The sequence below is a fragment of the Brevibacterium sp. LS14 genome, from assembly GCF_012027885.1.
Classification (GTDB): Bacteria; Actinomycetota; Actinomycetes; order Actinomycetales; family Brevibacteriaceae; genus Brevibacterium; species Brevibacterium casei.
Genome location: NZ_SJXG01000007.1, coordinates 1 through 57,671, shown reverse-complemented (window position 1 = coordinate 57,671; position 57,671 = coordinate 1). Strand labels below are relative to the sequence as shown.

General features: G+C 69.3%; 47 protein-coding genes and 2 tRNA genes (1 of these 49 running past the window's edge). 17 read left to right on the top strand and 32 right to left on the bottom strand.

Annotated elements, in window-relative coordinates; translation table 11 throughout:
- The 4 genes in view from rsmD to thiL are tightly spaced (at most 12 nt apart) and all read right to left on the bottom strand, a layout consistent with a single transcriptional unit that may run on beyond the window.
- Positions 1 to 96, bottom strand: partial view of a 16S rRNA (guanine(966)-N(2))-methyltransferase RsmD gene (gene rsmD, locus EZE58_RS00270; protein ID WP_095375938.1) — the 5' end (the start) only. 552 nt of this gene lie to the left of the window's left edge; the window shows 96 of its 648 coding nt (coding positions 1–96); the start codon lies at positions 94 to 96; the stop codon falls past the left edge of the window.
- Positions 97 to 108: 12 nt separating this feature from the next.
- Positions 109 to 2,256, bottom strand: a complete 2,148-nt coding sequence (locus EZE58_RS00265) for an ATP-dependent DNA helicase RecG (RefSeq protein ID WP_167559558.1) — start codon at positions 2,254 to 2,256, stop codon at positions 109 to 111.
- On the bottom strand, positions 2,253 to 3,911 hold the full coding sequence (locus tag EZE58_RS00260; RefSeq protein ID WP_346773165.1) for a DAK2 domain-containing protein: 1,659 nt from the start codon (positions 3,909 to 3,911) through the stop codon (positions 2,253 to 2,255). The genes EZE58_RS00265 and EZE58_RS00260 overlap by 4 nt, the downstream gene beginning before the upstream one ends.
- A gap of 5 nt (positions 3,912 to 3,916) precedes the next feature.
- The gene (thiL, locus tag EZE58_RS00255; RefSeq protein ID WP_137825215.1) at positions 3,917 to 4,930 is read right to left on the bottom strand and encodes a thiamine-phosphate kinase; all 1,014 of its coding nucleotides are present in this window, start codon (positions 4,928 to 4,930) and stop codon (positions 3,917 to 3,919) included.
- A gap of 32 nt (positions 4,931 to 4,962) precedes the next feature.
- On the opposite strand from thiL, the gene EZE58_RS00250 reads away from it, so the two are divergent.
- Positions 4,963 to 5,490 (top strand): DUF3515 domain-containing protein, encoded by a 528-nt coding sequence (locus EZE58_RS00250; RefSeq protein ID WP_081590999.1) that lies wholly within the window; start codon positions 4,963 to 4,965, stop codon positions 5,488 to 5,490.
- Here EZE58_RS00250 and EZE58_RS00245 read toward each other — a convergent pair whose 3' ends face one another.
- From EZE58_RS00245 to leuC, 7 genes are all read right to left on the bottom strand, one after another.
- Positions 5,491 to 6,606, bottom strand: coding sequence for a D-alanine--D-alanine ligase family protein (locus tag EZE58_RS00245; protein WP_063249052.1), 1,116 nt, complete (start codon positions 6,604 to 6,606; stop codon positions 5,491 to 5,493).
- Positions 6,607 to 6,676: 70 nt separating this feature from the next.
- A complete protein-coding gene (locus EZE58_RS00240) occupies positions 6,677 to 7,210 on the bottom strand; it encodes a YbhB/YbcL family Raf kinase inhibitor-like protein (RefSeq protein WP_009378233.1) in 534 nt (177 codons plus the stop codon).
- Positions 7,211 to 7,251: 41 nt separating this feature from the next.
- Positions 7,252 to 8,265, bottom strand: coding sequence for an NAD(P)H-dependent glycerol-3-phosphate dehydrogenase (locus EZE58_RS00235; protein WP_095375943.1), 1,014 nt, complete (start codon positions 8,263 to 8,265; stop codon positions 7,252 to 7,254).
- The gene (locus EZE58_RS00230; protein ID WP_009378228.1) at positions 8,262 to 9,068 is read right to left on the bottom strand and encodes a lysophospholipid acyltransferase family protein; all 807 of its coding nucleotides are present in this window, start codon (positions 9,066 to 9,068) and stop codon (positions 8,262 to 8,264) included. The genes EZE58_RS00235 and EZE58_RS00230 overlap by 4 nt, the downstream gene beginning before the upstream one ends.
- Positions 9,065 to 10,381, bottom strand: coding sequence for a UDP-N-acetylglucosamine 1-carboxyvinyltransferase (gene murA / locus EZE58_RS00225; protein WP_009378226.1), 1,317 nt, complete (start codon positions 10,379 to 10,381; stop codon positions 9,065 to 9,067). Before murA ends, EZE58_RS00230 begins: the two co-directional genes overlap by 4 nt.
- Before the next feature lie 120 nt (positions 10,382 to 10,501).
- On the bottom strand, positions 10,502 to 11,101 hold the full coding sequence (gene leuD, locus EZE58_RS00220; protein WP_095375944.1) for a 3-isopropylmalate dehydratase small subunit: 600 nt from the start codon (positions 11,099 to 11,101) through the stop codon (positions 10,502 to 10,504).
- Positions 11,102 to 11,110: 9 nt separating this feature from the next.
- Entirely contained in the window at positions 11,111 to 12,595 is a 1,485-nt protein-coding gene (gene leuC / locus EZE58_RS00215; protein ID WP_095375945.1) for a 3-isopropylmalate dehydratase large subunit, read from the bottom strand.
- Between the two features lie 185 nt (positions 12,596 to 12,780).
- Here leuC and EZE58_RS00210 point away from each other — a divergent pair, with 185 nt between their 5' ends.
- From EZE58_RS00210 to EZE58_RS00200, 3 genes are all read left to right on the top strand, one after another.
- Positions 12,781 to 13,497, top strand: a complete 717-nt coding sequence (locus tag EZE58_RS00210; RefSeq protein ID WP_009378215.1) for an IclR family transcriptional regulator — start codon at positions 12,781 to 12,783, stop codon at positions 13,495 to 13,497.
- Positions 13,498 to 13,514: 17 nt separating this feature from the next.
- Positions 13,515 to 14,441 (top strand): aldose 1-epimerase family protein, encoded by a 927-nt coding sequence (locus EZE58_RS00205; protein ID WP_095375946.1) that lies wholly within the window; start codon positions 13,515 to 13,517, stop codon positions 14,439 to 14,441.
- A gap of 195 nt (positions 14,442 to 14,636) precedes the next feature.
- Complete coding sequence (locus tag EZE58_RS00200; protein WP_095375947.1) at positions 14,637 to 15,392, top strand: DUF4282 domain-containing protein; 756 nt, start codon at positions 14,637 to 14,639, stop codon at positions 15,390 to 15,392.
- Positions 15,393 to 15,483: 91 nt separating this feature from the next.
- Here the strand turns inward: EZE58_RS00200 and EZE58_RS00195 are convergent.
- The 5 genes from EZE58_RS00195 to EZE58_RS00175 form a co-directional block, all read right to left on the bottom strand.
- Positions 15,484 to 15,556: transfer RNA gene (locus EZE58_RS00195), tRNA-Glu, on the bottom strand.
- 37 nt (positions 15,557 to 15,593) lie between these two features.
- Positions 15,594 to 15,665, bottom strand: a tRNA-Gln gene (locus tag EZE58_RS00190).
- A gap of 136 nt (positions 15,666 to 15,801) precedes the next feature.
- Positions 15,802 to 17,040, bottom strand: a complete 1,239-nt coding sequence (locus tag EZE58_RS00185; protein WP_009378208.1) for an alpha/beta fold hydrolase — start codon at positions 17,038 to 17,040, stop codon at positions 15,802 to 15,804.
- Between the two features lie 41 nt (positions 17,041 to 17,081).
- Positions 17,082 to 18,548: a glutamate--tRNA ligase gene (gene gltX, locus EZE58_RS00180; protein WP_095375948.1), complete on the bottom strand. Its 1,467-nt coding sequence runs from the start codon at positions 18,546 to 18,548 to the stop codon at positions 17,082 to 17,084.
- Between the two features lie 64 nt (positions 18,549 to 18,612).
- Positions 18,613 to 19,419 (bottom strand): fumarylacetoacetate hydrolase family protein, encoded by an 807-nt coding sequence (locus EZE58_RS00175; RefSeq protein WP_095375949.1) that lies wholly within the window; start codon positions 19,417 to 19,419, stop codon positions 18,613 to 18,615.
- A 55-nt stretch (positions 19,420 to 19,474) separates the two neighbouring features.
- Between EZE58_RS00175 and EZE58_RS00170 the strand changes: the two genes are divergently transcribed.
- The 4 genes from EZE58_RS00170 to EZE58_RS00155 all read left to right on the top strand — a co-directional run bounded on the left by EZE58_RS00170 (position 19,475) and on the right by EZE58_RS00155 (position 25,273).
- Positions 19,475 to 20,506 (top strand): FAD-dependent monooxygenase, encoded by a 1,032-nt coding sequence (locus tag EZE58_RS00170; RefSeq protein ID WP_167559554.1) that lies wholly within the window; start codon positions 19,475 to 19,477, stop codon positions 20,504 to 20,506.
- 12 nt (positions 20,507 to 20,518) lie between these two features.
- Entirely contained in the window at positions 20,519 to 23,155 is a 2,637-nt protein-coding gene (gene hrpB, locus EZE58_RS00165) for an ATP-dependent helicase HrpB (RefSeq protein ID WP_009378204.1), read from the top strand.
- Complete coding sequence (locus EZE58_RS00160; RefSeq protein WP_236586830.1) at positions 23,152 to 24,084, top strand: 3-methyladenine DNA glycosylase; 933 nt, start codon at positions 23,152 to 23,154, stop codon at positions 24,082 to 24,084. The genes hrpB and EZE58_RS00160 overlap by 4 nt, the downstream gene beginning before the upstream one ends.
- Before the next feature lie 109 nt (positions 24,085 to 24,193).
- Positions 24,194 to 25,273 carry an alcohol dehydrogenase catalytic domain-containing protein gene (locus EZE58_RS00155; RefSeq protein ID WP_009378200.1) on the top strand — a complete coding sequence of 360 codons (1,080 nt, stop codon included), beginning with the start codon at positions 24,194 to 24,196 and terminating at the stop codon, positions 25,271 to 25,273.
- A gap of 27 nt (positions 25,274 to 25,300) precedes the next feature.
- Here EZE58_RS00155 and EZE58_RS00150 read toward each other — a convergent pair whose 3' ends face one another.
- The 11 genes from EZE58_RS00150 to EZE58_RS00100 all read right to left on the bottom strand — a co-directional run bounded on the left by EZE58_RS00150 (position 25,301) and on the right by EZE58_RS00100 (position 38,058).
- On the bottom strand, positions 25,301 to 25,879 hold the full coding sequence (locus EZE58_RS00150; protein ID WP_009378197.1) for a hypothetical protein: 579 nt from the start codon (positions 25,877 to 25,879) through the stop codon (positions 25,301 to 25,303).
- 49 nt (positions 25,880 to 25,928) lie between these two features.
- Complete coding sequence (gene thyX, locus EZE58_RS00145) at positions 25,929 to 26,714, bottom strand: FAD-dependent thymidylate synthase (RefSeq protein WP_009378195.1); 786 nt, start codon at positions 26,712 to 26,714, stop codon at positions 25,929 to 25,931.
- Positions 26,715 to 26,824: 110 nt separating this feature from the next.
- A complete protein-coding gene (locus tag EZE58_RS00140; protein WP_009378193.1) occupies positions 26,825 to 27,262 on the bottom strand; it encodes a hypothetical protein in 438 nt (145 codons plus the stop codon).
- A 70-nt stretch (positions 27,263 to 27,332) separates the two neighbouring features.
- Positions 27,333 to 28,088 carry a peptidase E gene (locus EZE58_RS00135; RefSeq protein WP_009378191.1) on the bottom strand — a complete coding sequence of 252 codons (756 nt, stop codon included), beginning with the start codon at positions 28,086 to 28,088 and terminating at the stop codon, positions 27,333 to 27,335.
- Positions 28,067 to 29,146 carry a biotin/lipoate A/B protein ligase family protein gene (locus tag EZE58_RS00130; RefSeq protein ID WP_009378190.1) on the bottom strand — a complete coding sequence of 360 codons (1,080 nt, stop codon included), beginning with the start codon at positions 29,144 to 29,146 and terminating at the stop codon, positions 28,067 to 28,069. Before EZE58_RS00130 ends, EZE58_RS00135 begins: the two co-directional genes overlap by 22 nt.
- A gap of 76 nt (positions 29,147 to 29,222) precedes the next feature.
- Positions 29,223 to 31,418 carry a prolyl oligopeptidase family serine peptidase gene (locus EZE58_RS00125; protein ID WP_167559552.1) on the bottom strand — a complete coding sequence of 732 codons (2,196 nt, stop codon included), beginning with the start codon at positions 31,416 to 31,418 and terminating at the stop codon, positions 29,223 to 29,225.
- A 47-nt stretch (positions 31,419 to 31,465) separates the two neighbouring features.
- Positions 31,466 to 32,110, bottom strand: a complete 645-nt coding sequence (locus EZE58_RS00120) for a hypothetical protein (RefSeq protein WP_009378186.1) — start codon at positions 32,108 to 32,110, stop codon at positions 31,466 to 31,468.
- A 139-nt stretch (positions 32,111 to 32,249) separates the two neighbouring features.
- A complete protein-coding gene (locus EZE58_RS00115; RefSeq protein WP_167559550.1) occupies positions 32,250 to 33,896 on the bottom strand; it encodes an HNH endonuclease signature motif containing protein in 1,647 nt (548 codons plus the stop codon).
- A gap of 203 nt (positions 33,897 to 34,099) precedes the next feature.
- Positions 34,100 to 35,545 (bottom strand): MFS transporter, encoded by a 1,446-nt coding sequence (locus tag EZE58_RS00110; protein WP_009378183.1) that lies wholly within the window; start codon positions 35,543 to 35,545, stop codon positions 34,100 to 34,102.
- 275 nt (positions 35,546 to 35,820) lie between these two features.
- A complete protein-coding gene (locus EZE58_RS00105) occupies positions 35,821 to 36,912 on the bottom strand; it encodes a branched-chain amino acid aminotransferase (RefSeq protein WP_009378182.1) in 1,092 nt (363 codons plus the stop codon).
- 108 nt (positions 36,913 to 37,020) lie between these two features.
- Positions 37,021 to 38,058, bottom strand: coding sequence for a 3-isopropylmalate dehydrogenase (locus EZE58_RS00100; protein ID WP_063249076.1), 1,038 nt, complete (start codon positions 38,056 to 38,058; stop codon positions 37,021 to 37,023).
- 215 nt (positions 38,059 to 38,273) lie between these two features.
- Between EZE58_RS00100 and EZE58_RS00095 the strand changes: the two genes are divergently transcribed.
- The 3 genes from EZE58_RS00095 to EZE58_RS00085 all read left to right on the top strand — a co-directional run bounded on the left by EZE58_RS00095 (position 38,274) and on the right by EZE58_RS00085 (position 40,844).
- Entirely contained in the window at positions 38,274 to 39,125 is an 852-nt protein-coding gene (locus EZE58_RS00095) for a CoA ester lyase (protein ID WP_009378173.1), read from the top strand.
- Between the two features lie 179 nt (positions 39,126 to 39,304).
- Positions 39,305 to 39,823, top strand: coding sequence for a phosphatase PAP2 family protein (locus EZE58_RS00090; RefSeq protein ID WP_009378172.1), 519 nt, complete (start codon positions 39,305 to 39,307; stop codon positions 39,821 to 39,823).
- Positions 39,824 to 40,172: 349 nt separating this feature from the next.
- Entirely contained in the window at positions 40,173 to 40,844 is a 672-nt protein-coding gene (locus tag EZE58_RS00085; protein ID WP_009378171.1) for a LysE family translocator, read from the top strand.
- A gap of 80 nt (positions 40,845 to 40,924) precedes the next feature.
- Here EZE58_RS00085 and serA read toward each other — a convergent pair whose 3' ends face one another.
- Complete coding sequence (gene serA / locus EZE58_RS00080; protein ID WP_063249079.1) at positions 40,925 to 42,517, bottom strand: phosphoglycerate dehydrogenase; 1,593 nt, start codon at positions 42,515 to 42,517, stop codon at positions 40,925 to 40,927.
- 86 nt (positions 42,518 to 42,603) lie between these two features.
- Positions 42,604 to 43,896 (bottom strand): GNAT family N-acetyltransferase, encoded by a 1,293-nt coding sequence (locus tag EZE58_RS00075; RefSeq protein ID WP_063249080.1) that lies wholly within the window; start codon positions 43,894 to 43,896, stop codon positions 42,604 to 42,606.
- Between the two features lie 243 nt (positions 43,897 to 44,139).
- Here EZE58_RS00075 and EZE58_RS00070 point away from each other — a divergent pair, with 243 nt between their 5' ends.
- From EZE58_RS00070 to EZE58_RS00055, 4 genes are all read left to right on the top strand, one after another.
- Positions 44,140 to 45,096, top strand: a complete 957-nt coding sequence (locus tag EZE58_RS00070) for an ABC transporter permease (RefSeq protein WP_009378165.1) — start codon at positions 44,140 to 44,142, stop codon at positions 45,094 to 45,096.
- Entirely contained in the window at positions 45,093 to 46,088 is a 996-nt protein-coding gene (locus tag EZE58_RS17275) for an ABC transporter permease (protein WP_101624804.1), read from the top strand. Before EZE58_RS00070 ends, EZE58_RS17275 begins: the two co-directional genes overlap by 4 nt.
- Before the next feature lie 166 nt (positions 46,089 to 46,254).
- Positions 46,255 to 47,925, top strand: coding sequence for an ABC transporter substrate-binding protein (locus tag EZE58_RS00060; protein WP_167559548.1), 1,671 nt, complete (start codon positions 46,255 to 46,257; stop codon positions 47,923 to 47,925).
- 1 nt (position 47,926) lies between these two features.
- Positions 47,927 to 49,717: an ABC transporter ATP-binding protein gene (locus EZE58_RS00055; RefSeq protein WP_167559546.1), complete on the top strand. Its 1,791-nt coding sequence runs from the start codon at positions 47,927 to 47,929 to the stop codon at positions 49,715 to 49,717.
- A 149-nt stretch (positions 49,718 to 49,866) separates the two neighbouring features.
- On the opposite strand, the gene ilvC is transcribed toward EZE58_RS00055, so the two are convergent.
- The 3 genes from ilvC to EZE58_RS00040 all read right to left on the bottom strand — a co-directional run bounded on the left by ilvC (position 49,867) and on the right by EZE58_RS00040 (position 53,502).
- A complete protein-coding gene (gene ilvC / locus EZE58_RS00050) occupies positions 49,867 to 50,895 on the bottom strand; it encodes a ketol-acid reductoisomerase (RefSeq protein ID WP_063249084.1) in 1,029 nt (342 codons plus the stop codon).
- Between the two features lie 160 nt (positions 50,896 to 51,055).
- Positions 51,056 to 51,568 (bottom strand): acetolactate synthase small subunit, encoded by a 513-nt coding sequence (gene ilvN / locus EZE58_RS00045; protein ID WP_009378155.1) that lies wholly within the window; start codon positions 51,566 to 51,568, stop codon positions 51,056 to 51,058.
- Positions 51,565 to 53,502 carry an acetolactate synthase large subunit gene (locus EZE58_RS00040; protein ID WP_063249085.1) on the bottom strand — a complete coding sequence of 646 codons (1,938 nt, stop codon included), beginning with the start codon at positions 53,500 to 53,502 and terminating at the stop codon, positions 51,565 to 51,567. Before EZE58_RS00040 ends, ilvN begins: the two co-directional genes overlap by 4 nt.
- Before the next feature lie 371 nt (positions 53,503 to 53,873).
- On the opposite strand from EZE58_RS00040, the gene EZE58_RS00035 reads away from it, so the two are divergent.
- Both EZE58_RS00035 and EZE58_RS00030 read left to right on the top strand, forming a co-directional pair.
- Positions 53,874 to 55,724 (top strand): ABC transporter ATP-binding protein, encoded by a 1,851-nt coding sequence (locus tag EZE58_RS00035; protein ID WP_167559544.1) that lies wholly within the window; start codon positions 53,874 to 53,876, stop codon positions 55,722 to 55,724.
- Positions 55,721 to 57,604, top strand: a complete 1,884-nt coding sequence (locus tag EZE58_RS00030) for an ABC transporter ATP-binding protein (protein WP_167559542.1) — start codon at positions 55,721 to 55,723, stop codon at positions 57,602 to 57,604. Before EZE58_RS00035 ends, EZE58_RS00030 begins: the two co-directional genes overlap by 4 nt.
- Positions 57,605 to 57,671 lie beyond the last annotated feature (67 nt).

Here is a 57,671-nt window from a genome sequence, read left to right as displayed (position 1 = left end):
CAGCGACTCCTTGACCCGGTCCGAGGTGGGTCTCGTCCCGGTGCCGCCCGGTGTGACGAGCTTCGACCCCTTGTGCGCTCCTGCGATGATCCTCATCAGCTCCTCCTCTCAGCTCGCCTCGATGAAGTGGGCGTTGTCCGCGGGCAGCACCCGCTGCCGCAGCACCTGCAGGGCCGGCAGCAGTTCGAAGGTCGGATCGCGGTCGACGATGTGCTCGGCTTCGACCCGTGCCGCCTCGAGGATCTCCGTGTCCCGGAGCACCGAGAGGTGCTTGAGCGAGGATCCGCCCCACTGCGAGGCGCCGAGCACATCGCCCTCTCCCCGGTTGTCGAGATCGTACTCAGCGAGGGCGAACCCGTCGAGGGTGCTCGCCACCGCCTGCAGGCGCTCGAAGCTCTCATCGGCCTCGGGACGCTCGGTGAGGAGGAAGCACATCGCCTCCGAGCCGTCACGGCCGACCCGTCCGCGCAGCTGGTGGAGCTGGGCGACGCCGAAGCGCTCCGCCTCGGCGACGAGCATGATCGTCGCCCGGGGCACGTCGACGCCGACCTCGATGACCGTCGTCGAGACGAGGATGTCGATGTCGCCGATGGTGAACGCGTGCATCACCCGGTCCTTCTCCTCCGTCGACATCCGCCCGTGGAGGAGGCCGAAGCGCAGCCCCTGGAGATGCGGGGACCGCTGGAGCTTCTCGATGAAGTCCTCGATGCTCTCCCGCTGACCGATGACGTCGCCGCTCTCGGGATCGACGATGTCGCTGCGTTCGATCCGGGGGAAGACGGCGAACGTCCCCCGTCCCGCCTCAGCGGCCTTCTGGACACGGGCGAGAGCCCGCGGCAGCCAGTCCTTGTGGTCCTCGATCGAGACGGCGAAGGTCGAGATGTGCTTGATCCCTGCGGGCATCTCCCCCAGCGTCGAGACGTCGAGGTCGGCGAAGACCGTCATCGCCACCGTCCGCGGGATCGGGGTCGCGGACATGACGAGGGTGTGGGGCACCGTGATCCCGCCCTTGGCGCGCAGGGCCTCGCGCTGCTCGACGCCGAACCGGTGCTGCTCGTCGACGACGATGAGACCGAGGTTGTCGAACATCGTCGAGTCCGAGAGGAGTGCGTGCGTGCCGACGACGATGTCGATCTGCCCGGTCGCGAGATCGAGGGCGAGCTGTTTGCGCTCCCGGGCCGGCATCGACCCGGTGAGGAGGGCCACCCGGACCTGGTCGTCACCGGAGAGCAGCGGGGAGAGGGCCATCTGGTCGCCGAGGAGCTTCTGGATCGATGCGAAGTGCTGGGAGGCGAGCACCTCGGTGGGGGCGAGCATCGCCGCCTGCGCCCCGGAGTCGACGGCCATGAGCATCGCCCGCAGCGCGACGACGGTCTTGCCGGAGCCGACGTCGCCGTGGAGGAGCCGGTGCATCGCCGTGGTCTTCGCGAGGTCCCCGGCGATCTCCTTGCCGACCCGGACCTGGGAGGAGGTGAGCGCGAACGGCAGGTCGGCGTCGAAGCGGCGGCTGCGCTCCCCGACCTCGAGCAGCGGGGTCGCGACGAACTTCTCGTACTCGGTGCGCCGGGAGACGATCTCGGTCTGCAGGGCCAGCGCTTCCTCCCACTTCCACCGCAGTCTCGCCCGCTCGGTCTCCTCAGTCGTCGACGGCCTGTGCATCGCGTTGAGTGCCTGCCGCAGGTCCGGCAGATCGTACTTCTCCCGCACATCGCGCGGCAGCGGATCGGCGAACTCGGCGGGGTCGGCGACGTCGAGGAGGACCTTGATCGCCTTCCACAGCCTCGTCTGCGCGATCCCCTGCACCCGCGGGTAGACGGGGAACGGCGAGTTGAGGTCCTCAGGCGTCCACTTCGTGTCGTGCTCGTCGCGGTTGAGCCACACCGGGGAGTTCAGCGTCAGCTGTCCCCGGAACTGCTCGACCTTGCCGGCGAAGACGACGACGAGTCCGGGGGTCAGCTGCGCGTCGAGCCATTTCTGGTTGAAGAACGCGATCTTCATCGACTGCCGCCCGTCGTGGACGATGACGTCGGTGATCGTGCCCTTGCGCTGCCGCATCCCGCGGGTCTCCACGGAGACCACCTCGGCCTGGATGATCGCCGTCTCCCCGAGCGGCAGGTCGCCGAGCGGCGTCTTCTCGCCGGGGACGAGGAAGCGCCGGGGGAAGAACCGGAAGAGCTCGCCCACCGAGGTGATCCCGCGCTTGCGCAGGGCACCGAGGTCGCGTTTGGAGAAGTAGTCCTCAAGTCGTGCGCTCATTCGACTCCCATGATGAGCAGGGTCGCCCGGTCCCGCGAGTCGATCTCCTGAAGGCGCACGTGCTCGTGGGACTTCGTGAGCCACCCGCGCAGGTGCGCGAGCACCTCGGTGTCGCAGCCGGGTCCGTGGACGACGGTGAGCAGCTCCCCACCGGCGCCGAGGAGGCGGTCGGCGAGCTTCTCGACGAGGTCCGACAGCTCCGTGCTCTGCGACTTCGCCTTCCCGTCGATGACGACCCGGTAGAACTGCGACGCCGAGGCGGCCGTCCGGTCGGACTCCACCGTGTCCTCCTCGACGACGGACAGCGCTCCCGTGGGCGGGTTGAGCGCAAGCTGTTCAGCGGAGACGATCGTGCCCACGCGCGTCCCGGCCGCCGCATCGGTCATGTCGGCGACGATCTCGACCGTCGGGGCGAACGGGTCGTAGACGGCGAGCGCCGAGAGCAGGGTCGCGACATTGCGCGAACGGATGAGGTGGGCGCCGTCCGTGCCGGTCAGGGCAGTGAGCGTCGTCGAGGAGGCGGGGACGACGATGACGTCGCGCTCCTCTGAGGCGATGACCTCGGCGACCGCCTCGGCGATGGGATTCGACTCACCCCGACCAGTACTCGGCACGCCCCGACCCGGCGCGGCGGCAGGGGCGGCTGCGGCGAGGACTGCCGGGTCGAGGACCGTCGCCCCGTTGAGGGCGCAGTGGAGGAGGAGCCCGGTGCCGCCGACGAGGGCGATGAGCTTCGTCTCCCCCGCCTCCTCGTGGAGGCGCAGGTCCTCCATGTCGAGGCGGGCGATGCCGTAGTCGGTGAGAAGGTCGAGGGCCCGCGCGGCGCCGGTCTCGTCGGCGACGTGGACGTGGACCTTGGGCCCGTTGAGGACGATCGAGGTTCCGCCGAGGCGATCGAGCGCCCCGGCGAGCCCGACACCTGGGACGGTGCCGAGGGTGGCGACGATCTCGAGCTCCTCGGCTCGGGCCTCGTGGACGATGCGCGGGGTCTTCGCGACCTCCCCGAGCATCGATGCCTGGCCGGTGCGACCGGTGACGGTCGCGTAGAGGAGGTCGAAGAGTTCGACGATGCCGGTTGAGCCGGCATCGACGACGTCGGCCTCGCGGAGGACAGTGAGCTGCGCCGTCGTCTCCCGCAGCGCCTCACGGGAGCGCTGGCGCACCGCGGAGATGAGGTCGACGAGGGCGGCGCCGGCGTCGGCCTGTTCGCGGGCTTCGGTCGCCATCGCGTCGAGGACGGTGAGCATCGTCCCGTCGACGGGGCGGGCGACGGCCTGCCGGGCCCGGTGGGAGGCGAGTTCGAGGGCGGAGGCGAGCGCCTCCGGGGTCGCGACCGTCACTCCCTCGAGGGCGTCAGCGACCCCTTGGAGGGCGACGGAGAGGATGAGTCCCGAGTTGCCGCGGGCCCCGCGCGCGGCCCCGGCGGCCATCGCGGCGACGACCTGGGGCAGCGTCACGGGACCGGAGAGCTCCTCGACGGCGAGGTAGGCCGCGCGCAGCGTGTGGTACATGTTCGTGCCGGTGTCGCCGTCGGGGACGGGAAAGACGTTGAGCTCGTCGATCTCCGCGCGCTCACGGCGGAGACGATCGACCGCTCGCCGCGCCCATCTGGCGGCCAGGCGACCGTTGAGCCCGATGGCCGGATTGGGTCCCACGTCCGTCACTTCCCGAAATGGCTGAAGCCGCTCGTCGGCACGGGGGCGCCGTCGAGGCTGACTCCGCTGCCGTCCTGCATCTCTCCGATTCTCCGCCAGCCTACCGGGTCACCCTGACTCACCGGTGCCGACGCGACGAAGCCGTGGTCCTCTCCCCCGTCGAGCACCCAGTGCAGGGCGAGCTCGTCGATACCCGCATCTGTCGTCTCCCCGCCGCGGGCGTCGAGGACGTAGCGGGCGGCGGGGCGCAGCGCAGCGATGAGGTCCTCGAGCGCGGCCCGGTCGATGTCCGCGCGGACCCCGGAGGCCTCCGCGATGCGTCCGAGGTCCGTGCTCAGTCCGTCGGAGACGTCGATCATCGCCGAGGCGGCCGGACGGTGGGCGATCGCCGCGTAGTCCGGTTGCGGGGCGAGCTGGGTCCCGATGAGCCCGGCGATGTCGTCCGGCAGCTCGGGGTCGCTGCCGGCCCCGGCGAAGAGGAGGTCGAGTCCGGCCGCCGAGCGCCCGAGGGTGCCGGCGAGCCAGATCTCGTCACCCGGGCGGGCGCCCGCCCGGGTGACGGCCTCCCCGGGGGCGACCGTGCCGAGGGCGGTGATCGCGGTGACGATGAGACCCGACGAGGAGAGATCGCCGCCGATGATCGGCACTTGGGCGCCGAGTGCCCGACCTGCGCGCTCGGCCTCGGCGACGATCCCTGCGAAGAGCGCTTCGAGATCGGTCACGTCCGTGTCATCGGGCACAGCGAGGGAGGCGAGGAGGCCGTGGGGCCGGGCGCCCATCGCGCAGACGTCGGCGAGGTTCTGGGCGGCGGCCTTCGTGCCGAGGCGGGACCAGTCGAGCCAGTCGCGGGTGAAGTCCTCGTTCTCGACGAGCATGTCGGCCGTCGAGACGAGCCGGCCGGTGATCTTCGTCACGGCCGCGTCGTCGCCGGGGCCGACCTCCTCATGGGCCCCTGACCTGCGGTGGGCCAGGAGACGGCGGAGCACTTCGGATTCGCCGAGATCGGACAGTCGGGTCATGTCACCACCCTATCGGGCGATACGCTGGAACCATGCCTGCGAACTCCCGCCGACGCCTAAGCGCCACCTCGCCGCTCGTGCGTGCTGTCGCCGCTGTGACCATCGGCGTGCCCGTGCTCACGACGGTCCTGTCCGGCTGTGCGAAGACGGTCATCGTCGAACCCGCCGAGGATGCGGCGAACCCGAAGTGCGCGGACATTTTGCTCCGCCTGCCCGTCGAAGTGGGCGGCGAGCAGGAGCGCGACACCTCCTCGCAGGGGACGAAGGCGTGGGGCGACCCGAACGTCGCAGTGCTCCGCTGCGGCGTCACCCCTCCGGGTCCGACCACGGACAAGTGCGTGAGCGTGAGCGGGGTCGACTGGGTCTCCAAGGGAGGCGAAGAGGACGACACGTGGGTGTTCACGAGCTACGGCCGCACCCCGGCCGTCGAGGTCCTCGTCAACCGCAAGCTCGGCTCGGGCGCCGACGTCCTTGCCGGCATCTCGCCCGCGCTGCAGGCGTTCCCGCCCGAACGCGAATGCGTCGGTGCCGAGGACGTCGACGCTCCCCCGGAGGGCTAGTCAGCTCCGGCGGGCGTGGTCGGTGAGCGCGATGCCGATGAGTTCGCTGATGAGGCTCGGATAGTCGATCCCGGAGTTCGCCCACATGAACGGGTACGCCGAGGTGGGGGTGAAGCCGGGCAGCGTGTTGATCTCGTTGATGAGCACCTCACCCGAGTCCGTGACGAACGTGTCGACGCGGGCCAGCCCCGTGCAGTCGAAGAGCCGGAACACCGCCGCCGAGAGCTCGCGGATCCGTGCCGTCGTCGCATCGTCGACGTCCGCGGGGCACGTGAGCTTCGCATCGGCGAGGTCGAGGTACTTCGCTTCGAAGTCGTAGAAGTCGTGATCGCCGGAGACCTCGATCTCCCCGGGGTACGAGGTCCGCAGTTCGGCGTCGTCGAGGGATCCGAGCACGGCGCATTCGATCTCCCGGCCGATGACCTGGGGTTCGACGATGACCTTCGTGTCGTGCTCGTAGGCAGCGAGCAGCGCGGCCTCGAGCCCGGCGGGGTCGGCCACCCGGCTCACGCCCATCGACGATCCGGCTCGGGCCGGCTTGACGAAGACGGGGAAGCCGAGGGCTGCCACCCGGGCCTCCGCCTCGGCGCGGTCGGCCTCCCACATCGTCTCGGTGACCAGCTCCCACGGGCACGTGGGGATCTCCGCATGGGCGAGCAGGGACTTCGTGAAGTGCTTGTCCATGCTCGCAGCCGAGGCGAAGACGCCGGAGCCGACGAACGGGGTGTCGCTGAGCTCGAAGAGTCCCTGGAGGGTGCCGTCCTCTCCGTACTGGCCGTGGAGGACGGGGAAGAAGACGTCGACGGTCTCGAGCTCGGAGTAGACGCCGTCGGCGTCACGGTGGATGAGCGGGGCGCCTTCGGCGGAGACGCGCGGGATGATCTCGGTGCCGTCGTCGGTGACCTCGGGCATGTTCTCGGGGTCGAAGCGCATGCTCGCCCAGTCCTCGACGATGCGCCAGACACCGGACTTCGTGATCCCGATCGGCAGGACCCGGTACGCGTCGTCGTCGATGGCGCTGATCACCCCGGCGGCCGTGACGCAGCTGACGGAGTGTTCGCTCGACCGTCCTCCGAAGAGGACTGCGACGAAGGGCCGGTGATCGGTGTCTGACATATGTTTCCTTGCTCGGGGACTCTCATGTGTCCCCGCACGCTCTCACGTGCGGGGACGGGGGCGTGCAGGCTCAGCCGGCCTCATAGGTGCATTCGAGCCAGGCCCGGCCGATGCCCTTGAAGTACATGTTGAAGCCGGCGTAGGCCGGGCTCGCGCTCTCGTCGATGCCCAGCGGCTCGGAGAGTGCGGTGACGATGAAGTAGTACCGGTGCGGGCCGTGGCCCTCCGGAGGGGCGGCGCCGACGAAGCGCGGCTCGCCCGCGTCGTTCTTCAGCGTCACGGCACCGGCGGGCAGGAGGTCGGCCTCGGGGTTGCCGGCGTCGGTGGGCAGTTCGGTCACCGAGGCGTCGAGGTCGGTGACCGTCCAGTGCCAGAACCCGGACCCGGTCGGGGCGTCGGGGTCGTAGCAGGTGACGGCGAAGGCCTTCGTCTCCTCGGGGAAGCCCGACCACGACAGCTGCGGGGACTTGTCCTCACCGCCGGGCACACCCATCGCTCCGGAGGCCTGCGCCGCCGGAAGCGGTGCCCCGTTCTCGATGTCGGTGCTGGTCAGGGTAAAGGTCGGCAGCTCGGGAAGGTTGTAGAACGGTGAGTTGACGCTCATGTCTGCTCCTTGGCTCGTGGGACTCGTGGGACGATTCCGGCTCACGCCGGCGGGCCTTCGTGCTTACGCTTCCGAGACAACAGCAATCCCGCGAGTTCGTCAACCTGCAGGTGACCGGCGAGCACCGCGCTCACCGCCTCGGTGATCGGCAGGTCGACGCCGTAGCGCCTCCCGAGTGCGAGGACCGCGGGTGAGGACTTCACCCCTTCGGCTGTCTGCTCGGTGTGCGCGATCGTCTCCTCGAGGCTCATCCCCTCGCCGAGGTGGCGCCCGAACGTGCGATTGCGCGAGAGCGGGGAGGCGCATGTGGCGACGAGGTCGCCGAGACCGGCGAGACCGGAGAGCGTGTGCGGCTGGGCTCCCATCGCCGCGGCGAGACGGGAGGTCTCGGCGAGGCCGCGGGTGATGATCGAGGCCTTCGAGTTGTCGCCGAGGCGCTGCCCGTCGGCGATGCCGACGGCGAGAGCGATGACGTTCTTCACGGCCCCGCCCATCTCGACGCCGACGACGTCGGTGTTCGTGTACGGCCGGAAGTACGCGTTCGCGCTGATCTCGGCGACCACCTCGGCGGTGGCGGCATCGGAGGAGGCGACGACGGTCGCAGTCGGCTGGCGTTCGGCGATCTCCCGGGCGAGGTTGGGCCCGGAGACGACGGCGATCCGTCCGGGATCGACCTCGGCGACCTCGGCGATGACCTCCGACATCCGCTTGCCCGTCTCGACCTCGATGCCCTTCATCAGGCTGACCAGGCGGACGTCGGGACGCAGGTGCGCCTTCCACCGGCTGAGGTTCTCCCGCAGGGTCTGCGCGGGCACGGCGAGGATGACGACGTCGGCGTCGGTGACGGCGGCGATGTCATCGGTGGTGGCGGTGATCGTCTCCGGCAGCTCACGGTCGCCGAGGTAGCGGGAGTTCGTGTGCGCCGTGTTGATCTCCTCGACGGTCTCCTCCCGGCGTGCCCAGAGCGTGACCGGGAAGCCTGCGTCGGCGATGACGGCGGCATACGTCGTCCCCCACGATCCTGCGCCGAGCACGGCGATCTTGTCTGCGCTCATGAGCCGGCCTCCTCGGTGCGGAACCTCTCGGGCAGCTCACGGCCGGAGAGATCGGCGACCATGCCTGCGATGGTGTTCGTCAGCCTCGTCGTCAGCGTCGCCATCGAGCTCCTCTCCCCCCGGTGCTCCCAGAGGTCGGTGTAGTCCAGCGGTTCGCCGAAGCGGACGACGCTGGTGTGCGTGAGCGGGCGCGGGCGGGGAATGAGCCGACCGCGGGGTTTGACGGTCTCGAGCCCCCAGTGCGCGGCGGGGACGATCGGCGCCCCCGTCTCGAGGGCGAGCCGGGCCGTGCCGGACTTGAAGCGCTCGGGCCAGAAGTGCTCGTCCTTCGTCAGCGTCCCCTCGGGGTAGATGACGACGGTCTCGCCCTTCTGCAGGGCCTCCTTCGCGTATTCGAGGGAGTCCCCCGCCTGCGCCGAGGCGCGCAGCACCGGGATCTGGCCGAGTCCCTTGAGGATGACGCCGAGGGGCCCGGAGAAGAGCGTCGACTTCGCGAGGAAGTGCGGGAGCCGGCCGCTGCGCCACACGGCGAGTCCGACGAGGATCGGGTCGAGGTGGTTGGCGTGGTAAGCGGCGACGATCGTGCCCTGACCCACCGGCAGCGCCTGGGCGTTCTCGATGCGCATCTTCGAGGTCAGGCGGAAGAGCCCGTAGGCCGCCGAGGCGACACCGAAGGCGACCCGGCGCTGCGAGGCGACGTCCTTGGGTTCGAACGAGACGATGTGCTCACCGGGCTGCCTGCTCGCGCCCCTGCCGCCGTTCGCGCCCCTGCCCGTGCCGGCATCCCTGCCGGTGCCGCTCATGCCGAGACCTCCGCACCGAGGCCCTGGAGTTTGTCGAGGAAGTTCTCGTACCCGCGGTTGATGAGCTCGATCCCGTGGACCTCGCTCCGGCCCTGGGCGGCGAGGGCGGCGATGAGATGGCTGAAGCCGCCGCGCAGGTCGGGGACGTCGATGCGGGTGCCCTTGAGCTCGGTCGGTCCGGACACGACGGCCGAATGCGCGTAGTTCCGCCGCCCGAACCGGCACGGGGTGCCGCCGAGGCATTCGCGGTAGAGCTGGATCTTCGCCCCCATCTCGACGAGGGCGTGGGTGAAGCCGAAACGGTTCTCATAGACGGTCTCGTGGATGATCGACAGTCCCTCGGCCTGGGTCATGGCGACGACGAGCGGCTGCTGCCAGTCGGTCATGAAGCCGGGGTGGACGTCGGTCTCGAGGGCGAACGAGGAGAGCCGGCCGCCGGGGTGGCGGAAGCGGATGCCGGTCTCATCGACCTCGAATTCGCCGCCGATCTTGCGGAAGACGTTGAGGAACGTGATCATCTCCGGCTGCGAGGCGCCCTCGACGACGATGTCACCGCCGGTGGCGAGTGCGGCAGAGGCCCACGAGGCGGTCTCGTTGCGGTCGGGCAGTGCCCGGTGGATGTACCCGTGGAGGGAGTCGACCCCTTCGATGCGCACGACTCGGTCGGTGTCGACGGTGATGATCGCGCCCATCTTCTGCAGCAGCGCGATGAGGTCCATGATCTCCGGTTCGATCGCCGCTCCCCGCAGCTCGGTGATGCCCTCGGCGCGCACGGCCGTGAGCAGGACCTGTTCGGTCGCTCCGACCGAGGGGTACGGGAGTTCGACCTTCGTGCCCTGGAGGCGGCGCTTCGTCGAGAGCATGATGCCCCCGGCGGTCTTGTCCACCTCGGCGCCGAACTGCCGGAGCACGTCGAGGTGGAAGTTGATGGGACGGTCGCCGATGTGGCATCCGCCGAGGTCGGGGATGAACGCCTGCCCGAGGCTGTGGAGGAGGGGTCCGCAGAAGAGGATGGGGATCCGGGAGGATCCCGCGTGGGCGTCGATGTCGACGATCGAGCCCTGGGCGACCTCGGAGGGGTCGAGGTGCAGCTCGCCGTCGGGCTGGTCCCCGTCGGGGGCCTGGCTCACCCGCACCCCGTGGAGTTCGAGGAGACCGGTGACGATCTCGACGTCGCGGATCTGCGGGACTCCGCGGAGGACGGACGGGGTCTCTCCGAGCAGGGAGGCGACCATCGCCTTGGGCACCAGGTTCTTCGCGCCCCTGACCCGCACGGTTCCCCCGAGCGGATTTCCGCCGCGGACTTCGAGCATGTTCCTCCCTCTGATCGTCGAACAGCGCACTCGTCGGCACCGCCTCGGGAGGCCGTCCCGAGTCGATTCCGGACTCGTCCAAGACTAGCGCAGACGACGCCCCGACCCGGAGTCGGCGGATCAGACCCGCGCAGGCAGGGTGCGGGGTTTGTGAGCGGGCCGTCCGGCCTCGTACGCCGCGATCTCGTCCTCTTTCGCCAAGGTCAGGCTGATGTCGTCGTGGCCCTCGAGGAGACGCCAACGCGTGTAGTCGTCGATCTGGAAGGACACCGTGAGCGAGTCGCATGTCACGGTCCTCGACTCGAGGTCGACGGTGATCGACGTGCCCGGATGGTTCTCGAGGATCTTCCAGATGAGTTCGATGTCGTCCTGCTCGAGCTGGGCGGCAAGCAGGCCCTCCTTGCCGGAGTTGCCGCGGAAGATGTCGCCGAAGCGGGAGGAGAGGACGACGCGGAACCCAAAGTCCTTGAGCGCCCACACGGCATGCTCGCGGGAGGAGCCGGTGCCGAAGTCGGGGCCCGCGACGAGGACGGAGCCGGACGCGAAGTCGGGGTCGTTGAGGACGAAGTCCTCGGCGGTGCGCCAGCGGGAGAAGAGGGCGTCTTCGAAGCCGGTGCGGGTGACCCGCTTGAGGAACTTCGCGGGGATGATCTGGTCGGTGTCGACGTTCGACCGGCGCAGGGGCACGCCGATGCCGGTGTGGGTGGTGAAGGCTTCCATGGCTGCTCCTTACGCGTTCGCCGAGGTGGGGGTGAGCGGAATCGTCGGGCGCTCCGGGGTCCAGTCGACCGGTTCGGCGTCGCGGGGCAGGTCGGCGACGTCCCCGGGCGAGGACAGGGTGCCGCGGACCGCAGTCGCCGCGGCCACGAGCGGGGAGACGAGGTGCGTGCGCCCGCCCTTGCCCTGCCGGCCCTCGAAGTTGCGGTTCGACGTCGAGGCGCACCGCTCCCCCTCGGCGAGCTGGTCGGGGTTCATCCCCAGGCACATCGAGCAGCCGGCGAAGCGCCATTCGGCACCGAAGTCCTTGAAGATCACGTCGAGGCCCTCGGCTTCGGCCTGGAGGCGGACCTTCGCGGATCCGGGGACGACCATGAAGCGGACGTTCTCGGCCTTCCGCCGGCCCCGGACCACCTCGGCGGCGGCACGGAGATCCTCGATCCGGGAGTTCGTGCACGATCCGAGGAAGACGGTGTCGACTTCGATCTCGCGCAGCGGGGTGCCCGGGGTCAGGCCCATGTAGGCGAGCGCGTTCGCGGCGGCGACCTTGTCGTTCTCATCGGCGAAGTCGTCAGGCGAGGGCACCGCGGCCGACAGAGGCAGGCCCTGGCCGGGGTTCGTCCCCCACGTGACGAAGGGTTCGATGTCGGCGGCCTCGAGGACCACCTCGGCGTCGAAGGTCGCGCCCTCATCGGTGTAGAGGGTCTTCCAGTACTCCACGGCGGCGTCCCAGTCCTCGCCCTCTGGGGCGTGGGGGCGGCCCTTGACGTAGTCGAAGGTCGTCTCGTCGGGGGCGACCATGCCCGCGCGGGCGCCGGCCTCGATGGACATGTTGCAGATCGTCATCCGCGCCTCCATCGACAGGGAGCGGATCGCCGAGCCGCGGTACTCGAGCACGTAGCCCTGTCCGCCGCCGGTGCCGATCTTCGCGATGATCGCGAGGATGATGTCCTTGGCCGTCGAGCCCTCGGGCAGCTGCCCGTCGACGGTGATCGACATCGTCTTGAACGGCTTGAGGCTGAGCGTCTGGGTGGCGAGGACGTGTTCGACCTCGGAGGTGCCGATGCCGAAGGCGAGCGCCCCGAACGCTCCGTGGGTCGAGGTGTGCGAGTCGCCGCAGACGACGGTCGTGCCCGGCTGGGTGAGCCCGAGCTGGGGGCCGACGACGTGGACGATGCCCTGATCGGCGTCGCCGAGGCTGTGGAGCCGGATCCCGAACTCCTCGGCGTTCTTCCGCAGGGTCTCGATCTGCGTGCGCGAGGTCGGTTCGGCGATCGGCTTGTCGATGTCCCACGTGGGCGTGTTGTGGTCCTCGGTGGCGATCGTGAGGTCGGGGCGGCGCACGGGGCGCCCGGCGAGTCGGAGTCCGTCGAAGGCCTGCGGGCTGGTCACCTCATGGACGAGGTGGAGGTCGATGTAGATGAGATCCGGCGCTCCGTCCTCCCCCTCGGAGACGACGTGATCGGCCCAGACCTTCTCGGCCAATGTGCGTGGCATGGTTCCTCCCGCCGGTACGGAGATCCTCCGTACGCGTTGTGCTTCTTCTCGGCGTCCGAGTGCGGTCGCCTGGGGCATCCGATCGGCTCGCCGGATGCTCACCGATGGGTGTGGACAGGAATCTACTCGCCCGTATCGCATTCCGAACTTGCATCTCGCTCAATGAGACGCGCACAATGGTGTCTATGACAAGCAATGGTAGCGGCGTCGGCGTCATCGACAAGGCCGCAATGGTTCTCTCCGCCCTCGAGGCCGGACCTGCGTCTCTGGCCGAGCTCGTCTCGCTCACAGGACTCGCTCGACCGACCGCTCACCGTCTCGCCGTCGCCCTCGAGTTCCACCGCATCGTCGGCCGTGACCTCCAGGGACGCTTCGTCCTCGGTCCGCGGCTGGCCGAGCTCTCGTCTGCCGCCGGCGAGGATCGCCTCCTCGCCGCCGCCGGACCGGTGCTCGGGCAGCTGCGCGACCAGACCGGCGAATCGGCCCAGCTCTTCCGCCGCCAGGGCGATCTGCGCCTGTGCGTGGCCGCTGCCGAACGCCCGGTGGGCCTGCGCGACTCCGTGCCGATCGGGGCGACCCTGAGCATGCGCGCCGGTTCCGCGGCCCAGGTGCTGCTCGCATGGGAGGAGCCCGACCGCCTCCACACCGGCCTGCGCGGCGCCCGGTTCTCCGCGACCATGCTCTCCGGTGTCCGCCGCCGAGGCTGGGCGCAGTCGATCGCCGAGCGCGAGCGCGGCGTCGCCTCCGTCTCCGCCCCCGTGCGGGGTCCGAGCAACCGGGTCGTCGCCGCGGTCTCGATCTCCGGACCCGTCGACCGCCTCACCCGCCAGCCGGGCCGGCTCCACGCGAAGGCCGTCGTCGACGCCGCCCGGGCGCTCACCGAGGCCCTCGTCCGAGGCTGACGATACTCGGGAGCCGCATGACCGACCTCATCGACCTCGCCTATGGGACAAGCACTGCTGTCGTCTCCCCGGTCGGCGCGAGCCTGCGCGACTATACGGTTGCGGGACGACCCGTCGTCGTCGAGACGGGCACCTCCGACGGCGCGGTGCTCGCGCCGTGGCCCAACCGCATCGCCGACGGACGCTACGAGTTCGACGGCACGGTCCACCAGCTTCCGATCACCGAGCCGGCACGGAACACCGCTCTGCACGGGCTGGTCATCGACGTCGAATGGGACGTCGTCGAGGCGACGGAGACTTCGGTGACGCTCACGACGCAGCTCTCCCCTTCACCCGGGTACCCGTTCCGATTCCTTCTCACCGTCCGCTACGACCTCGGCGAGGAGGGACTGCGGGTCCACGCGCGTGCTGAGAACATCGGCACCGAAGCGGCTCCGTTCGGCTTCGGCTTCCACCCGTGGTTTCATCCGGGGGCCGAGTACGTCGACGCCGCGCAGCTGGTCATTCCCGCCGGAACCTGGCTCGTCCCCGATGAGCGCCTCATCCCCGTGGAGTCGCGCCCGTTCGACGACGGTTCGGAGGTCCCTCTCGACCACGATGCGGAGATGTCCGATTGCCTCACGTGCAAGGACTTCCGTGCCCTGCGCAGCGTGGACGGGACGCAACTCGACGATGCGTTCGGTCAGCCGCGCAGCGACGAGGACGGCCGGTCGCGGGCGCGGCTCAGGGGTGCCGACGGTCGGGAGACGGTCATCGACGTCGACTCGGGATTCCGCAACTGGCAGGTCTACACGGGCGATGAGCTCGACGGCGGTATCGCCCGCCGCGCACTCGCGATCGAGCCGATGACCTGTCCACCGAATGCCTTCGCGACCGGAGAAGACGTCGATGTCGTCGAGCCCGGCGGAACACTCGCGATCGAGTGGGGCATCCGGCTGATCTGATCCCGGCGCCTCTCCCGGTCAGCTCCCTTTCGACCTGCTCCGCTTGAATGGAACCTGTGTGTTCGCGTCGATGATCAGCGCGCTGTGACGGACAGCCAGCGGCCCGTGAGGATGCCCTGATAGATTGCGAAGACGCAGGTGGGCGGCGTCACATCGTCCATCGGGCAATCAGCATCGCCGAGAGAGAGGTCGACTATGACGACATCCCCGCAGGACCCGAACCAGGACCCCAACCGCCCCGACACCCCGTCCTCCCGGCCGCAGGGCGATTCGCGGCAGCAGCCGGGCGATTCGCCGTCGTCGCAGGTCGGGCCTGACCGCAGCCACGATCCGGCGGCCGCCTCATCGAACGAATCGGGACTGCCGACCGGCAGTCAGCCGGCGCAGCAGTACGGCAGTCAGCCGCAGGCCGGCAGCCCGTACGACGGCAGCCCCTACGACGGCTACGCACAATCCAGCGGCTACGGCCAGTCGGCCAGCTACGGCCAGTCGGGCGGATACGGAGCACCCGGCCCCTACGGTCAGGCGGGGACGCACGGTCAGCATCAGCACTACGGTCAGGCCGCGCCCTACGGTCACGAGACCGGCTACGGTCAGCCCGGTCAGCCCTCGGAGCCGGGATTCCTCAAGTCGCTCTTCGACTTCCGATTCGAGAACTTCGTCGCCGTGCGCTGGGCCGGGATCATCTACCTGCTCGCCATCATCGTCGCAGGACTGTGGTGGTTGGGAGCGATCCTCTCGGCGATCGCGATCGGAGCCGCGGCGAACACCCCGACGATGTTCAACCCTGAGCCCTCGTTCAATGCGTGGCCGCTCGTCCTCACGATCGTCTTCGGCTGGATCGGGCCGGCCCTATGGGTGATCTTCGTCCGTCTCGTCCTCGAACTCATCGTCGCCAGCGTCAAGACCGCCGAGCACACGAAGCGCATCGCCGACTCATCCGGTCGGTGAGGGCACAGACGCGGGGGCGCCGCTCAGCGACGCCCCCGCGGGCAGAAATAGAGTGAGCCCCGCACCGATGGATCGGTGCGGGGCTCAACCGTACCCCCGAGCAGATTCGAACTGCCGTTACCGCCTTGAGAGGGCGGCGTCCTAGGCCACTAGACGACGGGGGCCGATGAACAGATCCTCAGATCGCTCTGAAGCTGTCCGCTGGGGTACCAGGACTTGAACCTAGACTAAGTGAACCAGAATCACTCGTGCTGCCAATTACACCATACCCCACTGCTATGCGGGACTTCCCTGGAGGAATTCCCCTCAGCAACGAGATATAACTCTACACAGGCCCCTCCCCCGCCGCCAAATCCAAACCGTGTGACCTTCTTAACACCGCCGAGGCGGAGAGGGAGGACCGCCTCCCTCACGCCCTCGCGAGCGTGATGAGTCGGTCGAGGACCCGGTAGCCGTCGGCGCGCAGGCCGTTGTGCTCGTACTCGTTCGTCACCCACGGGCGCACGCCGTCCATGAGCTCGGCCGTGGCCAGAGAGTACTCGGCAGGGACGTAGGCGTCCTCGAAGTACACGGCAGCGGCCCCGCGCACGGTCGAGGCCCGCAGCGCATCGACGTCGTAGAGCTTCGGCCACTCATAGGCGGCGACGACCTCGGCCACCTCGGCGAACGGTGCGAGCTCGGGATCCTCGGCGAAGGACTCAGGGCCGGCATGCTCACCGGCGAGCAGGGTGGGATCGTCACGGACCTCCGCAGGCATCGCCCGCCTCGCCGCCCAGTTCGTCACGGTCCCGTCGGCCCAGCACGATTCGTGGACGACCGCGTACAGCGGGTTGCGTCCCGAGAACGGCAGGGCACCCGCGAGATCATGGCGCAGGCCGGAGGAGCCCGGATCGAGGTCGAGGAGGTAGTGGAGGGCCTCAGGTCCGTCGGAGGCGCCGAGGTGGTGCCCGAGGAGGCGCACCCGCTCGGTCGTCGCCCGTGCCCCGCCCGGCAGTGCGATGCCGCCGTCGGCTCCGGCGAGGTCCATGAGCGCGGCCATCCGGTCGCGATCGCCGGGGAAGTTCCGGTAGTGCTGCTCGGACTTGCGCATCATCTGCGCCCACGTCGCCCGATAGACGTCGACGGGATCGACCCCGATCGCGGGCAGCCCGCCGGTGAAGTAGGCCTCGGTGAGCGACTCCGAGTGCGCGGAGACGTAGCGCAGAGCGGTGAAACCGCCGAAGGACTGCCCGAGCACCGACCAGCGGTCGACGCCGAGTTCACGGCGCAGCGCCTCGGCGTCCTCGACGATCGAGTCCGCCCGGTAGCACGCGAGCACCTCGGCGATGGCCTCGGGATCGTCGCCGGCGATGTCGAGACCGGTGATCCGGCCCTCGACCGAGCCGATCGGACTCGACTTTCCGGTCCCCCGCTGGTCGAGCATGACCACCTGGAAGTCCTCGAGCGCCCGGGCCAGCCACGAGCCCTGTCCCACCGGAGTCGTCGGGCGAGGCGCCTCGAATCCGGGTCCGCCCTGGAGGAAGACGAGGTAGGGCTTGGAGCTCTCGGCCTCATCGGCGACGATCCGGGCGAAGACCTCGATCCTCGCAGAGGCCGCCGAGTCCGCGTCGAGCCGACCGAAATGGTCGAGCGGGACCTCGACGGTCACGTCACGGAGATGAAGGCCCCCGCGCTGCCATGGGTGGACGTTCACAGCTGCGCCGCCAGCGCGCGCAGACGGGTGAGCGAGGACTCCTTGCCGAGGATCTCGAGTGACTCGAACAGCGGCGGGGAGACGCGGCGCCCGGAGACGGCGACGCGCAGCGGGCCGTAGGCCAGGCGCGGCTTGATCTCCATCTCGTTGACGAGCTTCTCCTCGAGCACGGCCTGGAGCCTCTCCGTCCTCCAGTCCTCGAGTCCCTCGAGGACCTCGATCGAGGCGGCGAGCACCTCGGGGGCGGAGTCCTTGAGGGTCTTGAGCCCGTCCTCGGACATCGTCAGCTCGGCATCGGGGGTGAAGAGGAAGGCGAGGAGGTCGGGCGCCTCGCCGAGGAGGTTCATCCGGGTCTGGACGAGCGGTGCCGCCTGGTCGAGGATCGCCAGCTGAGCATCCGTCGGTTCGGCCGGGAGCACCTCGGCGGCCTGGAGGTAGGGGATGAGGCGGTCACGGAAGTCGTCCGGGGCGAGCATTCGGATGTGGTCGGCGTTGATCGCCGTCGCCTTCTTGATGTCGAAGCGCGCCGGGTTGGGCAGGACGTCGTGGATGTCGAAGGCCTGGGTGAACTCGTCGACGGTGAACACGTCGCGGTCGGGCCCGATCGACCAGCCGAGCAGCCCGAGGTAGTTGATGAGGCCTTCGGGGATGAAGCCGTGCTCGCGGTGGAGGAAGAGGTTCGACTCAGGGTCGCGCTTGGACAGCTTCTTGTTCCCCTGGCCCATGACGTAGGGCAGGTGGCCGAACTCGGGAGTCGCCTCGGCGATGCCGATGTCCTTGAGGGCTTCGTAGAGGACGATCTGGCGCGGGGTCGAGGAGAGGAGGTCCTCGCCGCGGAGCACATGGGTGATGCCCATGAGCGCATCGTCGACGGGGTTGACGAGCGTGTAGAGGGGCTGGCCGTTCGCGCGGACGACGACGAAGTCGGGGATCGTGCCGGCCTTGAAGGTGATCTCGCCGCGGACGAGGTCGGTGAAGGTGATGTCGGTATCGGGCATGCGCACGCGCCACACGGGCTCACGGCCCTCGGCCCGGAACGCGGCGATCTGCTCGTCGGTGAGGTCGCGGTCGAAGCCGTCGTAGCCGAGCTTGGGGTCGCGGCCGGCGGCGGTGTGGCGGGCTTCGACCTCTTCGTTCGTCGAATAGGACTCGTAGATGTGTCCGGCGTCCTTGAGCTTCTCGATGACGCCTGCGTAGATGTCACCGCGCTCTGACTGCCGGTAGGGGCCGTCGGGTCCGCCGACCTCGATGCCCTCGTCCCAGTCGAGCCCGAGCCACTTCATCGCCTCGACGACCTGGGAGAAGCTTTCCTCGGAGTCGCGGGCGGCGTCGGTGTCCTCGATGCGGAAGACGAAGGTGCCGCCGGTGTGCTTGGCGTAGGCCCAGTTGAACAGGGCAGTGCGGACCATGCCGACGTGCGGCGTGCCGGTGGGCGAGGGACAGAAGCGGACTTTGACGGTCATGTGGTGATCGGCTCCAAGGAGTGGTGGTTTGTGTAGGTTTCGTGCAGGGGCGAGCAGGTTCGACTCAGGCGTCCATGACGGGGTTGGAGAGCACTCCGAGACCGTCGATGGCGATGTCGACGCGGTCGCCGGCGACGATCCGACCGACCCCCGCGGGCGTGCCGGTGAGGATGACGTCGCCGGGCAGCAGCGTGATCGTCTCGGAGAGGTGCTCGATGATCGTCGGGATGTCGAAGATGAAGTCCGCGGTCGTCCCGTCCTGCTTGAGATCTCCGTCCACCCACGAACGGATGCTCAGGTCGTCGACGTCGAGGTCGGTCTCGATCCACGGGCCCAGCGGGCACGAGGTGTCGAAGCCCTTGGCCCGGGTCCACTGCGTGTCCGACTTCTGCAGGTCACGCAGGGTGACATCGTTCGCCGAGGTGTATCCGAGGACGTGGTCGAGTGCGTTCTCCGCCTTCACGCCCTTCGACACGCGTCCGATGATGACGGCGAGCTCGGCCTCATAGGAGACGTGTTCGCTGATCGCGGGCAGCCGGATGGGGTCGCCGGGGCCGATGACCGAGGTGTTCGGCTTGAAGAACGTCACCGGGGTGACCGGCACCTCGTTGCCGAGTTCGGCGGCGTGGTCGGCGAAGTTCCGGCCGACGCCGATGACCTTGGACCGGGGCAGGATCGGCGAGAGGAGGCGGACGTCGTCGAACTTCAGCCGCTCCCCCGTCGACTGCGCGGGAGCGAAGAACGGGTCGGAGTCGAGGACGGCGAGGCTGAGACCCGAGGTGTCCCACTGCCCGTTCTCGATCGGCGGAACCTCGCCTTCGACGACTCCGTAGGCGGGTTCGTCCTTGTGCACAAATCTCGCAATACGCATGATGCCCAGTCTAGACGCCGAGTTCGCTTCGCTCGGGTCGCGGTATCGTGTCGGCATGACGAGCGTGCGGATCATCGGCAGCGGAATCGCCGGGGCGACCCTGGCCGCCGCGCTCGACCGGCCCGAGTGGACGGTGACCGTCCACGAACGCGATCCGCAGGCGAGAGCCCTGGACACGGCGTTCGCCCTCTTTCCCTCCGCCATGACCGCCCTGCGCCGGGCAGGCCTGAGCACTGCGGTCGAAAAGTCGGGCGTCCGCGTCGACGAGGCGACGATCCGCAGCGCCGACGGCCGCCTCCTCGCCCGGCCGCCCCGCCTCGGAGCGCTGATGATCGGCCGCGCACAGCTCCACTCCCTCCTCACCGCCGCCAGACCGACCTCGACACCCCTGCTCACCGGGGAGGTGGCCGACCCGACGACGCTTGCGGCCGATGTCCTCGTCGGCGCCGACGGTGCCCGCAGCAGGGTTCGGTCGGCTGTCTGGGGCGAGCGGTCCGGGCCTCGGCGTCCTCGGCTCACGGTCATCCGCGGCGTCATCGACGCAGACCTCTCCGGTGGCACCGTCACCGAATACTGGGGTGATCGCATGCTCTTCGGCATCACCCCGCTGCCCGGGAATCGGACGAACTGGTTCACCGCCTTCCCCGAACACCGCTTCGCGAGCACGTCCGCCGGGCTCGCCCACCTCCGCCGGGCGGCTCGGGTCTTCCCCTCCCCGGTCACCGCGGTCGTCGAGGCCGCAAGGACCGGGCAGACCGTGATCAGCGGCATCCACGTGTCTCGTCCCCTGCGGTCCTTCGTCCGCGGCCGGACCGTGCTCATCGGCGACTCCGCCCACGCAATGCAGCCGAACCTCGGCCGTGGGGCGTGCGAGTCGATCTGCGATGCCGTCGCCCTCGCCGAACTCCTCAACGCCGACGAACCGGCGTCGGCGCTCGCACGCTACTCTCGCCGCCGCGTGGTGACTCCGCAGGTCATCCGCTCGGGCGCGAGCGTCGCCTCGGGAGTGGCGTTGGCCGGTGGACCGGTCGGGCGCGTCCGTGACCGTGTCCTCTCAGCCCTCGCGCGACTGGGCACCGCACCCTGAGAGACTGGGGGCATGGACTCCTTCGACCTGACGACGATCGGTGCCGACCTCCCGGCGGCTGAGCTCATCGAGCGTCTTCCCGCCGAGGTGGCCGACCCCTTCCCGCGCCTCGTCGTCGAAGCCCCGCCCGGCACCGGCAAGACGACCCTCGTGCCCCCGCTCATCGCCGAGCATCTGCGCACCACCGCCGGACCCGACTCCGGCCGCATCGTCGTCACCCAGCCGCGACGGATGGCGGCCCGCGCTGCGGCGAGGCGGCTCGCGCACCTGACGGGGACCCGCCTCGGCGAGGACATCGGCTTCACGGTGCGCGGGGAGTCCTTGGTCTCGGCACGCACGCGGATCGAGTTCGTCACCACGGGAGTGCTGCTGCGGCGGATGCTCGGCGATCCGGAGCTGCCAGGCGTCGCCGCGATCATCCTCGACGAGGTCCACGAACGCCACCTCGACACCGACCTCGTCTTCGCCATGGGCAGGGAACTCGTCGAGCTCCGTGACGACCTCAGCCTCGTCGTCATGTCCGCGACCCTCGACGCCCGCGATTGGGCGAGGCGTGTGGGTGTCCCGACCGACCCGGCACCGGTCCTCTCCGTCGCGGCGCAGACGCATCCGCTCGACGTCCGGTGGGCACCGGCTCCCGAACGCCCCCTCGACGCCCGTGGGGTAAGCCGGGCCTTCCTCGACCACCTCGCCCGCACGACTGTCCGTGCCCTCGAGGAGTCAGCAGGCGGCGACGTCCTCGTCTTCGCCCCTGGAGCTCGCGAGGTCGACGAGGTGGCCGACCGGATCCGCGGGCAGCTGTCCGGATCCGCGGCGTCCCTCGGTTCCGGGATGCCTGCCGTAAGCGTCCACACGCTCACCGGCCGCACCCCGGCCGCCGACCAGGACGCGATCCTCCGGCCCCGGAACCCCGACGACAGTGAGCGCCGGGTCATCGTCACCACCTCGGTGGCGGAATCTGCGCTCACGGTGCCCGGCGTGAGCATCGTCGTTGATTCGGGGCTCGCCCGTGGTCCCCGCCTCGATACCAAGCGGCGGATGTCGGGGCTCGTGACGACCCGGGAATCGAAGGCTTCCGGTGTCCAGCGCTCGGGTCGCGCCGCCCGCCTCGGCCCCGGCGTCGTCTACCGGTGCCTGTCCGAGTCCGACTGGGCCTCCCTGCCCGAGCACACCCCGCCGGAGATCGCGACCGCCGACCTCACCTCGGCGGTCCTCGACCTCGCCTCCTGGGGCGGTGACACCGAGCTGCTGCCCGACCCGATGCCGCATCACGCCTGGGCCCTGGCCGTGGACAACCTCGTCGGCCTCGGTGCCGTCGAGGTCGACACCGGTGATAGGACGCCCCCGGAGGCGCGGCGCGCCGACCTGCACGTCACCGACCTCGGGCGGGCGATCGCCCGGGTGCCGGCGTCCGTGTGGGCGGCACGCGGACTCCTCGACGGGGCGGCGATGCTCGGGGCCCGGGCCGCCGCCGAGGCGGTCGCCGCCGTCGAATCCGACCGCCGCTCCTCCGGCGCCGACCTCACCGCGGTGCTGCGCGACCTCCGTGCCTCCCGCGACCGGCGCTTCACCCAGGACGTCGACCGGTTCACACGCATCGTCGGCGAGTACAGCGGCGGCGGCACGGCGGGTGAGCGCCTGCGACCGGAGGACCTCGGGCTCGTCGTCGCCCTCGCCTTCCCCCACCAGATCGCCCGAGCGCGCAACGGTGCCGATGCCGAGTATCTGCTCGCCTCGGGCACCGCCGCCTCGCTGCCGAGAAACTCTCCACTCATGGGCAGCCCGTGGCTGGCGATCGCCGAGGTGGGTCTGGCAGGCGGGCGGCCGACGATCCGCTCGGCCGTTCCCATCGACGCGGACACGGCCGAACTCGCCGGGGCGGGACTGCTCGTCACGGAGGAGTCGGCGACGTTCACGGACGGGAAGGTGCGCGCGGTCCGGCAGACCCGCCTCGGCGGGATCGCACTGACGTCGACGCCGATCACGGCGAGCCCGGAGCTCGCGCGGGAGGCGATCGCCCGCTCGATCGAGGACAGGGGTGCGCGGGAGGTGCTGCGGCCGAGTCCCGCCTTCGACCAGCTGCGCGCACGGCTCGGGCTGCTCCGTCACGTCATCGGACAGCCGTGGCCGGACGTGCGGTGGTCGCATCTCGCGCACACTCTGCCCGACTGGTGTCCGGCGGCGCTCGACCGCATGGCGCGCGGCGCCGACCCGGGTGCCGTCGACCTCGTCGGTGCGCTGCGCACACTGCTCCCGTGGCCGGAGGCGGCCCGTCTCGACGAACTCGCCCCGGAGACGATCGAGGTGCCGAGCGGATCGCGGGTGCGCCTCGACTACCCCGACCCGGACGACGTCGGCGACGACGACTCCCCGAATGGGCCGGTCCTCGCCGTCAAACTCCAAGAGGTCTTCGGGTGGACCGAGGTCCCGCGGATCGCCGACGGTCGGGTGCCCGTCGTCCTCCACCTCCTCTCCCCCGCACGCCGGCCGCTGGCGGTGACGAGCGACCTCGCATCGTTCTGGGAGGGCGCGTACCCGCACGTGCGGGCGGAGAACCGCGGCCGCTATCCCAAGCACCCGTGGCCCGAGGATCCGATCAGCGCTCCCGCGATGCGCGGAACGAAGCGGTCTGGGACAATGGAACGGTGACTCAGGCTCTCTCCTCCGCACCGCCGGCCCCCGCAGCTGACGCTGTCGTCGGGCCCGGTTCGCGGTTGTCGGCTCCCGCGTGGCGGACGTTGCGCGAGGAGCACGAAGCGCAGGTCGCCACCCGCACCGATGCGCACGTCGCCCGCCGGATGGCCGGGGAGAAGCACCCCGTCGAGGACTTCCTCTTCACGTACTACCCGTTCAAGGCCGGTCAGCTCGCGAAGTGGAATCCCGGAGCCGGGGTCCTCCTCGAGCTCGAGACCTCAGGCGACCGCGAGTACGTCGACCGTCGGTGGTATCGCACGGACGGCACCGTCGCCGAGGTGGACCTCGAGTCCTGGAGAGCCGACCGAGGCGAGGGGGCTCGGTTCATCGCCGCGCTTCTGTCCGCCACCCTCGATCGCGAAGCGAACATCGGGTGCTTCGGCCTCCACGAATGGGCGATGGTCTATCGGATGAGCGAGGACGAACGCCGCCATCAGCAGGTGCCGCTGCGGCTGAGCTCCGCGGAGACCGACGCCGTCGTCGAACGCCACCGCATCCAGTGCTCCCACCACGATGCGTTCCGCTTCTTCACCGCCGCCGCCAGGCCGCGCAACACGCTCCAGCCGACACGTGAGGGCATGGTCGGCAACGAACAGCCGGGTTGCCTCCATGCGGGCATGGACCTCTACAAGTGGGCGATGAAGATCGGGCCGATCGCCCCGTCGCCGCTCGTCCTCGACTGCTTCGATCTCGCCCTCGACATCCGCACGCTCGACATGGAGGCCTCCCCCTACGATCTGCGCGGCTGGGGCTACGGAGTCGTCGCGATCGAGACCGCGGCCGGCAAGGCGGAGTACATGGAGCGCCAGCAGGCCTTCAGCCGCCGTGCGCAGGCGCTGCGCCGACGCCTCCTCGACGCACTTGCAGCTGCCGGCATCAGCTGAGGCCGACGGGGCTGGCGCACGCCCCTCCCGAACGGCGCGCACCCCGGTCGGCACCGCACCTCCCGGACGGCGCGCACAGCCGCGGGGACTCGCGGCTATCATCGGCGGCATGCGCGCCATCGTCTACGACCGCTTCTCCACACCGCCGCAGCTTGCCGACATCCCTGCACCGACGGCTCCCGACCACGGGGTCGTCATCGACGTCGACGCCACTGGCGTCTGCCGCAGCGATCATCATGCCTGGTCAGGGCACGATGAGACGGTGAGTCTGCCGCACGTGCCCGGGCATGAGCTCGTCGGGCGGATCGCCTCGGCGGGGCCGGCGGTCGAGGGATTCCACGTCGGTGAGCGGGTGACGGTGCCCTTCGTGTGCGGGTGCGGGGCGTGCCGGTGGTGCCGCTCCGGCAACGCCCACGTGTGCCCGAACCAGACGCAGCCGGGCTTCACGCACTTCGGGTCGTGGGCGGATCAGGTCGTCATCCATCACGCCGACGCCAATCTCGTCACCGTGCCCGAGGAGCTGCCGGATTCCGCACTCGTCGGGCTCGGGTGCCGCTTCGCCACGGCCTTCCACGGACTGCGGGTCCGCGCCGAGCTGCAGGCCGGTGAGACCGTGGCCGTGTTCGGCTGCGGCGGGGTGGGTCTCTCGACGATCATGATCGCCCGCGCGATCGGGGCACAGGTCATCGCGGTCGACATCAGCGATGCCGCCCTCGACCGGGCCCGGGACCTCGGAGCGAGCCGGACGGTCAGCGCACGCGGACTGGGACCCGGGGAACTCGCCGAGGCTGTCGTCCGGGCCGCCGCGGCTGTCGAGCCGGCTGCCGACCGTCCGGGCGGGGTCGCCGTGACCGTCGATGCCCTGGGACGGCAGGACACGATCACCTCGGCGATCGCCTCCCTCGGCCCATTGGGCAGGCATGTGCAGATCGGGCTGCTCGACGGCGAGCCCGTCATCGACGTGCCCCGCGTCATCGCGCTCGAGCTGAGCATCCTCGGCTCCCACGGCATGGCCGCAGCCGGCTACCCCGAGCTCGTCGCCCTCGTCGCCTCCGGCGATCTGCGGCCGCAGGATCTCGTCACCACGACGATCGGTCTCGAACAGGCACCGCAGGCGATGCTCGATATGGATGAGGCCGGCGCGACGACGGCTGGGATGACGATCATCGACCTCGGTCTCGGCCGCTGACCAGCGGCTCACCGCAGCCGGCCGAGCTCACTCCATGACCGCGAGCACGACCGAATGGTCCTGACCGGGCCAGCGTCCGAGCAGGAGACCGGATTCGGTGCCCTCGAGCGGCGAGTCGAGTGTGAGCTCGGTGATGAGGTCGACGCCGCCGGCACCGGCCAGCGGGCCCGTGCCGTGGACGTGGGCGACGTCGGTGATCTCCTCGACGCGCTCGCCCGCGTCGTCGACGAGGTACTGCTTCGCCGAGGTGCCCGCGGTGGCGATCGTCGCGTCAAGGCGGCGCCGGAACAGGGGATCGCCCATGCCCGCGTACACCCAGCGCGTGCCGAGGACCGAATGCTCCATCGTCGTGATGAGGGCATCGGCGGCACCGTCGAGGGGCTCACCGCGGTACGTCAGCGGCACCTGGAACGTGCGACCGCCGCTGGAGACGATGTGGACCTCGAGCCCGACCTCACCGGCGGGGTCGTCGAACCGATAGGCGGTGACCTTCTGCAGCGGCTCACGCTCGAGGTCGAGGTCGGACGCCCAGTCCTGCGCGGCCACCCACTCCGTGATGACCTCGAGCTTGCCGGGGCTGAGCTCGGCGTCGAAGATGTCAGCCATGGTGTGCCCTTTCGTGGGTCGCGAGGGTGCGGGGCCGGCGGTGCGGTGGTCAGGCCTTGCGGGTGCCGGGGATCCACTCCCCGTCGACGATCTCGTAGTCGGAGAAGATCGCCGGAGCCTCGGTCTGCATGATCTCGCCGATCTTGTTGAACACGAGGCGGATCTCCTCCTCGGCGCCCTTCGCGGTGCGCATCTCGATGACGTGGCGCAGGGAGCGGAGGTTCGCGGTGTAGACGATGCCGGTGGCCAGGCCTTCGGGGGCGAAGCGGCGCATGAACGAGGTCATGTGCTTCTTGTGCGCGAACTTCGTGCCCTCTTCGTCGAGGCCGAAGTGCTCGGCCATCCACTTCTGATGCTCTTCGAGGGTGTCGAGGACGGCGAGCGAGCGCTCCATGAGCTCGGGATCCTCACGGGCCCAGTCGGGGAACCAGAACGGGATGTCGGCGAGGCGGACGTAGCGCAGGGACTCCTGCGAGAACGCGGAGCCGGCACGGTGGCGGATGAGCTCGTGGGTGAGGACACGGGAGACGTTGTGGAGGACGAACGTGAAGTTCGCATGCTCGAGCACCGACCCGTGCTGGGAGGAGATGACGTTGCCGAGGTAGGACGCCGAATCGGTGCGCACACGGGAGACATTCGGATTGAGGCCCGGCTCCCACGAGCGGTAGCACATGCGTCCGGAGAACTCGAGGAGGTCCTCGGCGTCCGGTGACTCCGCTGCTTCGACCCTGTCCGCCCACGAGGTGCCCCCGACTTCGTCGAGGTACGTCCTCATCGCCTCCCAATCGATGCTGGGCTTGGCGAGCAGTTCAACGGACGGTTCGACCTGGCGCATGTCTCTCCTTGGAGGTTCGGGACGCTGTGGTTCCCAATCCTACAGAGTGTCGGGGTCATCGAGGACGGGGTGCTCACGCTCGCGGGCGCCGGGCCCGGTCTGCCGGTCGCTCAGGCCTCCGGGCCGTCCTGATCCCGCCCGATCTCCGTCCGATTCCTCCGATAGAGGACGGTGAGCAGGATCGCTCCGCCGCCGAAGAAGACGACCCCGACAGCGGCGACGACGGTGAGCGCCGTCGGCGCCACGATCGTCGACTCGATCGCCATCCCCGCAATGGCGAGGGCGACGATCACCGCGCACGCTACGGCGAAGGCCGAGCTGCCGGCGATCGCGAGCAGCAGACTCGAGCGCAGGCTCATCGACGGCAGCCGCATGAATCCGGCGAGCAGGCATCCACCGAAGAAGAGGACGACGAGGATGGCGACGAGCTCGCCGGTCAGGAGCATGCCCATACCGATGAGGACGAACATCGCGGAGACGACGATGAGGAGGATCGCGCTGCGTCGTTCGCTGCGGATGCGCCGTTCCTCACGACTGAGCCTGGCCATGGTTCGCCTCCCTGAGTCCTCGCGCCCAGCATAGCGGCACCGGCGACCTGCGGTCGGCGCTCTCGTCGCCTCAGGCGAGCAAGATCGACTCGAGCGGAGTCTCCGTTTCACCCTCGACGAGGTGGACACGAGCGAGGGGGTCTTCGGTGACCACCGAGGCGAGCGCACCGTCGGTGAAGACGGCGGCAGCACCGTCGTCGAGTCCGAATCCCGGGCCCGGCAGGGTCCCGTCGGCGATCCACGTCCGGAACGTCTCGGCCCGACCCTCTTCGCCGTGATGGTGCGGGCAGGCGCTGCCGGGGAGGAAGCCGAGGCCGTCCCGGAGCGGCGCCAGAGGCCCGAAGGAGTCCGTCGACGAGGCCTCGAACCAGCAGTTCGCGCCGGCGCTGATCCCGGCGAGGATCGTGCCGGAGGCCGCGGCCCGCTGCAGAACGTCGTCGACGCCGTGCGTGCGCCACAGAGCGAGGAGGTTGACCGTCGATCCTCCGCCGACGTAGACAAGGTCCATCTCCGCGAGCATCTCCGGCTCCCGGTATCCCCAGGGGCTCTGTCCGAAGAGGGAGAGCACATGCGTCTGGGCGCGACCGGTGAAGGCGGCCTCGAAGCGCTCGATGTAGTCGCGGCTGTCGCCGGAGGCGGTCGGGACGAAGCACACGCGCGGCAGTGCCGGACTGTGAGGCTGAGCCGCTGCCACCCGACGACCCGCGAGGTCGAGCAGCCAGTCGTCGGTGGCTGACTCTCCGGTCTCCGACATCGAGAAGCCGCCTCCGCCGAGAGTGACGATCGTGCCGCGGAACGCCCCGATCACGGAACCCGGTGCGTCCACGCCTCAGTGCCGAACTTCTCCGCGACGAGCTTGCGGGCGCGGTCGAGCTCGGCTTCGGTGTAAGTGTCCTCAGTGGCGCCGTAGCGGTCGATGAACGTCGTCGCCATGGTCTCGATGATGTCGGTGCGGGTCTCACCGGTCTGGCTGCGCAGCGGGTCGACGCGCTTCTTCGCACTCGCAACGCCTTTGTCGGAGATCTTCGCCTGACCGATGCGGAGGATCTCGACCATCTTGTCGGCATCGATGTCGTAGCTCATCGTCGCGTGGTGGAGCAGCGTGCCGTCGCGCAGGCGCTTCTGCGCGGCCCCGCCGATCTTGCCCTCGGTCGAGGAGATGTCGTTGATCGGTTTGTAGAAGGCCTCGACCCCGAGGCTGCGCAGAGCCGCGAGCACCCATTGGTCGAGGAAGACGTAGGACTCCTGGTAGTCGAGGCCGGCGACAAGCGACGGCGGGACGAACATCGAATACGTGATGCAGTTGCCGCCCTCCATGAACATCGCTCCCCCACCGGAGATGCGGCGGACGACCTCGACGCCGTACTTCTCGACGCCTTCGGGGCGGATCTCGTTGACGTAGGACTGGAAGGCGCCGATGACGGTGGCGGTGTCGTCCCATTCCCAGAACCGCAGGGTGGGCCGGCGCCTGCCCGCGGAGACCTCTTCGAGGAGCACCTGGTCGAGGGCGACGTTGAGCTGTGTCGGCAGGACTTCGCCGCGGATGATCTGCCAGTCGAAGTCGGTGAAGTCCGCGGCCGATCCGAGGGCCCGACGCACTGCTGTGGCGACATCTGCGGTGGAGAACCCGTGCATGGCGAGTTCGGAGCCGTACGTCGCGAGCGCGTCGTCGAGGCGTTCGCGCAGCTGCGCGTTGTCGGCGGTGACGTCGGCGCCGACGAGGGCCGGTGCGAGATCGAAGTAGGCGTCCTCGGGTTCGAGGAAGAAGTCGCCGGAGATCGTGGCCCCGGTGATGGTCTGTCCGTCGGTCTCGACGTCGGCGACGACGAGTTTGCCGCCGATGACCTTGTACTCCGCGTGGAAGCGCTGCGTCTCATTCGTCATGGCTCCACGCTACGCCGCCGCACAGGCCCCTGCCAGTGAGTCCCCTCACCTCTGCAGGGGCCTGCGCGACCCCGGTTCACTCCCCCGTCAGCGCGTTCCAGAGGAATCGGTAGCTCAGCGCCCGCACGAACGCGGCCTGCTTGTTGTCCGAGGCCGCCGCGTGGCCGCCTTCGGTGTCTTCGAAGAACCACACGTCAGGGATCCCCATCGCCTGCATGCGCGCCGCCATCTTCCGTGCCTGCACGGGTCCCACCCGATCATCGGAGGTCGCGGTCCAGAAGAGGACGGGCGGGTAGTCGACGCTGCGGTCGAGAAGGTGGTAGGGCGAGAAGTGCTGGATGAAGGCCCAGTCCGCGGGGTCGTCGGGATCGCCGTATTCGGCCTTCCATGAGTACCCGGCGCTGAGCTTGGTGTACCGGCGCATGTCGAGCAGCGGAACCCCGCAGGAGACCGCGCCGAAGAGCTCGGGGTACTGGGTGAGCATGTTGCCGACGAGGAGACCGCCGTTCGATCCGCCCGCGCAGCCGAGGTCCTCGGTCCGGGTCACGCCCCGGTCGATGAGATCCCTCGCGACGGCGGAATAGTCCTCGTAGGCGCGCATCCGGTTCTCTCGCATCGCCGAGGTGTGCCACTGCGGTCCGTACTCGCCGCCGCCGCGGATGTTGGCGAGCACGTAGACTCCCCGGCGGCCTGCGGGGATGTCGTGGCCGCGCCCTGCGCCGCGGCCCTGTGTCTCCCGCGAGAGCCAGCCGAGGCCGACGATGGGCGAGTAGACGGGCGTGCGGCTGACCTCGAATCCGCCGTAGCCGTCGAGGAGCGTCGGGTTGTTGCCGTCGAGCACCAGACCCGACTCGGCGATCTGGAAGTAAGGAACCTGCGTGCCGTCGGCGCTCGTCGCGAAGTGCTGCTCGACGGTGAGGCCGTCTGAGTCGAAGAGCGCAGGCGAGGACTTGATCACCTCAGGCGCCGACGCCTGAGCGCCGGCTGCGTCGCCGAGGCTGCCGTAGGAGAGCGTCGAGGGGGTGAGGAAGCCGGTGCTCACGAGCCAGTAGTCGTTGGCGGTGGCGTCATCGTCGGGGTCGACGGGGGCGAAGCTGACCATATGGTTCGCCTCGACGCCGGGGAGCGGCGCGGAGGCGAAGTCGTCGCTCGGGTCGAGGACGACGAGCTCGGACTGGACGTCTCGGAGCAGTTCGAGGACGAGCCGGTCGCGAGTCCACGACCACGACGCCAACGCGGTGTGGGCGTCGGGGGTGAAGATCAGCCGGGGTCGGATGGTGCCGGCCTTGACCTCGGCGGTCGGGGCCGCGGCGAGTCCGCCGGCGGGAACGACGACCGTGCCTGCGTCCCAGTCCGACTGCGGTCGGAAGAGGACGAAGTCGTCGTCGATTCCGACGGAGACGTCGGTGGGGACGTCGACGGGGATCCAGGCGTCCTCCCACGACGAGGCGGTCCTCGGCAGGGCGTGGTCCGGTCCGCGGAGATCGTCGAGGTCGATGAAGCTCGCCCGGGAACTGAAGAAGTCGATGGCATCGACGGTGACCGCGCGGTCGACATTGCGGCCGCCGACGTCGGAGCCGACGTAGATCGCGACGTGGTCGCGGGGCACCTCGGCGACGATGGGTGCCTCGTCGATGCTCTGTCCCCTGGTGAGTGCCCGCGCCTGCCGGGGGTAGGAGGAGGTCGTCAGGGAATCGGATCCGGTGTCGGTCGCGACGAGGATCGTGTCGGCGTCGAGCCACGCGAAGCGGGACTTGGCCGTGGGGAGGTCGAAGCCGTCGTCGACGAACTGCTTCGTCTCGAGGTCGAACTCGCGGACGCGGTGGGCATCGCCGCCGTCCGGGGAGAGTGAGATGAGCGCGCGTGTGTGGTCCGGTCGCTTCACCGACGCTCCCGACCACACCCAGGGGGTGTCCTCGGCGCGGGCGAGTTCATCGACGTCGAGAAGGATCTCCCAGTCGGGGTCGTCTGTGGTGTAGCTGTCCCACGTGGTGCGGCGCCACAGGCCCTTGGGGTGGTCCTTGTCGCGCCAGAAGTTGTAGAGGTGCCCGCCGCGCTTGGTGACCATCGGGATGCGGTCGTCGGAGTCGAGGGCCGTGAGGATCTCAGCTGACATGCGGTCGAAGAGATCGTCGCGGAAGCGGGCGAGGGTCGCCTCATTCTCCTCGCGGACCCAGTCGAGAGTGTCATCTCCGTGGATGTCCTCGAGCCAGAGGAAGTCGTCGTCGAGGTCAGGGGTCTGGTCGTGGGCTTCTGTCAATGAGCTGCTCATGGTCCCATCTTGCCAGGTCAGGCGGTGACGTGCGTCTCAGAACGTCATCATTGCGGCGGACGGAACATGACGAGGCCGGGCTCGCCGTTGGGGGCCTGCGGCCCGTGTCCGATGGCGGTGAAGCCGAGGCTTCCGTAGAGGCGGCGAGCCGGGCTGTCGATATCGTCGGTCTGGAGCCAGCAGCCGTAGCCGGAGATTCCGCGCAGCCAGGACTCGAGGGTGCGTCGCCCGAGCCCGGCGGCCCGGAGGCGGGGATCCCTGGCGAGGAGGTTGAGGGCGAACGTCCATTCGAGGACGGGCGCGGCGTCGCCGAGGGACTCCCTGAGCTCGTAGGCCCACTCGTAGGCCTGTTCCGCCCAGGCCCAGAAGTGACCGTACGCGATGGCGCGGAGGCGGCCGTCCTCGGCCGAGCGGGCGAGGGCGGCGAGCACCTGCCCCTTCCGCACGGAGGCCTCGTAGACGTCGGCGAAGAGAAGCGCGTACTTCCGGTCCTCGTTGAGCGGGGGTTCGGCCGCAGCCGCACCGTAGAGGTCACCGACCTCGGACGGCGGCGGCAGCACACCGTGTACACCGGCAGCCGACTCGACGGGCGTCCACCGGTCGCCGAGGCCACCGGGAAGACCCCAGACGAGTTCGACCGGTTGGATCACATCCGCCGTCTTCGCTGAATCGGCGCCGGAACGGTCATTCATATGACCAGCTTAACGACTTGAGTAGTCGGGCCACTGAACGGAAGGAGAACTCGGGCCGTGGAAAACCTCACGGTATCCCGAGATCCTTCGGCACAGTGGTTCTCGATCACGATTCTTCAGAACGGTCCGAGATGCCCGATCACGGAGCTGCTCTGGCGACGAGGTCGTTCCGCAGTCGCCTCTCGCACGGGCTGTCCTCACGCACTGATCCCGCGGAGTCGAGCGGTTGACGGCGAGTCGGGCGCGTGCCCGTCCGAGACGCCAGCCCGACCTGAGGCGGTCCGAGCCGAGGTGGTCCGACCTGAGGCGGTCCGACCTGAGGCGGTCCGAGCCGAGGAGGTCCGAACCGAGGCGGTCCGGCACAAGGCGGTCCGACCTGAGGCGGTGCGACCAGCGACGGATCGATGAGGACTCGTTCGTCCTTCGGCACCGCCGCAGTCTCCGCGAGGATGGCGATCGTCCTGGGCGGCGACCCCGGAGCACGAGCCTGACCCTCCTCCTGCGCCGTTCCGGGCGATCGCGGTCTGGCGTCGATCGGGCAGGTGGATCTGGCGTCGATCGGGCAGGTGGATACGGTGTAGCGGTGACCGGTCGGCGTCGTCACCGACAGCTCGGTGGCTGAGGTTCGATGGCGCCACCCGGGCAGTTCTTTGATGTAGTTGCAGGCAGCGCACAGGCCGGAGGCGTTGTCCCAACTCGTCGCGCCTCCCGCGGCGACGGGAGTCGCGTGGTCCACGTGCTTGATGGTCGCCTCGCACCACGGTGTGCGGCACACGTCGTCGCGGACGGTGATCATCCGTCGCAGCAGACCGGAGAACTCCCGCCGGCTCGATTCCATGGCGACGAGCTGACCGTCGGTCGGTCTCGCATACATTCTGCGCAGGAACACCGCGCCCGGGTCGTCGGCGATGAGGGATCGCGCCGCGCCGGCGGGGATCGGCCCGAAGCCAGGAAGCCATGCGGGCTCGTCACCGTCGTCGAACAGTGTCTCGTCATTCATCACGACGAGGACTTCGAGCGGGATCGCGTCCGCGCTGTCCTGCCCGGTGACGCGCTCAACGAGCAGGTCGGCCATCGTCTGACTCTGCGTGCACCCGCCCGAGGCGCCGGTGCCGACTCGAGCGGCGGCGGCCCTGGAGAGGTTGGCGTATGCGGCGACCGCCTCCGGCATCGGGAGGAAGGCGGTGAGGTAGGCCATGTTGCCGGGTGCCGGGCGAACGCTCACGCAACGCTCCTCCTTGCAGCGGTCGAGGTGCCGCACCGCTGCGACCTGGTCGAGCTTCTGAGCCAGCGCGCGGACTTCGCTGCCGAGCCGGCGCACCCCCACCTCGGCGAGCCGGTCGGCCATCCTCTCATCGACCTGCTGCCGCTTCTCGCGCGGCAGCCATGCGGTCTCGGTCGCGACGAGGCGAGCCTTCTCCTCGGAGATCTCACCCTCTCTGAGAGCCGCGTACGTGTGCGGGAGGTCCATGAGCAGCGTGCGGGAGAAACCGAGGAACCTGCTGCCGCGGGCGCGGGAGACCTTGCGGGCGAGCCCGATCTCGGCGCCGACCCCACGTCCCTGCCGGTCGCTGGGCACCCCGTCCTCGGCTTCGCGGTTGCGCCGGTGCATGTCGAAGGTCAGGGTCTCGCGGGCCTGTGCCGCCGCCGCTGCCGAGGTGAGCTCCTCCAGGGCCGTGATGCGGTCGATCGCCTCACGTTCGGTCCGTGCGGGAGGCAGGGCGGACAGCGTCTCGCGCCAGCGGACGATGTCCGCGATGACGTCTGAAACCGACTCTGCTTCCATGCTCTGTACCCTAGACCGCGGCACTGACACGAGATTCGCCGTGAACGCTCTGCCTGGTCAAGGCCCATTTCGTCCGATGGCTGCCGGTCGGACCGATCGCTGCCGACTCTGCCGGGCCGCGGCTGCTCCGACCGCAGGCGTGCCGGGCTGGAAACGCCACGTTCGACGATGCCCGCCGGGGTCGGCGACCCTCGACGACTGCCTCAGGTGAGCTTCTCCCCTGTCGTCTCCCTGGCGAGGAGCGCCATGAGCGCAACGGCGACGACGACGAGGACACCGGTGAGTGCGAAGGTTGTCACGAGCCCGAGGACCGGCCACATGTAGGCACCGAAGACGAGCGGCGCGATGCCGGTGGCGATCCGCGAGGCCGCCGACGCCCACCCGAAACCGGACCCGCGCAGGCGGGTCGGGTAAAGCTCGGAGACGTAGGTGTAGAGCGTGGGGATCGCGATCTGGATGACGAAACCGAACCCGATGACGCTCGCCTTCGCCGCGAAGCTCAGCTCCGATCCCGATGCTTCGATGAAGACGGCGACGCCGACGAGGAGCACCGCGGAGACGATCGCACTGACACCGAGCACCCACTTGCGCCCCAGGCGTTCGACGAGGAGCGCCGAGACGACGACGCCGAAGATGCCGACCGCGGTCATCGACCCGGTGACGAGGAACGCCGCCTGGTCGCCGAGCCCTTGCCGCTTGAGGATCCCCGGCAGCCATGTCAGTGCCGCGTAGTAGACAAGGAGGACGGAGACGAAGAGGGCCCACGACACCAGCGTCGTCTTCGCCGAGTACTGCCACAGCTGTGCGAGCTGTCCCGTGGCGGCCCGCAGCCGACCGTTGACGGAGGTGATGATTCCAGCGGAGGACTCAACGGTGCCCTGTCTCCCCTCGCCGAGGCTGTCGGTCGTCAGCGGTCCCGCATCGCCGGGTGCGTCGTGCGTCCAGGCCGGCACGTCGGCGCCGGTGCGCTCGACGAGGCGCGCGATGACCGCGTCCGCCTCGGCGTAGCGGCCGACGGAGGCGAGATAGAGAGGCGATTCGGGGATCCCGAACCGGACGGCGACGGTGAGCAGTGCGGGGATGATCATGACGAGCATGATCAGCCGCCAGTCCCCCATCGTCAGCAGCCAGGCGGAGACGAACGCGCACAGAGACGCACCGATCGGCCACCACCCGTCCATCGCGGTGAGCACGCGGCCGCGATGACGCTTCGGCGTGAACTCACCGACGAGTGCGTAGTCGACCGGGATGCAGCCGCCCAAGCCGAAGCCGGCAAGGAAGCGGAAGACGATGAACCACCCGAACTCGGGAGAGAACGCTCCGGCGACGGTGAAGATCGAGAAGACGAGCAGCGTGAGGGTGAACGCCTTCTTGCGCCCGATGACATCGGCGATGCCTCCCCAGACGAACGCGCCGAGGGCCATGCCGATGAGGTTGGCGGTGGCGATCCACGCCGCCTGCCCCACACTGAGGTCCCAATGGTCGCTGAGCAACGGGATGAGGAACCCGTTGAGGGCGACGTCCCACGCGTCGAACATGAAGCCGAGGCCGCCGATGATGAAGATGGCGCCCTGCGTGCGCCACTTCCACGGCAGGTTCGCGATGACGTCGGAGGCCGTGGGTACGGAGGTCGAAGACGGTGCAGTCACGGGGACACAGTACAACGTTTAACGCACGGACGCGCAAAACACTCAGCAGGTGCGCGCCGGGGGCGGGCACGGACGCCAGAAAGGTGGATCCGGTTCGAAAAACGAGACGATTTCGAACCGGATCCGCCTTTCGGGGCCGGCACACAGGCGGCACAGGCGGCTCGCACGCAAGCTGCTCGCGCCGCGCACACCGTCAAGCCGCACAGGCCGTTCAGACCGCACGGGCCACCCACGCCACACAGGCCACGCGAAACCGCTGGCGCGGCAACACCGCCTCAGGCCAGGCGGACGAGCCAGTTGTGCTTGTCCTCGACGCGGCCGTACTGGATGTCGAGGAGTGCCTTGCGCAAGGCCATCGTCTTCTCGCCCGGGGTGTCCCCGTGGTCGATGGTGAAGTCGTCGCTGACGAGCTTGCTGATCGGGGTGATCACCGCGGCGGTGCCGCACGCGAAGGCCTCGACGATGTCACCGTTCTCCGCACCTTCGCGCCATTCGTCGACGGTGAGCTGGCGTTCGACCGGCTCGAGGCCGAGTTCGGGGGCGAGGTCGAGCAGCGAGCGGCGGGTCACCCCGTCGAGGATGGTGTCGCTGAGGGCCGGCGTGAGCAGCTGCCCGTCCTTGGTCACGAGCATGAGGTTCATGCCGCCGAGCTCGTCGATGTACTTGTGCTCCTCGGCGTCGGTGAAGAGCACCTGCTGGCAGCCCTTCTCCGCGGCCTCCTTCTGCGCGAGCAGCGAGGACGCGTAGTTGCCGCCGCACTTGGCGAAGCCGGTGCCGCCGGCGCCGGCGCGGTTGAGCTTCTTCGACAGCCAGATCGACACGGGCTTGATGCCGCCGGCGAAGTACGGTCCGGCAGGCGAAGCGATGACGTAGTAGTCGACCTCGTGGCTGGCGCGCACTCCGAGGAACCGCTCCGAGGCGATCATGAACGGGCGCAGGTAGAGGCTCGATTCGTCGGCGTCGGTGCCCGGCGTCGGCACCCACTTCTCGTCGGTCGAGACGAGCGCCTTGAGCGAGTTGATGAAGTCCTCTTCGCTCAGCTGCGGCAGCGCGAGGCGCTCGGCCGAGCGGTTGATGCGCGCGGCATTGCGGTCGGGCCGGAACGTCCACACCGAGCCGTCAGCGTGACGGTAGGCCTTGAGCCCCTCGAAGATCTCCTGCGCGTAGTGGAAGACCGCTGCCGCCGGATCGAGCACGAGCGGACCGTACGGCTTGACCTCGTGCGCCTGCCATCCGTCATCGTTCGTGTAGCGGATGTGCGCCATGTGGTCGGTGAAGTACTGCCCGAACCCGGGATCCTTCTTGATGTCCTCGCGCACCAGCTCGGGCTGCGGCTGGATGTTCCTGAGGATGGCGAATTCAGTCATCAGAGCTCTTTCGACGTGTGTGAGGCCTACCACGTCTCAGGGTAGTCCATCGGTCCGGCATCCTCGCATCGGGGGTCGGGTGGGATCCCCGCCGAGGCGACCGGCCCCTCAGCCCAGGCGCGCGGCGATCGCGTCGCCCACCTCGGCGGTGGTCCGCTGCGTCCCGTCGCGTTCGGCGAGGTCGGCCTCGACGGCCGCCTCGATGGCCTTGGCCACGGTCTCGAGGCCGAGGTGGGAGGCCATGAGCGCGCCGGAGAGGATCGAGGCGGTCGGGTCGGCGATCTGCTGACCGGCGATGTCGGGGGCCGAACCGTGGATCGGCTCGAAGAGACTCGGGGCCGTGCCTTCGACGTTGAGGTTGCCCGAGGCGGCCAGCCCGATGCCTCCGGTGACGGCGGCGGCGAGGTCGGTGAGGATGTCGCCGAAGAGGTTGTCGGTGACGATGACGTCGTAGCGCTGCGGGTCGGTGACCATGTAGATCGTGCACGCGTCCGTGTGCTCGTAGTTGACCGCGACCTCGGGGAACTCCTCGCCGACCTTCTCCACGACCCGTCGCCACAGGTGACCGGCGTGGACCATGACGTTGTGCTTGTGGACGTACGTGAGCTTCTTCCGCCGCGACTGTGCGCGCGCGAAGGCGTCGCGGACGGCGCGCTCGACGCCGTACCACGTGTTCACCGAGACCTCGGTGGCGACCTCATGCGGGGTGTCCGTGCGGACCGAGCCGCCCATGCCCGTGTACGAGCCCTCCGTGCCCTCGCGGACGACGACGAAGTCGATCTCGGGGCGCGCGGCCAGGGGCGACTCGACGCCGGCGTAGAGCTTCGAGGGCCGGAGGTTGACGGCGTGGCCGAGGCCGAAGCGCATCTTGAGGATGACCCCGCGCTCGAGCACCCCGGAGGGGACGCTGGGGTCGCCGCATGCGCCGAAGAAGATCGCGTCGTGGCCCCGCAGGGATTCGAGGTCCTCGTCGGTGAGCGTCTCGCCTGTGGCATGCCAGCGCTTCGCGCCGACCTCGTAGTCGGTGAGCTCGAGTTCGACCGGTTCGCCCGAGACCTCGATCGCACGCTGGAGGACCTTGAGCCCTTCGGGGACGACCTCGGTGCCGATTCCGTCGCCGGGCATGACCGCAATTGAGAACTTCATGCCGCCACCCTAAGGCGCATCTCATGATGCAACTACCGTGTCCCATCATGCGGACGAGGCGGCAAGTGGGCTCGTCTCCAGCCGGGTGTCAGCCTCGCCAGACCGCTGACGTGGACAATTTCACGTCCCAATCTTCGCATACGGCTACAATTCCACCCTGCAAGGCACGAAGATGGAACTGGCAGAACCACCGAGTCCCGAGAGAAAGTCGATCCTTGACTGAAACGATCCGCAACCGCCGCGCCGCCTCCCTCCCCGCCAAGCTCTCCCGCTCGTGGCTGCTCGTCAACGCGGCGAAGGAGGAGATCTTCGCTCCGGCGCAGGCCTCGGAGGCCGACTCGGTGATCTTCGACCTCGAGGCCTCCGTGGCCGAGGACAAGAAGCTCGATGCCCGCGACAACGTCGTCCGCGCGCTCGAGTCGGGGATGTCGGCGTGGGTGCGCATCAACAAGATGGAGTCGGAGTTCTGGGACGACGACCTCGCCGCCGTCGCCACCCTGCCGGGTCTGCGCGGAGTCATGCTCCCGGAGACCGAACGCCCCGAACAGGTCTCCTACACCGCGATGCGCGCGAAGGCCGGCCTGCCCGTCATCGCCCTCCTCGAATCCGCCCGCGGAGTCGAGAACGCGACGAAGATCGCCGAGGCACCCGGCACCTTCCGCCTCGCCTTCGGCACGAACGACTTCCGCAAGGACACCGGCTTCTCCGGCGATCCCATGGCGCTCGCCTACGCCCGTTCGCGCCTGACCATCGCTTCGCGCATGGGCGGGCTGCCCGGTGCCATCGACGGCCCCTCGGCCGCTGATGCGAGCGACGAGCAGGTGCGCGCGGACGCCGACGTCACCCACCAGATGGGCATGACCGGCAAGCTCGTGCTCGCTCTCGATCAGGTCAACGCCCTCAATGAGGCGATGAGCCCGAGCGAGGACGAGCGCGCGTGGGCCCGGCAGATGCTCGCGGCGGCCGAGGGCGGATCCGAGATCACCGACGGCTCCTACCTGCCCCGTCTCGCCCGCGCGAAGAAGATCGCCTCGCTCGCGGACACCTACGGTCTCTGGAACGCCTGATCCGTCCGCCCGCAGACTCCGTCCACCCCATCGTCCGCATCCCCCGCTGGGCTCTGTGGGCGACGGTTCCCGCGCTCTTCGCGGTCCTCGCCTTCGGGCTCTGGCTGCGGCTGAGCATCGTCGGGCCGACCGTTCTCGACACGTGGTGGGCGCAGCTCGTCAAGGTCCCCGTCGACTCCGTGCCGTACTGGATCTGCGTCACCCTCGCCGAGGTGGGAGGGGCGACGGGCGCCGTCGTCTGCACTGGCGTGGCCGCTGGGATCCTCGTCCTGCTGCGCCGACTGCGCGCAGCCGCTGTCATCGTCACGACGATGCTGCTCGGCGTCGGACTGTCCGAGGCCATCAAGGCGGTCGTCGAACGGCTGCGCCCCGGCGATCAGCTCTACAACTCCCTCGGCTTCTCCTACCCGTCCGGGCATTCGATGGGTGCTGCCGCCCTGGCGCTCAGTCTCGCCCTCATCATCGCCCATGCACGTTCCGGCCGGGGCCCGGACTCGACCCGACTGCGTTTCCACTGGTCGATGGTCCTCGTCCCCGTCTGGATCCTCGCGATGATGTGGTCGCGCACAGCACTCCAGGTCCACTGGCTCACCGACACGATCGCCGGTGCCCTGCTCGGCCTCTCGGCGGCGCTGCTCGCCGACGCGTTCTGGATCTGGGTGGCCCTGCGCACCCGCTCACCGCTGCTCGCCCGCTGACGCCCGACCCTCGGGTCATGCGGGTGCGCGTGGCTCCTGATAACCCAAAACTTCGAGGGCGGCACTGACCGTCTTCCCGACCAGGCGGTTGCCGACCGGCGGCATGCTGGGGAAGACGACGCGCATGAGGAGCGGGCCGGTGAGCAGATCGGCGAGCCAGCCGGGATCGACCCCGCCGGAGATCTCCCCACGCGATCGCCCGGTCGAGGTTGACCCGGGTAAAGGAGTGACGCGGCAGCCGGCAACCCCGAAGCCAGGGCCGCGGCGATCATCGACGCAGGCTGAGACTCCGGGGTCACTCGGGCACCAGGTCCGGCGAACGCGGTCGAGCCGGTCGTAGAATGAGATTGTGCTGACGTGGGCGCAGATGGCGTTGTTCATCCCGGCTGCGGCCGCGGTGGCCGCCTCCCCGGGGGCGAACAATCTGCTCGCTTTCCGTAATGGACTGCGCAGCGGATTCCGTCCCGCAGCCCTGGCTCTGACTGGTCGGTTCCTCGCTTTCACCATCATGCTGGGACTCGTCGTCGCAGGTCTCGGGGTTGTCCTCCAAAGCTCGCAGCTACTCTTCGAGACCCTCCGGATCGTCGGCGCAACCTTCATGGTGTGCCTAGGAGTCTGGATCCTCTGGTCGACTCGCAGGCGCCGCTCTCACGACGATGAGACAGTCTGCGGCGAAGTCGAGGACCACCAGGACGATGCGTCGCATTCGGTGAGACTGGCGATGCAGGAGTTCGTCACGGCCGCGGCCAACCCGAAGGCCCTACTGCTCTTCACCGCGTTCCTTCCACCGTTTGTCAACACGGCAAGCAACGCTGCCCCCGGAAGCGCCCAACTCGCGTTGCTCGGGGCCCTTTACATCGCGTGCGAAGCGGTCACAGCGCTGATTTGGGCGGCGTCGGGTCGCTTGCTGGCCATGCGAGGCGTCAAACAGCGGACACTGCGCCGCCTCGATCAAGCCTCCGGTGGTGCTTTCATTGCACTCGGCGGTGGACTCGCAGCGTCTGACTACTTTCGCCGGTGACCATCACCTCTTCGCGAACCGCGTGACGGGACCGCCTCGGACTCGGAACAGGCGAATCCGGGGCCAGTGGCGGCTCGCCCTCAGTCCTCCTCGAGGGAGACCGCGGAGAACGCCGAGGCATTGACGGCCCCGGCCACGGCGCGCACGACCTCTTCGGGCACGGCCGTGTCGACGGCCATGACGGAGAGCGCCTCGCTGCCCTCGGCCGAGGGTGAGACCTGCATGCCCGCGATGTTGATCTCGTTGGCTCCGAGAGCGAGGCCGAGCTGGCCGATGATGCCGGGGCGGTCCTCGTAGCGGAAGATGAGGAGGTTGTCGGTGAGCTCGATCTCGAGGTCGTAGCCGTCGACCTCGGTGAGCTTCTGGACGAGCTTCGGCCCGGTCACGGTGCCGGCGACCGTGATCCGCTGACCGTCCCCGGTCGTCGCCGTCAGGCGGGTGACGTTGCGGAAGGACTCGCAGTAGGGGTCGGTGACGAGTTCGACGCCGATCCCGCGCTCCTCGGCGAGCAGCGGGGCGTTGACGTAGGAGACCTGGTCGGACACGACGTCCTTGAACAGACCCTTGAGCGCGGAGAGCTTGAGGACGGAGACGTCCTTGTCCGCGATCTCCCCGTTGACCTCGACCTTGAAGTGAGTGACCGAGGACTCGGCGAGGGCGTTGACGACGCGTCCGAGCCGCTCGGCGAGCGGGATGCCGGGACGGACGTCCTCGTGGATCGCACCGCCGGCGACGTTGACGGCGTCGGGGACGAGCTCACCGGCGAGCGCCTTGCGCACGGACTTCGCGACCGCGACCCCGGCCTTCTCCTGGGCCTCGGCCGTCGAGGCGCCGAGGTGCGGGGTGACGTTGACGGCGTCGAGCTCCATGAGCGCCGAGTGCTCGGGGGGTTCGACGTTCCACACGTCGATGCCGGCGCCTCCGACGGTCCCGGCGGCGACCGCCTCGGCGAGGGCGTCCTCATCGATGATGCCGCCGCGGGCGACGTTGACGAAGCGGGCACCGGGCTTGGCCTGGGCGAACTGCTCGGCCCCGATCATCCCGATGGTCTCCGGGGTCTTGGGCATGTGGACGGTGACGAAGTCGGAGACGGCGAGGAGCCCGGGCAGGTCGACGACCTCGACGCCCATCTGGGCGGCGCGGGCCTGCGTGATGTAGGGGTCGTAGCCGACGAGGCGCATGCCGAAGGCCTTCGCGCGCTCGGCGACGAGCCCGCCGATGCGCCCGAGGCCGACGATGCCGAGCGTCTTCTCGTAGAGTTCGACGCCGGTGAACGTCGAGCGCTTCCACTCCCCCGCCTTGAGCGAGGTGTTGCCCGCACCGAAGTACCGCGCCGAGGCGAGGATGTGGGCCATCGTCAGCTCGGCGGCGGAGATGATGTTCGAGGTGGGGGCGTTGACGACCATGACACCCGCCGAGGTGGCGGCCGGGACGTCGACATTGTCGAGTCCGACCCCGGCGCGGGCGATGACCTTGAGCCTCTTCGCCGCCGCGATCGCCTCGGCGTCGACCTGCGTGGCCGAGCGGACGAGGATCGCGTCGGCATCGACGATGGAGTCCAGGAGCTGGGAGCGGTCGGCGCCGTCCGTGTGACGGATCTCGAAGTCACCCCCGAGCGCGTCGATGGTGGCCGGTGACAGGTTTTCGGCGATGAGCACGATGGGCTTGGGCACGAACAGACTCCTTAGGGTTCCGGGACGGGCCCATCCTAGGTGAGTCCGGGAAAGCGTTCACGAGATCTCAGATTCTGGGAAAGTCCTCAGAACCCGTTCGGCGAGTACGGCATCCGCCCGAGGCTGAACATCGCACTCGCCTGCACGGCGGCACCGGGGACGTTCTCCTCGATGCGTCCGGCACGGACGAGGATGACGGGGTCGGCACCGCCGAAGTAGAGCGAACCGAGCTCGGCGATGCCGAGGCTGAGATCGGCAGGGGTCGACTCGGAGGCGGTCTCGACGACGGCGTTCTCCCCATCGGAGGTGATGCGGAACTTGCCGCCGGTGAGCTCCTGCGGGTCGTCGATCTCGAGCACGAGGGTGCCCGCGACGTACCAGGGGCGGGCCTCGAGGGCGGCCTTGACGTCGAGGATCCGGATCCAGATGTTGTCCTCGGTCGACGTCGTCCGCACCCGGCGGGAGTCGGTGAGCAGCCACGGCAGCGGTGAGTCCTCGGCCGATTCGCCGAAGGTCACCCGGCTCGAGAGATCGATCGCGGCGAGGAACGACCACAGCGAGGCGTAGGCGGCATCGGTGGCGGCGACGAAGTCGATGAGCTCGATCGTCGGCGGCTTGACCGACCAGCCCGCGAATTTGTAGGACACGTAGCCGTCTGGCTGCCCGTCCTCACCGAAGTGGAGCGCAGCACGGACCCCGCGGTCGGCCTCCCCCGTCTCGGTGTTGAGATCCCCCGTGGCCCGCTCGATGTAGGTCTGCTGCCTCTCCATCGCACCCGGTGAGGTGCGCATGAACTCGCCGTAGATCTTCGGGGCGAGTTCGCGCAGGACGCTCGGCAGGCACATCTCGACCCGCCGGTCGGGTTCGCGGATCATCTGGAAGCCCGGCGAGGTGTCGACCTCGATCGCGTGCGACCACGTCGCCACCCCGAAGCCGTAGCGGGAGTAGATGCCGCCCTCGGTCGCGGTGAGTGCGGCGAACGGGTAGCCGGCGGCCTTCGCCTCGGCGAGGTCGGTCGTCATCATCGACCGGAGCAGTCCGCGCCGCCGATGCGTCGGGCGCACGGTCACCCACGTGATGAGGTGGGCGGGCACGAGCCGGCCGCCGCCGACGTTGACGAGCTTCTCGAACCACGCGAAGGTCGCCACGGGGATGCCGGAGTCGAGCGCGTACTCGTATTCGCTCTCGGCATAGACGGCGGTGAGCCGACGGTCGTCGTCGATCGCGCGCTGGACGCGCTTCTTCAGCGCCTCATCGGTCGACCGGGAGTCGTGGAAGCCGACGCTCGTCGAGGCGAAGTAGCCCTTCGTCCTCTCATCCGGCTCTCCCGTCGACTCGTCGAAGGCGGGGGTGAAGCTCTCGAAGCGGTAGTTCGTCACAATGTCGCCTTCCTCGAGGATGGGCCGGGTGGTCCTCCCTGCGACTCTAACACCGGCTCTGTGACCTGGCCCTCGGCAGCGCGCGGCCACGCCCCGACTCACCTGCCGTCACCCGCGGTCACCGGCGGCGGCTGTCACGGAACTTCACGACTTTGCACAGGCGACGATCAGGCGCATAATTGTTGAGCAGTTCGGCGATCCCGGACGCGATTGGCCCAGCCGACCACGAATCGAAGGACCCCGATGCCCACTCCGACGCGCAGCCGCCGTCGCTCAGACACCGTCTGGTCGCGTCTGCGCCGGTCACGCCCCGCGATGATCGGCCTCGGACTCGTCGTCCTCTTCGTCCTCCTCGCCGTCCTTGCCCCGGTCTTCTCGTGGCTGACCGGCAACAGCCCGTACGCGTACAACCCCGATCTCCTCGGTCCGGACACGGCACCGGCGGGGCCGTTGGGCGGGATGAGTGCGGGGCACTGGTTCGGGGTCGAACCGCGCACGGGCCGGGACCTCTTCGCGATCGTCACCTACGGCGCCCAGGTCTCCCTCCTCATCGGGCTCGCCGCGACGGTCGTGTCCGTGGCCGTCGGGGTCGCGATCGGGCTCATCGCCGGCTTCTTCGGCGGAATCGCCGACCGTCTCCTCTCGCGCCTGACCGACATCGTCTTCGGCTTCCCGTTCCTCATCTTCGCGATCGCGCTCTCCGCCACCGTGCCCGCGAGCTTCCCGCGCCCGCTCCTCCTCATCCTCGTCATCGGCCTCTTCGGATGGCCGCAGGTCGCCCGCGTCGTCCGCAGCGAGACCCTGTCCCTGCGCGAACGCGGCTTCGTCCGTGCCGCCGCCGCACAGGGCACGGGATCGGCCCGCATCATCGTCCGCGAGATCGTGCCGAACATCGCGGCCACCGTCATCGTCTTCACGACCGTCTCGATACCCGGCAAGATCGGCGCCGAGGCGGCCCTGTCCTTCCTCGGGGTCGGCGTCAACCCGCCCACCCCGTCGTGGGGGCGCTCGATCTCCGATGCCATCTCGTGGGTCCAGGTCGACCCGATGTACCTCATCTTCCCCGGCATGGCGCTCTTCCTCGTCACGCTCGGCTTCAACATGTTCGGCGACGGTCTCCGCGACGCCCTCGACCCCGCCGAGGAGCGGGGCGGGGAGACGGCGAAGGCCGACCCGATGAGCGCAGGAGGTCAGCCGTGAGGCTCCGATTCATCGTCTCCCGGATCCTCGGCGCACTCGTCGTCCTCCTCCTCATCGCGGCCGCGTGCTTCGCGATCTTCTACCTCATGCCCACCAACCCGGCCCAGCTCTCGTGCGGCAAGCCCTGCTCCCCCGAGCGCCTCGCCGAGGTGGAGCGCTACCTCGGCGTCGACCAGGCGTGGTGGAAGCAGCTCGTCGACTTCCTCGCCGGCATCATCGGCGGACGCACCTTCGGCGAAGGCACGACGGCCATCCACTGCAATGCCCCGTGCTTCGGGTATTCATTCCGCCTGCGCGACTCGGTCACCGCCCTCATCCTCGATCGTCTGCCGGTGACGCTCTCGCTCACCCTCGGCGCCGCGGTGCTCTGGGCGATCGGCGGCATCGCCGCGGGGCTGCTCGCCGCACTCAAGCGGGGCACGTTCACCGACTCCGCGGTGATGGGGGCGGCGATCACGGGGATCTCGGCACCCACGTATCTGCTCGGCCTCCTCGGCGTGCTCCTCTTCGGCTTCGTCCTCAACGTCCTGCCCATCGGCGGGTATGTCCCGCTGACGGAGAACCCCGCGCTGTGGGCGTTCCATCTCATCCTGCCCTGGGTCGTGCTCGCGATCGCCAATGGCGCGATCTACGCGAGGCTCACGCGCGGGCAGATGCTCGACGTGCTCAGCCAGGACTACATCCGCACAGCGCGGGCGAAGGGGCTGAGCGAGACCGTCGTCGTCGGCAAGCACGGCCTGCGCAACCTCGTCGTGCCCCTGACGACGCTGTTCGCCATCGACATCGGCGGCCTGCTCGGCGGGGCGGTGATCACGGAGAAGGTCTTCGCGCTCGGCGGGGTCGGCACCCTGCTCCTCGAATCGGTCGCCAGCCTCGACATCCAGGTCATCGTCGGCGTCACCCTCTTCGCCGCCGCCGTCGTCATCATCGCCAACCTCATCGCCGACCTCAGCTACTCCGTCCTCGACCCGCGGATCGGAGCCGCCCGATGACCCTGCCCTCCCGGCTCCCGCCGCACCGACTGACACAGCACCGGCGCCGATGTCGGCGGCAGCGATGTCGGCGCCTGCGGGCCCCGTACGCCCAGACCCCAGGCACCCAGACCAAAGCCACTCAGACACTCGACTCCACTCCACCCACTCCACGCAAAGGACCATCATGAAGCGCATCGGCCTCGCCGCCGCCACCCTCGCCCTCGGCCTCGTGCTCACCGGCTGCAACGCCAACCCCGGCCTCAACGACGACTCGCGGGGCGACACCCTCGGTGAGACGCAGAGGGGCGGGACGCTCAACATCTTCACCGACGCTCCCGACATCGACTTCGACCCCGGCAAGAGCCAGGGACTCGCGATCACCTCGCTCTCGCTCGTCCACCGTCGGCTGACGACGTGGGACATCCAGCCCGACAAGCCCGGCAAGGTCGTCCCGGACCTCGCCACCGACACCGGCACGGTCAGCGACGACGGGAAGACGTGGACGTTCACCCTCAAGGACGGACTCAAGTACGAGAACGGCCAGCCGATCACGACGCAGGACATCAAGTACGGCATCGAACGCTCCTTCTCCACCGAGCTCTCCGGCGGCCTGAGCTACCACAAGGGTCTGCTCGAGGGCGGCGCCGAATACCAGGGCCCGTTCAAGGGCGAGGACCTCGCCTCGATCGAGACCCCGGATGAGAAGACCATCGTCTTCCGCCTCAACTCCTCCTTCGGCGACTTCCCCTGGATCGTCTCGATGCCGGCCTTCTCCCCCGTGCCCGAGGGCGAGGACGACCCGAGCCGGTACGGCATCGACCCCATCGCCTCGGGTCCCTACAAGGTCGAGTCGAACCAGTCCGGTGCCGAAGCGGTGCTCACCCGCAACGACCAGTGGCAACAGGACACCGACCCGGTGCGCACGGCCGGACCCGACTCGGTCGTCTTCAAGCTCGGCCAGGACGCCTCGGTGACCTCCCAGGCGCTCATCTCCGACTCCGGGGATGCGAAGAACGGGTTCTCCGCGAGCTTCGTGCCCGCCTCCCAGCTCGCGCAGGTCCAGAACGATCCGAACGCGAAGTCCCGGCTTGTCACCTCCGGACCCGGCGCACTCGCCTACCTCGCAATGAACACCGAGCGCCCCGGCCTCGACGACGTCAAGGTCCGCCAGGCGATCAACTACGCCGTGGACAAGAACACGTTCCGCATCGCCGGCGGCGGGGAGATCTCCGGTGACTATGCGACGACGCTCATCACGCCGGGCATTCCCGGACGCGAGGAGTACGACCTCTACCCGGCCGAGCCCGGCGGCGACGTCGAGAAGGCGAAGTCCCTGCTCGCCGGGGCCGGCGCCGACCTCGGCACGCTCACCCTGCTCACGCAGAACTCCGCGACCTTCGTCGCGCAGGCCGAGGCGATCCAGCAGGCTCTCAGCAGAGCGGGCATCACCGTCGAGATCAAGTCCGTCGACGCGAACACGTACTCCGCCGATGCCACGGCCAACGACGCCGACTACGACCTCGTGCTCGGGTCGTGGCAGCCGGACTTCCCCTCCGCCAACGGCAACATCCAGCCGCTCTTCGACTCCTCGCAGATCGGCAACGGCAACTACAACCTCTCCCGCTACTCGAACAAGGAAGTCGACGCGCTCATCAGGAAGGCGACCGAGACCGTCGATCCGACCGAGGCGCAGAAGGTGTGGGCCGAAGCCGACCGCCGGATCATGGAGGACGCGCCCGTCGTGCCGCTGACGTACAACAAGAACTCCTTCCTCCACGGGTCGAACGTCGAGAACTTCGTCATCGGGGAGTTCCCGGCCTACCCCGTGTACTTCAAGGCCTCCCTCAAGGGCTGAGATGACGAGTCCGCATCCCGCGCTGCGCTACCGGGACTACTCGGTCTCCTTCGGCTCCCGCCAGGTCACCCGGGACGTGTCCTTCGACCTCGTCCCGGGCTCGATCCTCGCCCTCGTCGGCGAATCCGGGTCGGGCAAGTCCGTCACCGCACTCGCTCCCCTCGGCCTCGTGCCGGGGGCGAGCGAGTCCGGGTCGGTGCTCCTGTGCGCCGAGGAGGGCACCCCCGCCCCGGCGGGACCGGCCCCCGACTCGGCGGAATCGGCCCCCGCCCCGGCGGCTGATGGGGTCGACCTCGTCGGCCTCGACCAGGAACGGCTGCGGGCGATCCGCGGGGAGCGGGTCGGGGTCGTCTTCCAGGAGCCGATGAGCGCGTTCAACCCGATGTTCCGGGTCGGCCATCAGATCGCCGAGGCGGTCCGTGCCCATACCCGCCGTCCCGGGCCGGACCTCGGAGAGCGGGTGGTCCGGCAGCTGCGCACCGTCGGCCTGCGCGACCCCGAGCAGGTCGCCCGGGCCTTCCCGCACGAGCTCTCCGGCGGCCAGCTGCAGCGGGCGATGATCGCGCTCGCGACGATCAACTCACCGCAGGTCCTCATCGCCGACGAGCCGACCACGGCCCTCGACGTCACCGTGCAGACGGGCATCCTCGACCTCCTCCTCGCCCAGGCGCAGGCCGGCCAGGCCGTCCTCCTCATCACCCACGACATGGGCGTCGTCGCCGACATCGCCGACCGGGTGGCCGTGATGAAGGACGGCCGCATCGTCGAGACGGGTCCGGTCGCCCAGATCTTCTCCGACCCGACCTCGGCCTACACCCGGGAGCTGCTCGCCGCCGTGCCGCGGCTCTCCGCGGTCGTCGCGCGGAGGGACGACTCCCCCGCCGAGGCGGCTGCCGGGTCCCGGACGGATGCCGGGTCCCGCGCGGACGTCGGGCCCCGCGCGGGCGTCGAGTCCCGCGCAGCCGCCGGGTCCGCGACCGGCCCAGTGCCCGCAGCCGAGCTGCAGCACGCCACCGTCGTCCACCGCTCCTCGGGCCGCCGGGTCGTCGCCCTCGACGACGTCAGCCTCGTCGTTCCCGCAGGGCAGATCACCGGGCTCGTCGGCGAGTCGGGCTCGGGCAAGTCGACGATCGCCAGCGTCCTCACCGGCGGGCAGGCGCTGACCTCAGGTGAGGCGTTCGTCGACGGCGAACTCGTGACCACCCGCCCGAACCGACGACAACGGCGGCACCGGGCAGAGGTCGGCGTCGTCTTCCAGGACCCGCGCGGCTCGCTCAATCCGCGCCGGTCGGTCGGCTCGCAGATCGCCGAGCCGCTGCGCGTCCACACCGACCTGCGAACCCGGCAGATCGAGGCACGGGTGAGCGAGCTGCTCACCGACGTCCAGCTGCCGGCCGACTTCGCCGAGCGCTACCCGCACGAGCTCTCCGGCGGCCAGCGGCAGCGTGTCGCGATCGCCCGCGCGCTCGCGCTGCGCCCGAAACTGCTCATCGCCGACGAACCGACCTCGGCCCTCGACGTCTCCGTCCAGCGCGGAGTGCTCCGGCTCCTCGCCGACCTCCACGAGGTCCGCGAGTTCGCGTGCCTGTTCATCAGCCACGACCTCGCCGTCGTCGAACAGCTCGCCTCGAGCGTCATCGTCCTCCGCGACGGGCGCATCGTCGAGGAGGGATCGAGCAGGCAGGTGCTCACCGACCCGCAGCAGCCCTACACCCGGGAGCTCATCGAGTCCGCACCGGTGCCCGATCCCGCGGTCCAGGCCGCCAGACGCGCGGCGCGGCTCGCGGCGTAGGCGATCCGGTTCGCGGCACAGGCGAGCCCGCGTTGCTCGGGCTTCCCGTGGAGCGCGCGCACCGGGCCCACGGCCGACGAGACGACGAAGGCGCCGAGGGAGGCGATTCCCTCGGCGCCTTCGATCTCCCGGTCCACCCGGGCAGACGATCAGCGAGCGGCAGTGCCCTCGGTGTAGTCGTCGTCGGTGTCCTTGAGCCACGCGAACATCTTCCGCAGCTCGCGACCGGTGGCCTCGATCGGGTGCTTCTCCTCCTTGGCGCGCAGCTCCTTGAACTCCGTGCCGCCGTTCTTCTGGTCGTTCATGAAGCGCTCGGCGAAGGTGCCGTTCTGGATGTCGACGAGGACGCTCTCCATGTTCTCCTTGACCTCGGGCGTGATGACCCGGGGACCGGAGACGTAGTCGCCGTACTCGGCGGTGTCGGAGATCGACCAGCGCTGCTTGGCGATGCCGCCCTCGACCATGAGGTCGACGATGAGCTTGAGCTCGTGGAGGACCTCGAAGTAGGCGATCTCCGGCTGGTAGCCGGCCTCGGTGAGGACCTCGAAGCCGTACTGGACGAGGTGGGAGACGCCGCCGCAGAGCACGGTCTGCTCGCCGAAGAGGTCGGTCTCGGTCTCCTCGGTGAAGGTCGTCTTGATGCCGCCGGCACGGAGGCCGCCGATCGCCTTCGCGTAGGAGAGCGCGAGCTCCCATGCGTGGCCGGTCGCGTCGACCTCGACAGCGACGAGGACGGGCACGCCGCGGCCGTCGACGTACTCACGGCGGACGACGTGGCCGGGGCCCTTCGGGGCGATCATGACGACGTCGACGCCCTCGGGGGCCTTGATGTAGCCGTAGCGGATGTTGAAGCCGTGGATGAAGACGAGGGCCTTGCCCGGGGTGAGCTGGTCCTTGACCTCGTTCTCGAAGATCTCAGCCTGCACCTGGTCGGGAGCGGCGATGGTGATGACATCGGCCCAGGCGGCCACCTCGGCGGGGGTGCCGACCTCAAGCCCTTCGGCGGCGGCCTTGTCCCGGCTCGACGAACCCTCCTTGAGTCCGATGCGCACTTCTGCTCCGGAGTCGCGCAGGCTCAGTGCGTGAGCGTGGCCCTGACTGCCGTAGCCGATGACGGCGACCTTCTTGCCCTGGATCAGCGACAGGTCGGCATCGTCGTCATAAAAGCGTTCTGCCATGGTTCTAGCTCCTTCGAGGTTTCGGGGTGATGGCCCCATTGTTTCACAGTTCGGTACGAATGTTCACTTGTTGAGACGACTGTCGTTCCACTCCGTGGAACGCGGTGTCGGTGCCGGTCGGTCACCGGCTCAGCCGCGCAGGGCCCGGTCGGTCGCCGGCTCAGCCGCGCAGGGCCCGGTCGGTGATCGACTTCGGTCCGCGCCCGATCGCGACGGTGCCGGACTGGACGATCTCCTTGATCCCGAAGGGCTCGAGGACGTCGCGAAGGGCCTCGACCTTGCCGAGCTCACCGGTCGCCTCGACGCACACGGAGTCCGTGGAGACGTCGACGATCGAGCCGCGGAACATCTCGACGGCGGCAGCGACCTGGGGTCGCGTGGCAGCGTTGGCCTTGACCTTGTAGATGACGTGGGCCCGGCGCACCGAGGAATCGGGTTCGAGCTCGACGATCTTGATGACGTTGACGAGCTTGTTCAGCTGCTTCGTCACCTGCTCGAGCGGGACGTCGCCGACGTCGACGACGACCGTGATCCGAGAGAGCTCGTCGTGTTCGGTGACGCCGACGGCGAGGCTGTGGATGTTGAACCCGCGGCGAGCGATGAGTCCGGTGAAGCGTGTGAGCACACCGGGCTTGTTCTCGACGAGGACGGAGAGCGTGTGCCTGCTCGTCATTCCAGGCCTCCTTCGATCTGAGCCACGGAGCGCAGCGTGTCGTTGTCCTCGGAATCGCCCTCTTCGATGACGGACTCGATCGGTCCGTCGCCGTCGCCGTCGAAGTCGGGGCGGATGCCGCGGGCGTACTCGATCTCGTCGTTCGAGACCCCGGCGGCGACCATCGGCCACACCATCGCATCGGGTGGGACCGTGAAGTCGAGGACGACGGGCCGGTCGTTGATCGCCAGCGCCTGCTCGATCGCGGCATCGACGTCGTCATTGCTGTCCACGCGCAGCGCGAAGCAGCCGTACGCCTCGGCGAGACCCACGAAGTCAGGGATCCGGATCGTCTCGTGCCCGGTGTTGAGGTCGGTGTTCGAGTAGCGGCCGTCGTAGAAGAGGGTCTGCCACTGGCGCACCATGCCCAGCGACGAGTTGTTGATGATGGCGACCTTGATCGGAATGCCGTCGAGCGCGCACGTCGCGAGCTCCTGATTGGTCATCTGGAAGCAGCCGTCGCCGTCGATGGCCCAGACCACGCGGTCGGGTTCGGCGACCTTCGCGCCCATCGCCGCGGGCACCGAGTAGCCCATCGTGCCGAGCCCGCCCGAGTTCAGCCACGAGCGGGGCCGTTCGAACTCGACGAACTGCGCCGCCCACATCTGGTGCTGGCCGACGCCCGCGGCATAGATCGCCTCGGGTCCGGTGAGCGCGGAGATCCGGGAGATGACGTACTGCGGGTCGCAGAGCTCGCCGTGCTTGGAGTAGCCGCGCGGGTAGGTCCGCTTGAGTCGGGTGAGGAAGCGCCACCACGGCTCCCGCTGGCGCTCGAGCGCCTCCGGGTGCTTGTTCCGCAGCTCGGTGAGGATCTCCGCGAGGACCTCACGGGCGTCGCCGACGATGGCGACCTCGGCCACGCGGTTCTTCCCGATCTCCGCCGGGTCGATGTCGGCGTGGATGACCTGGGCGTTCGGGGCGAACGAATCGAGGTTGCCCGTCACCCGGTCATCGAAGCGGGCACCGATGGCGATGAGGAGGTCAGCCTTCTGGAACGACGTCACGGCCGGCACGCTGCCGTGCATGCCGGGCATCCCGAGGTGGAGCGGATGGGAGTCGGGGAACGCGCCGCGGGCCATGAGGGTGGTGACCACGGGGATGTTCGTCGCCTCGGCGAGCCGCAGGAGCTCCTTCTCCGCCTCCGAGCGGATGACGCCGCCGCCGATGTAGAAGACGGGACGGTGCGCCTCGGCGATGAGGCGGGCGGCCTCCCGGATCTGCTTCGCGTGCGGTTTGAGGATCGGCCGGTAGCCCGGCAGCTGGGCCTCCTCGGGCCAGACGAACGGGGCCGTGCCCGTCTGCGCATCCTTCGTGATGTCGACGAGGACCGGTCCGGGGCGCCCGGTCGTCGCGATGTGATGGGCGTTGACGATCGCTGATGGAATGTCCTCGGGCCGGGTGACGAGGAAGCTGTGCTTGGTCACCGGCATCGTCATCCCGACGATGTCGGCCTCCTGGAAGGCGTCGGTGCCGAGCAGCTTCGAACTCTGCTGACCGGTGATCGCGAGCACGGGCACCGAGTCCATGTGGGCGTCGGCGAGCGCGGTGATGAGGTTCGTCGCCCCAGGGCCCGAGGTCGCGATGCACACGCCCAGCTTGCCCGAGGCCGCCGCGTAGCCCTCGGCGGCATGGCCGGCGCCCTGCTCGTGGCGGACGAGGATGTGGCGGATCTTCTCGGTCTCGAAGAGCGGATCGTAGGTCGGGAGGATGGTGCCGCCGGGAAGTCCGAAGACGGTGTCGATGCCGAGGCGCTCGAGGCTGCGGACGATCGCCTGCGCGCCGGTGAGGACCTCGGGCGTCGAACTCCTCCGCACGCTGGACGGTGTCGGCTTCGCCGGCGCTGCGCTCTGCGCAGTCCCGGCGGCCGACTTCTGGGCCGGGGGCGTGGCTGCCATCTCTTCGTTCCCTTTCCTTGGTTGACCCGCTCGCATCCGTCCCCGCACTAAAAAAGCCCCTCCGGTGTCGGTAGGGGCGCGCGGAACGTGTCGTGGTGACAGGCTACGGATGATCCGCGCGCTGGCTAATGACGACGACGAGAAGGTGAGTCATGCCTCAATGGTTCACTGCCCCCTCGCGGGTGTCAAACCGCAGAAATGATCGTCTCGCATATCGGGATTCCTGCGGAGCGAGCGATGAGACCGGGAGTCGACGACCGCCTCGGCGGGGGAATCCATCAGCTTCCGCGGTCGAACAAAACCCCACTTCAGGGGGCCCAGATTCCGCATCGCGAGACCATAGACGCGGGCAGTCCCCGGGACTAGGCTTGATGTTCGTGCGCCCCCTTCTACGCTTCTGGCCCGATCTGCGAACCCGGATCGGCATCTACACAGTCGTTCTCGTCCTCACCCTCGTCGCGAACGGCATCCAGCTCATCGTCCCCGTCATCACCGGGTACATCATCGACGGTCCGATCACCGAAGGCGACCTGCCGGGTCTCTGGCTGCCCGTGCTCGGAGTCCTTGCCATCGGGATCGCCGAGGCGGTGCTCATCTGGGCCCGCCGGATGATCGTCGCCCCCGTAGTCTCGGCCTGGGAGATCATCTGGAGGGCCCGGCTCTTCGACCGCCTCCAGTACACCTCGGTGGCCGTCCACGACTCGTGGGAGTCGGGACAGCTGCTCTCGCGGGCGACGACCGACCTCTCCCAGCTGCGGCGCTTCTTCGCCTTCGGCCTGCCGTTCCTGCTCGCGACCCCGATCGTCCTCGTCGTCGGCACGATCATGCTCACAGCGCTCCAGCCGATCTTCGGCCTCATCATGATCGCCATGGCCGTGCCGACGATCGTGTGCGCGGCGATCTTCGAACGCAAGTACCGTGAGGCCTCACGCCGATCGCAGGACACGGTCGGTGAGATCACAACCGACGTCGAGGAGTCGATCCAGGGCATCCGGATCCTCAAGTCCTTCGGCCGCTCCCCGTGGGCTGCCGAGCGCTTCTCCGTGCTCTCGCGCCGGTTCCAGAGCCTCGAGGTGCGCAAGGCGAAGCTCGACTCGTGGTTCTGGGCCCTCGTCATCCTCCTTCCCACGCTCGCCCAGGCCGCGATCGTCGGGGTGGGCACGTGGGGCGTCGTGCAGGGATGGACGACGATCGGCACGGTCGTGGCCGGAGTGACGATCTCGATGGTGCTGCGGATGCCCATCGAGATGCTCGGGTTCCTCCTCGCCGACGCCCTCATGTCGATCACGGCCGCCGGGCGCTACTGGGAGGTCGTCGACATCCGCCACGACATCACCGATGCCGACGGTGGGATCGCCGACGACCCGGACGTCGGGCGCTTCCGCGGGGAGCTCGACTTCGACGACGTCGACTTCCACTTCGCCGACACCGACCGGCTCACCCTGCGCGGACTCGACCTGCGCATCGCGCCGGGACAGACGCTCGCCCTGGTGGGCACCACCGGGTCGGGCAAGACGACGCTCGCCTCCCTCGTGCCGCGACTCCAGGACGTCACCGGGGGCGCGGTGCGCATCGACGGCATCGACATCCGGAACCTGCCGGTCAACGAGCTGCGCCACCTCGTCTCGGTCTCCTTCGAGGATCCGATCCTCTTCTCCGCGAGCGTCCGGGACAACGTCGTCATGGGCTCCCCCGGTGCCGATGACGACGCCGTGTGGCAGGCGCTGGAGATCACGGCGGCCGCCGACTTCGTCTCCCGCCTGCCCGAGGGCCTCGACACACAGGTCGGCGAGCAGGGTCTGTCGCTGTCCGGCGGGCAGCGGCAGCGGCTCGCGCTCGCTCGGGCGGTCATCGGCAAGCCGCGGATCCTCGTCCTCGACGATCCGCTCTCGGCCGTCGACGTCGACACCGAGGACCGGGTGCAGCTCGCCCTGCGCGAGATCCTGCCCGATTCGACGACGCTCATCATCGCCCACCGACCCTCGACAGCTGCCCTCGCCGACGTCGTCGCCGTCCTCGACGAGGGCCGCATCGTGGCCCGCGGCACCCACGAGGAGCTCCTCGAGACCTCCCCGCTCTACCGGGAGCTCATGGGGGCGGGGATGCAGGCGAGCGCCTCGGCGAGGGGAACCGGGGCGACCGCCTCGGCGGGGAACTGCCCGACCCCGGACGGCACTCCTGCCGGGACCAGCGGAACGATCACGGAAGGACGGGACGCATGAGTGCGCCGAAGCCGGCTCAGGACGACGAGGTCGAGTCGCTGCCGCCGGACATCGCGAGGAAGGCGCGGGCCCTGCTCTACTCGCTCGTCCGCCCGCACCTGCCGATGGCGGTGTTCCTCCTCGTCATCGTCGTGGCCACAGCGATCACGCTCGTCATCGGTCCCCTCTTCATCGCCGATGCCCTCGACACCGGCATCCCGCGGGCCGTCGACGGCGACCCCGGGCCGCTGACGAGGGCGATCACGCTGTTCGTTGCGGCGGCGGTGGGCTCGGCGGTGCTCTCGTTCACGGCGACGAGGCTCGTGGGCATCACAGCCCAGAAGATCGTCTTCACCCTGCGCGAGCGCGTGTTCACCCATGTCCAGCGCCTCGATCTCGGCTACCACGAGCGCTCGACCTCGGGGCGGCTCGTGTCCCGGCAGACCTCGGACATGGAGTCGGTGCAGCAGTTCCTCTCGTACTCGCTCTTCGAGACGGCGCTCGCGGTGCTCCAGATGGGGTTCATCGCCGTCACCCTCGTCGTCCTCGACGTGCCGCTGGCGATCGTCGTCTTCGCCGGGTTCGTGCCGCTGTTCTTCATCACGAAGTCCGCGCATTCGACGCAGCGCGCCGCCTACCGGCGCACACGGACGTCGATCGCGAAGGTCATCGTCCACTTCGTCGAGACGATGGGCGGCATCCGCGCCGTCCAGGCCTATCGCCGGCAGCCGGATCGGCGGGGGACGCTGAGCGATCAGGACTCCGCCTATCGGGACGCCAACACCGATGCGCTGCGCGGGGTCGCGTGGTTCGCCGGGTGGACCCGCCTCATCGGCAACGTCACGCAGACGGTCATCATCGTCGTCGGCGCGTGGCTCGTCATCGAGGGGTGGACGCAGATCGGCGTGCTCGCCGCGTTCATCCTCTACCTGCGCCGGTTCTACGGCCCCCTCGACGAACTCGTCCAGTTCTTCAACCTCTACCAGTCGGCCTCGGCCGCGCTCGAGAAGATCGCCGCCGTCCTCGACACCGAGCCCGGAGTGCCCGCCCCGAAGACGCCCGTGCACCTGCCGGCGCGCGCGGGGACGACCGCCTCGGCGGGGGCCGGTGCGGGGGCGACTGCCTCGGCGGGGGACGGTGCGGGGGACGGTGCGGGGGCGACGACGGGACGGTCGATCGAGATCACCGACGTCCGCTTCGCCTACGCCGACGGACCCGACGTCCTCCCCCGCTTCGACCTCACGATCCCGGCGGGGCAGATCGTCGCGCTCGTCGGAGCGACGGGGGCGGGCAAGTCGACGCTCGTCAAGCTCGTCACCCGGTTCTACGATCCCAGCGAGGGCACGGTCAGCCTCGACGAGGTGGACCTGCGCGACCTCGACGATACGGAGCTGCGCTCGAGCGTCGTCATGGTCACGCAGGAGTCGTTCCTCTTCGCGGGCACGATCGCCGACAACATCCGCATCGGCAATCCCGAGGCCACGGACGCCGAGGTCGTCGCCGCAGCCACCGCGGTCGGCCTCGACGCCTACATCCGCCGACTGCCCGACGGGTATGACACGGATGTCAAGAAGCGCGGCGGTCGGCTGAGCTCGGGGCAGCGGCAGCTCGTGTCGTTCGCCCGAGTGTTCCTCGCCGACCCGGACGTCGTCGTCCTCGACGAGGCGACCGCGCACCTCGACATCCCCTCCGAGCGGCTCGTGCAGAAGGCGCTCGCGACGGTCCTCGAGGGCAGGACCGCGATCATCATCGCCCACCGGCTCTCGACGGTCGAGATCGCCGACCGGGTGCTCGTCATGGACGCCGGGCGCATCGTCGAGGACGGCACGCCTGACGAGCTCATCGCCGGCACCGGTCGCTTCGCCGCGCTCCACCGCGCGTGGCGCGACACGCTCGTGTAGCGGGCGGCGGCGGCGCGGCGCGGCCCGGCGCGGCGCGGTGCGGCCCGGCGCGGCGCGGTGCGGCGCG

Coding starts and splice junctions, on each gene's coding strand:
- EZE58_RS00210 (WP_009378215.1), top strand. CDS start 12,781: ATGACAAGCAATGGTAGCGGCGTCGGCGTCATCGACAAGGCCGCAATG.
- EZE58_RS00240 (WP_009378233.1), bottom strand. CDS start 7,210: ATGAGCGTCAACTCACCGTTCTACAACCTTCCCGAGCTGCCGACCTTT.
- EZE58_RS00070 (WP_009378165.1), top strand. CDS start 44,140: ATGCCCACTCCGACGCGCAGCCGCCGTCGCTCAGACACCGTCTGGTCG.
- gltX (WP_095375948.1), bottom strand. CDS start 18,548: ATGACCGTCAAAGTCCGCTTCTGTCCCTCGCCCACCGGCACGCCGCAC.
- EZE58_RS00055 (WP_167559546.1), top strand. CDS start 47,927: ATGACGAGTCCGCATCCCGCGCTGCGCTACCGGGACTACTCGGTCTCC.
- EZE58_RS00170 (WP_167559554.1), top strand. CDS start 19,475: ATGACGAGCGTGCGGATCATCGGCAGCGGAATCGCCGGGGCGACCCTG.
- EZE58_RS00120 (WP_009378186.1), bottom strand. CDS start 32,110: ATGAATGACCGTTCCGGCGCCGATTCAGCGAAGACGGCGGATGTGATC.
- hrpB (WP_009378204.1), top strand. CDS start 20,519: ATGGACTCCTTCGACCTGACGACGATCGGTGCCGACCTCCCGGCGGCT.
- EZE58_RS00235 (WP_095375943.1), bottom strand. CDS start 8,265: ATGAGCGCAGACAAGATCGCCGTGCTCGGCGCAGGATCGTGGGGGACG.
- leuD (WP_095375944.1), bottom strand. CDS start 11,101: ATGGAAGCCTTCACCACCCACACCGGCATCGGCGTGCCCCTGCGCCGG.
- EZE58_RS00100 (WP_063249076.1), bottom strand. CDS start 38,058: ATGAAGTTCTCAATTGCGGTCATGCCCGGCGACGGAATCGGCACCGAG.
- EZE58_RS00115 (WP_167559550.1), bottom strand. CDS start 33,896: ATGGAAGCAGAGTCGGTTTCAGACGTCATCGCGGACATCGTCCGCTGG.
- EZE58_RS00245 (WP_063249052.1), bottom strand. CDS start 6,606: ATGTCAGACACCGATCACCGGCCCTTCGTCGCAGTCCTCTTCGGAGGA.
- EZE58_RS00060 (WP_167559548.1), top strand. CDS start 46,255: ATGAAGCGCATCGGCCTCGCCGCCGCCACCCTCGCCCTCGGCCTCGTG.
- EZE58_RS00205 (WP_095375946.1), top strand. CDS start 13,515: ATGACCGACCTCATCGACCTCGCCTATGGGACAAGCACTGCTGTCGTC.
- thyX (WP_009378195.1), bottom strand. CDS start 26,714: ATGCGCCAGGTCGAACCGTCCGTTGAACTGCTCGCCAAGCCCAGCATC.
- EZE58_RS00130 (WP_009378190.1), bottom strand. CDS start 29,146: ATGACGAATGAGACGCAGCGCTTCCACGCGGAGTACAAGGTCATCGGC.
- thiL (WP_137825215.1), bottom strand. CDS start 4,930: ATGACCCGACTGTCCGATCTCGGCGAATCCGAAGTGCTCCGCCGTCTC.
- ilvC (WP_063249084.1), bottom strand. CDS start 50,895: ATGGCAGAACGCTTTTATGACGACGATGCCGACCTGTCGCTGATCCAG.
- EZE58_RS00175 (WP_095375949.1), bottom strand. CDS start 19,419: ATGCGTATTGCGAGATTTGTGCACAAGGACGAACCCGCCTACGGAGTC.
- EZE58_RS00155 (WP_009378200.1), top strand. CDS start 24,194: ATGCGCGCCATCGTCTACGACCGCTTCTCCACACCGCCGCAGCTTGCC.
- EZE58_RS00230 (WP_009378228.1), bottom strand. CDS start 9,068: ATGAGCGGCACCGGCAGGGATGCCGGCACGGGCAGGGGCGCGAACGGC.
- ilvN (WP_009378155.1), bottom strand. CDS start 51,568: ATGACGAGCAGGCACACGCTCTCCGTCCTCGTCGAGAACAAGCCCGGT.
- EZE58_RS00105 (WP_009378182.1), bottom strand. CDS start 36,912: ATGACTGAATTCGCCATCCTCAGGAACATCCAGCCGCAGCCCGAGCTG.
- EZE58_RS00250 (WP_081590999.1), top strand. CDS start 4,963: ATGCCTGCGAACTCCCGCCGACGCCTAAGCGCCACCTCGCCGCTCGTG.
- EZE58_RS00140 (WP_009378193.1), bottom strand. CDS start 27,262: ATGGCCAGGCTCAGTCGTGAGGAACGGCGCATCCGCAGCGAACGACGC.
- leuC (WP_095375945.1), bottom strand. CDS start 12,595: ATGCCACGCACATTGGCCGAGAAGGTCTGGGCCGATCACGTCGTCTCC.
- EZE58_RS00040 (WP_063249085.1), bottom strand. CDS start 53,502: ATGGCAGCCACGCCCCCGGCCCAGAAGTCGGCCGCCGGGACTGCGCAG.
- EZE58_RS00125 (WP_167559552.1), bottom strand. CDS start 31,418: ATGAGCAGCTCATTGACAGAAGCCCACGACCAGACCCCTGACCTCGAC.
- EZE58_RS00265 (WP_167559558.1), bottom strand. CDS start 2,256: ATGAGCGCACGACTTGAGGACTACTTCTCCAAACGCGACCTCGGTGCC.
- murA (WP_009378226.1), bottom strand. CDS start 10,381: ATGCTCGAAGTCCGCGGCGGAAATCCGCTCGGGGGAACCGTGCGGGTC.
- EZE58_RS00200 (WP_095375947.1), top strand. CDS start 14,637: ATGACGACATCCCCGCAGGACCCGAACCAGGACCCCAACCGCCCCGAC.
- EZE58_RS00150 (WP_009378197.1), bottom strand. CDS start 25,879: ATGGCTGACATCTTCGACGCCGAGCTCAGCCCCGGCAAGCTCGAGGTC.
- EZE58_RS00035 (WP_167559544.1), top strand. CDS start 53,874: ATGTTCGTGCGCCCCCTTCTACGCTTCTGGCCCGATCTGCGAACCCGG.
- EZE58_RS00030 (WP_167559542.1), top strand. CDS start 55,721: ATGAGTGCGCCGAAGCCGGCTCAGGACGACGAGGTCGAGTCGCTGCCG.